49 protein-coding genes, 1 tRNA gene and 1 pseudogene (1 of these 51 running past the window's edge) are annotated in these 56,135 nt (G+C 70.7%); 19 read left to right on the forward strand and 32 right to left on the reverse strand.

Features of this window, described 5'->3' with window-relative positions; all coding sequences use genetic code 11:
- Positions 1 to 400: 400 nt before the first annotated feature.
- The 11 genes from hflX to ACTIE5_RS28325 all read right to left on the reverse strand — a co-directional run bounded on the left by hflX (position 401) and on the right by ACTIE5_RS28325 (position 12,163).
- Positions 401 to 1,753, reverse strand: coding sequence for a GTPase HflX (gene hflX, locus ACTIE5_RS28275; RefSeq protein ID WP_439553088.1), 1,353 nt, complete (start codon positions 1,751 to 1,753; stop codon positions 401 to 403).
- A 54-nt stretch (positions 1,754 to 1,807) separates the two neighbouring features.
- Positions 1,808 to 3,310, reverse strand: coding sequence for a mannitol dehydrogenase family protein (locus ACTIE5_RS28280; protein ID WP_439553089.1), 1,503 nt, complete (start codon positions 3,308 to 3,310; stop codon positions 1,808 to 1,810).
- Positions 3,307 to 4,488, reverse strand: coding sequence for a mannonate dehydratase (gene uxuA / locus ACTIE5_RS28285; RefSeq protein WP_439553090.1), 1,182 nt, complete (start codon positions 4,486 to 4,488; stop codon positions 3,307 to 3,309). The genes ACTIE5_RS28280 and uxuA overlap by 4 nt, the downstream gene beginning before the upstream one ends.
- A 15-nt stretch (positions 4,489 to 4,503) precedes the next feature.
- Entirely contained in the window at positions 4,504 to 5,547 is a 1,044-nt protein-coding gene (locus ACTIE5_RS28290) for an L-idonate 5-dehydrogenase (RefSeq protein WP_439553091.1), read from the reverse strand.
- Positions 5,548 to 5,557: 10 nt separating this feature from the next.
- On the reverse strand, positions 5,558 to 6,838 hold the full coding sequence (locus ACTIE5_RS28295) for a TRAP transporter large permease (protein ID WP_439553092.1): 1,281 nt from the start codon (positions 6,836 to 6,838) through the stop codon (positions 5,558 to 5,560).
- A gap of 1 nt (position 6,839) precedes the next feature.
- The gene (locus tag ACTIE5_RS28300) at positions 6,840 to 7,346 is read right to left on the reverse strand and encodes a TRAP transporter small permease (RefSeq protein ID WP_439553093.1); all 507 of its coding nucleotides are present in this window, start codon (positions 7,344 to 7,346) and stop codon (positions 6,840 to 6,842) included.
- Between the two features lie 61 nt (positions 7,347 to 7,407).
- Positions 7,408 to 8,391 (reverse strand): TRAP transporter substrate-binding protein, encoded by a 984-nt coding sequence (locus ACTIE5_RS28305; RefSeq protein ID WP_439553094.1) that lies wholly within the window; start codon positions 8,389 to 8,391, stop codon positions 7,408 to 7,410.
- A gap of 32 nt (positions 8,392 to 8,423) precedes the next feature.
- Complete coding sequence (locus ACTIE5_RS28310) at positions 8,424 to 9,140, reverse strand: GntR family transcriptional regulator (RefSeq protein WP_439553095.1); 717 nt, start codon at positions 9,138 to 9,140, stop codon at positions 8,424 to 8,426.
- A gap of 275 nt (positions 9,141 to 9,415) precedes the next feature.
- On the reverse strand, positions 9,416 to 10,369 hold the full coding sequence (locus ACTIE5_RS28315; RefSeq protein WP_439553096.1) for a tripartite tricarboxylate transporter substrate binding protein: 954 nt from the start codon (positions 10,367 to 10,369) through the stop codon (positions 9,416 to 9,418).
- An 80-nt stretch (positions 10,370 to 10,449) separates the two neighbouring features.
- Positions 10,450 to 11,394 (reverse strand): dioxygenase, encoded by a 945-nt coding sequence (locus ACTIE5_RS28320; protein ID WP_439553097.1) that lies wholly within the window; start codon positions 11,392 to 11,394, stop codon positions 10,450 to 10,452.
- 91 nt (positions 11,395 to 11,485) lie between these two features.
- Positions 11,486 to 12,163 (reverse strand): polysaccharide deacetylase family protein, encoded by a 678-nt coding sequence (locus ACTIE5_RS28325; RefSeq protein WP_439553098.1) that lies wholly within the window; start codon positions 12,161 to 12,163, stop codon positions 11,486 to 11,488.
- A 141-nt stretch (positions 12,164 to 12,304) separates the two neighbouring features.
- On the opposite strand from ACTIE5_RS28325, the gene ACTIE5_RS28330 reads away from it, so the two are divergent.
- The gene (locus ACTIE5_RS28330) at positions 12,305 to 13,009 is read left to right on the forward strand and encodes a GntR family transcriptional regulator (protein WP_439553099.1); all 705 of its coding nucleotides are present in this window, start codon (positions 12,305 to 12,307) and stop codon (positions 13,007 to 13,009) included.
- A gap of 244 nt (positions 13,010 to 13,253) precedes the next feature.
- Here ACTIE5_RS28330 and arsJ read toward each other — a convergent pair whose 3' ends face one another.
- The 9 genes from arsJ to ACTIE5_RS28375 form a co-directional block, all read right to left on the reverse strand.
- Complete coding sequence (arsJ, locus tag ACTIE5_RS28335; RefSeq protein ID WP_439553100.1) at positions 13,254 to 14,468, reverse strand: organoarsenical effux MFS transporter ArsJ; 1,215 nt, start codon at positions 14,466 to 14,468, stop codon at positions 13,254 to 13,256.
- Positions 14,465 to 15,505, reverse strand: a complete 1,041-nt coding sequence (locus tag ACTIE5_RS28340) for an ArsJ-associated glyceraldehyde-3-phosphate dehydrogenase (protein WP_439553101.1) — start codon at positions 15,503 to 15,505, stop codon at positions 14,465 to 14,467. Before ACTIE5_RS28340 ends, arsJ begins: the two co-directional genes overlap by 4 nt.
- A complete protein-coding gene (locus ACTIE5_RS28345) occupies positions 15,502 to 16,359 on the reverse strand; it encodes a metalloregulator ArsR/SmtB family transcription factor (protein ID WP_439553102.1) in 858 nt (285 codons plus the stop codon). Before ACTIE5_RS28345 ends, ACTIE5_RS28340 begins: the two co-directional genes overlap by 4 nt.
- Positions 16,360 to 16,428: 69 nt before the next feature.
- On the reverse strand, positions 16,429 to 17,508 hold the full coding sequence (locus ACTIE5_RS28350; RefSeq protein ID WP_439553103.1) for an ArsO family NAD(P)H-dependent flavin-containing monooxygenase: 1,080 nt from the start codon (positions 17,506 to 17,508) through the stop codon (positions 16,429 to 16,431).
- Between the two features lie 123 nt (positions 17,509 to 17,631).
- Complete coding sequence (locus tag ACTIE5_RS28355) at positions 17,632 to 17,877, reverse strand: hypothetical protein (RefSeq protein WP_439553104.1); 246 nt, start codon at positions 17,875 to 17,877, stop codon at positions 17,632 to 17,634.
- A gap of 64 nt (positions 17,878 to 17,941) precedes the next feature.
- Entirely contained in the window at positions 17,942 to 19,282 is a 1,341-nt protein-coding gene (locus tag ACTIE5_RS28360; protein ID WP_439553105.1) for an NAD(P)/FAD-dependent oxidoreductase, read from the reverse strand.
- On the reverse strand, positions 19,282 to 21,246 hold the full coding sequence (locus ACTIE5_RS28365) for a hydantoinase B/oxoprolinase family protein (protein ID WP_439553106.1): 1,965 nt from the start codon (positions 21,244 to 21,246) through the stop codon (positions 19,282 to 19,284). The genes ACTIE5_RS28360 and ACTIE5_RS28365 overlap by 1 nt, the downstream gene beginning before the upstream one ends.
- Positions 21,247 to 21,250: 4 nt before the next feature.
- The gene (locus tag ACTIE5_RS28370; RefSeq protein ID WP_439553107.1) at positions 21,251 to 23,293 is read right to left on the reverse strand and encodes a hydantoinase/oxoprolinase family protein; all 2,043 of its coding nucleotides are present in this window, start codon (positions 23,291 to 23,293) and stop codon (positions 21,251 to 21,253) included.
- 91 nt (positions 23,294 to 23,384) lie between these two features.
- A complete protein-coding gene (locus ACTIE5_RS28375; protein ID WP_439553108.1) occupies positions 23,385 to 24,305 on the reverse strand; it encodes a LysR family transcriptional regulator in 921 nt (306 codons plus the stop codon).
- A gap of 89 nt (positions 24,306 to 24,394) precedes the next feature.
- On the opposite strand from ACTIE5_RS28375, the gene ACTIE5_RS28380 reads away from it, so the two are divergent.
- The 9 genes from ACTIE5_RS28380 to ACTIE5_RS28420 all read left to right on the forward strand — a co-directional run bounded on the left by ACTIE5_RS28380 (position 24,395) and on the right by ACTIE5_RS28420 (position 34,843).
- Positions 24,395 to 24,688, forward strand: a complete 294-nt coding sequence (locus ACTIE5_RS28380; protein ID WP_439553109.1) for a (2Fe-2S)-binding protein — start codon at positions 24,395 to 24,397, stop codon at positions 24,686 to 24,688.
- Positions 24,679 to 26,052, forward strand: coding sequence for an FAD-dependent oxidoreductase (locus tag ACTIE5_RS28385; protein WP_439553110.1), 1,374 nt, complete (start codon positions 24,679 to 24,681; stop codon positions 26,050 to 26,052). The genes ACTIE5_RS28380 and ACTIE5_RS28385 overlap by 10 nt, the downstream gene beginning before the upstream one ends.
- Complete coding sequence (locus tag ACTIE5_RS28390; RefSeq protein ID WP_439553111.1) at positions 26,049 to 27,179, forward strand: NAD(P)/FAD-dependent oxidoreductase; 1,131 nt, start codon at positions 26,049 to 26,051, stop codon at positions 27,177 to 27,179. The genes ACTIE5_RS28385 and ACTIE5_RS28390 overlap by 4 nt, the downstream gene beginning before the upstream one ends.
- Positions 27,176 to 28,177 (forward strand): Bug family tripartite tricarboxylate transporter substrate binding protein, encoded by a 1,002-nt coding sequence (locus ACTIE5_RS28395; protein ID WP_439553112.1) that lies wholly within the window; start codon positions 27,176 to 27,178, stop codon positions 28,175 to 28,177. The genes ACTIE5_RS28390 and ACTIE5_RS28395 overlap by 4 nt, the downstream gene beginning before the upstream one ends.
- Positions 28,178 to 28,306: 129 nt before the next feature.
- The gene (gene gabT / locus ACTIE5_RS28400) at positions 28,307 to 29,608 is read left to right on the forward strand and encodes a 4-aminobutyrate--2-oxoglutarate transaminase (protein WP_439553113.1); all 1,302 of its coding nucleotides are present in this window, start codon (positions 28,307 to 28,309) and stop codon (positions 29,606 to 29,608) included.
- A 41-nt stretch (positions 29,609 to 29,649) separates the two neighbouring features.
- Positions 29,650 to 31,263 (forward strand): ABC transporter substrate-binding protein, encoded by a 1,614-nt coding sequence (locus ACTIE5_RS28405; protein WP_439553114.1) that lies wholly within the window; start codon positions 29,650 to 29,652, stop codon positions 31,261 to 31,263.
- 18 nt (positions 31,264 to 31,281) lie between these two features.
- Positions 31,282 to 32,226 carry an ABC transporter permease gene (locus ACTIE5_RS28410; protein WP_439553115.1) on the forward strand — a complete coding sequence of 315 codons (945 nt, stop codon included), beginning with the start codon at positions 31,282 to 31,284 and terminating at the stop codon, positions 32,224 to 32,226.
- Positions 32,223 to 33,038, forward strand: coding sequence for an ABC transporter permease (locus ACTIE5_RS28415; RefSeq protein ID WP_439553116.1), 816 nt, complete (start codon positions 32,223 to 32,225; stop codon positions 33,036 to 33,038). The genes ACTIE5_RS28410 and ACTIE5_RS28415 overlap by 4 nt, the downstream gene beginning before the upstream one ends.
- A complete protein-coding gene (locus ACTIE5_RS28420; protein WP_439553117.1) occupies positions 33,035 to 34,843 on the forward strand; it encodes an ABC transporter ATP-binding protein in 1,809 nt (602 codons plus the stop codon). Before ACTIE5_RS28415 ends, ACTIE5_RS28420 begins: the two co-directional genes overlap by 4 nt.
- On the opposite strand, the gene ACTIE5_RS28425 is transcribed toward ACTIE5_RS28420, so the two are convergent.
- Both ACTIE5_RS28425 and ACTIE5_RS28430 read right to left on the reverse strand, forming a co-directional pair.
- Positions 34,824 to 36,101, reverse strand: coding sequence for an NAD(P)/FAD-dependent oxidoreductase (locus tag ACTIE5_RS28425; RefSeq protein ID WP_439553118.1), 1,278 nt, complete (start codon positions 36,099 to 36,101; stop codon positions 34,824 to 34,826). The genes ACTIE5_RS28420 and ACTIE5_RS28425 overlap by 20 nt on opposite strands.
- Positions 36,102 to 36,108: 7 nt before the next feature.
- Positions 36,109 to 36,777: a haloacid dehalogenase type II gene (locus ACTIE5_RS28430; protein WP_439553119.1), complete on the reverse strand. Its 669-nt coding sequence runs from the start codon at positions 36,775 to 36,777 to the stop codon at positions 36,109 to 36,111.
- Between the two features lie 223 nt (positions 36,778 to 37,000).
- On the opposite strand from ACTIE5_RS28430, the gene ACTIE5_RS28435 reads away from it, so the two are divergent.
- From ACTIE5_RS28435 to ACTIE5_RS28450, 4 genes are all read left to right on the forward strand, one after another.
- A complete protein-coding gene (locus ACTIE5_RS28435) occupies positions 37,001 to 37,855 on the forward strand; it encodes a GNAT family N-acetyltransferase (protein ID WP_439553120.1) in 855 nt (284 codons plus the stop codon).
- A complete protein-coding gene (locus tag ACTIE5_RS28440) occupies positions 37,855 to 38,781 on the forward strand; it encodes a 2-hydroxyacid dehydrogenase (RefSeq protein WP_439553121.1) in 927 nt (308 codons plus the stop codon). Before ACTIE5_RS28435 ends, ACTIE5_RS28440 begins: the two co-directional genes overlap by 1 nt.
- Positions 38,782 to 38,908: 127 nt before the next feature.
- Positions 38,909 to 39,400 carry an Lrp/AsnC family transcriptional regulator gene (locus ACTIE5_RS28445; RefSeq protein WP_439553122.1) on the forward strand — a complete coding sequence of 164 codons (492 nt, stop codon included), beginning with the start codon at positions 38,909 to 38,911 and terminating at the stop codon, positions 39,398 to 39,400.
- Positions 39,401 to 39,524: 124 nt separating this feature from the next.
- Positions 39,525 to 40,244: an HAD-IA family hydrolase gene (locus ACTIE5_RS28450; RefSeq protein ID WP_439553123.1), complete on the forward strand. Its 720-nt coding sequence runs from the start codon at positions 39,525 to 39,527 to the stop codon at positions 40,242 to 40,244.
- A 46-nt stretch (positions 40,245 to 40,290) separates the two neighbouring features.
- Here ACTIE5_RS28450 and ACTIE5_RS28455 read toward each other — a convergent pair whose 3' ends face one another.
- The gene (locus ACTIE5_RS28455) at positions 40,291 to 40,554 is read right to left on the reverse strand and encodes a hypothetical protein (RefSeq protein ID WP_439553124.1); all 264 of its coding nucleotides are present in this window, start codon (positions 40,552 to 40,554) and stop codon (positions 40,291 to 40,293) included.
- A gap of 9 nt (positions 40,555 to 40,563) precedes the next feature.
- Between ACTIE5_RS28455 and ACTIE5_RS28460 the strand changes: the two genes are divergently transcribed.
- Positions 40,564 to 41,223, forward strand: coding sequence for an efflux RND transporter permease subunit (locus tag ACTIE5_RS28460; protein ID WP_439553125.1), 660 nt, complete (start codon positions 40,564 to 40,566; stop codon positions 41,221 to 41,223).
- A gap of 253 nt (positions 41,224 to 41,476) precedes the next feature.
- Here the strand turns inward: ACTIE5_RS28460 and ACTIE5_RS28465 are convergent.
- From ACTIE5_RS28465 to ACTIE5_RS28495, 7 genes and pseudogenes are all read right to left on the reverse strand, one after another.
- Positions 41,477 to 41,553 (reverse strand) — tRNA-Met (locus ACTIE5_RS28465).
- 145 nt (positions 41,554 to 41,698) lie between these two features.
- Positions 41,699 to 42,784 (reverse strand): annotated as a pseudogene (gene mnmA, locus ACTIE5_RS28470) (tRNA 2-thiouridine(34) synthase MnmA); the annotation flags it as partial.
- Positions 42,784 to 43,494, reverse strand: a complete 711-nt coding sequence (locus ACTIE5_RS28475; RefSeq protein WP_439553126.1) for a TenA family protein — start codon at positions 43,492 to 43,494, stop codon at positions 42,784 to 42,786. The gene ACTIE5_RS28475 and the pseudogene mnmA, both read right to left, overlap by 1 nt.
- Before the next feature lie 15 nt (positions 43,495 to 43,509).
- Positions 43,510 to 43,839: a ferredoxin family 2Fe-2S iron-sulfur cluster binding protein gene (locus tag ACTIE5_RS28480; protein ID WP_439553127.1), complete on the reverse strand. Its 330-nt coding sequence runs from the start codon at positions 43,837 to 43,839 to the stop codon at positions 43,510 to 43,512.
- Between the two features lie 66 nt (positions 43,840 to 43,905).
- Entirely contained in the window at positions 43,906 to 45,090 is a 1,185-nt protein-coding gene (locus ACTIE5_RS28485; RefSeq protein ID WP_439553254.1) for a cysteine desulfurase family protein, read from the reverse strand.
- A gap of 23 nt (positions 45,091 to 45,113) precedes the next feature.
- A complete protein-coding gene (locus ACTIE5_RS28490) occupies positions 45,114 to 46,202 on the reverse strand; it encodes a cysteine desulfurase family protein (RefSeq protein ID WP_439553128.1) in 1,089 nt (362 codons plus the stop codon).
- Entirely contained in the window at positions 46,186 to 46,668 is a 483-nt protein-coding gene (locus ACTIE5_RS28495) for an Rrf2 family transcriptional regulator (RefSeq protein ID WP_439553129.1), read from the reverse strand. Before ACTIE5_RS28495 ends, ACTIE5_RS28490 begins: the two co-directional genes overlap by 17 nt.
- A 526-nt stretch (positions 46,669 to 47,194) precedes the next feature.
- Between ACTIE5_RS28495 and ACTIE5_RS28500 the strand changes: the two genes are divergently transcribed.
- Positions 47,195 to 47,863, forward strand: coding sequence for an alpha/beta hydrolase (locus ACTIE5_RS28500; protein WP_439553130.1), 669 nt, complete (start codon positions 47,195 to 47,197; stop codon positions 47,861 to 47,863).
- A gap of 62 nt (positions 47,864 to 47,925) precedes the next feature.
- Here the strand turns inward: ACTIE5_RS28500 and ACTIE5_RS28505 are convergent, their stop codons facing one another.
- Complete coding sequence (locus tag ACTIE5_RS28505) at positions 47,926 to 49,020, reverse strand: anhydro-N-acetylmuramic acid kinase (protein WP_439553255.1); 1,095 nt, start codon at positions 49,018 to 49,020, stop codon at positions 47,926 to 47,928.
- Positions 49,021 to 49,085: 65 nt separating this feature from the next.
- Between ACTIE5_RS28505 and tyrS the strand changes: the two genes are divergently transcribed.
- Entirely contained in the window at positions 49,086 to 50,309 is a 1,224-nt protein-coding gene (gene tyrS / locus ACTIE5_RS28510) for a tyrosine--tRNA ligase (protein ID WP_439553131.1), read from the forward strand.
- Positions 50,310 to 50,671: 362 nt separating this feature from the next.
- Entirely contained in the window at positions 50,672 to 52,435 is a 1,764-nt protein-coding gene (locus ACTIE5_RS28515) for a DUF6311 domain-containing protein (protein ID WP_439553132.1), read from the forward strand.
- Between the two features lie 17 nt (positions 52,436 to 52,452).
- Here ACTIE5_RS28515 and ACTIE5_RS28520 read toward each other — a convergent pair whose 3' ends face one another.
- Positions 52,453 to 55,665 carry a DUF3971 domain-containing protein gene (locus ACTIE5_RS28520; protein WP_439553133.1) on the reverse strand — a complete coding sequence of 1,071 codons (3,213 nt, stop codon included), beginning with the start codon at positions 55,663 to 55,665 and terminating at the stop codon, positions 52,453 to 52,455.
- A 17-nt stretch (positions 55,666 to 55,682) separates the two neighbouring features.
- Here ACTIE5_RS28520 and ACTIE5_RS28525 point away from each other — a divergent pair, with 17 nt between their 5' ends.
- Positions 55,683 to 56,135, forward strand: partial view of a bifunctional [glutamine synthetase] adenylyltransferase/[glutamine synthetase]-adenylyl-L-tyrosine phosphorylase gene (locus ACTIE5_RS28525; RefSeq protein ID WP_439553134.1) — the 5' portion only. Its footprint extends 2,574 nt past the window's final position; 453 of the gene's 3,027 nt are visible here — the first part of the coding sequence; it begins with the start codon at positions 55,683 to 55,685; its stop codon lies beyond the right edge, outside the window.

Raw genomic sequence — 56,135 nt, forward strand, 5'->3', positions numbered from 1 at the left:
ACCACCTCGTCGTCGGTGAGCGGTTTCTATCCGCCAGACCCAGAACTGTCAAACGGGCCGGACACCAGCGCCAAAGACCCGCCAAAGCCACAGAACTCCTGGCCTCGCCATGCAAATGAGGCGGGCCGGTGCGGCAGGCCTGCCGATATCGCCTCGACTTATCCACAGAAATCGCGCCGGGCGGCGATGCACCGGCTTCGAGCGGCGTTCCATCCAAGGCCATCGTCATGGCGCCCGCACGGAACCGGCGCGCTGGATGCAAGGCGGGCTGCCGCCCCTCCCCTGCCTGCGGCTACGCCATCAAGGCTCAAGCGGCGGGCACAGGCCTTCGGGACGGCGCATTCAGAACCAAGCGGACCCTCGGACAGCCAGCAGGGCCGGTTGCCCCCGCCCCCCTGCCTCAGGCGCCTGCCAGGCTCCGGCGCAGCCTCTGGATGGCCCCAGGCAGGCCGCGCACACGCAGTACCCGCCCCGTCTCGTCATAATCCTCGGACAGGACCCTGGCGCTTTCGTAGACCTCGCCGATCAGCGCCTGCCTGGCATAGGGGAGCACCAGAACGTCCTCGACCATCGATGCCTCGAAAAAGTCGATGATCGACTGCCGCAGCCCGCTGACGTCCTCGGCGCTATGCGCGGATAGCCGGATGGCGTCAGGATACCGCTCCGACAGCGCAGCCCTGCCCGCGGCATCCATCCGGTCCACCTTGTTCAGGATGAGGCGCGACGGCACGGCATCCGCGCCGATCTCCCGCAGCACGCTCCGGCTGACTTCCAGCTGCGCCTCGCAGGTCGGGTCCGAGGCATCGACCACATAAAGCAGCAGGGAGGCTTCGAGCGCCTCCGCCAGCGTGGACCGGAAGGAGGCCACCAGGTCATGCGGCAACTGCTTGATGAAGCCGACGGTGTCAGACACCAGCACCCGCGGCCGCGTTTCGGGCTGCAGGACGCGTACCGTGGTGTCCAGGGTCGCGAACAGCTTGTCCTGCACCAACACCTCGCTGCCGGTCAGCGCCCGCATCAAGGAAGATTTTCCTGCATTGGTATAGCCGACCAGGGCCACCCGAAGCTGGTCACGCCGCGCGGAGCGGCGGTTGTCGCTGTCGCGCTGGACAGCCTCCAACTGCTCCTTCAACTCGGCCAGCCGGTCGCGGATCTTGCGCCGATCGAGGTCCAGGGTGCTTTCGCCGGCACCAGGCCCCTGCTGGCGACCGCCGCCGCCAGAGGATTCACGCAGGCGTGGCGCCACGTATTTCAGGCGCGCCATCTCCACCTGCAGCTTGGCTTCGCGCGTATTCGCGTGGCGGTGGAAGATCTCGACGATCACGCCGGTCCGGTCCAGCACCTGGGCACCGGTGGCGCGCTCCAGGTTGCGGATCTGGCTGGGCGACAATTCATGGTCCACGATCACGAAATCGGGCCTGGGCGCCGTATCCTCGACCGGCTGCGGCGCCGACGGCGCATCGCCCGCATCCTCGAAGCGCTGCCTGGCCTTGGATTTCGGCCGCACGGCCATGCTGGCGATTTCGCCGGTCCCCCCCGTCATGGCCGCGAGTTCGGCCAGCTTGCCGCTGCCGAGCACGGCTGCCGCCCCAGTGCCGTCCCGCCGCTGCGACACGCTGCCGACCACGTCGTAGCCCAGCGTCTTCACCAGGCGGCCCAGTTCCTCGAGGCTGCCGGCATGGGCGATGTCATCCACCTCCGGCGTCTGGATGCCGACAAGGACGGCGCGGGGGGTCGGGGCTTTGGTATCCATCGGCATGACCTAGCACGGATGCAGCCGGATGGATGATGGCCCGCCTCCCCGGGATCAGCCTCCCGTGATCCGGGCCGTACCGCCGGGATCACCGAGCCTCGACAGGGCCTTGCGCGCCCCATCGCGCACCAGCAAGGCCAGCGCGTTGCCCAAATCGGCTGGCAGGGTCGGGTGGCCGGCCAGGTCGGGACCGAAGATGCCAGCCACCCCCAGCAACCGCCTGGCGACCTCCTCGGGATGGTGGAGGCCGGGGCCGCAGGCGGCACGCAGCGCCGGCAGCATGGGGTCGCGCAGGTCGATCGCCGCGCCAGCCTCGTCCGTGCCGATCACGTACCGCATCCAGCCCGCGACAGCGAGGATGAGGCAGGGGCTTGGCCGGCCTTCCGCCAGGGCCAGGAGCAACGGGCCGAGCAGGCGCTGCGGCAGCTTCTGCGACCCGTCCATCGCGATTTGCCAGGTTCGGTGCCGCAGGGCCCGGTTCCGGAACCGGGCCAGCAGCCGCGCGGCATGGTCGCCCAGCGACACGCCCGGCGGTGCCGGCACGCTGGGGGCGATTTCGGCCCACAGCAGCGTCAGGTAGTGCGCGAAGACCGGGTCATTCGACGCCTCCGCCACCGTCTCATGCCCGGCGAGGTAGCCGAGATAGGCCAGCGCCGAATGGGCGCCGTTCAGCATCCGCAGCTTCATCAACTCATAGGGCGCGACATCGGCCGCGAATTCGGCGCCGGCCAGCGCCCAGTCGGGTCGGCCGAGGGGGAAGTGATCCTCGATCACCCATTGGCTGAACCCCTCCCCCACCACCGGCCAGGCATCCGCCGCCCCCAGTGCCGCGGCGATGCGCGCACGATCATCCGCCGTCGTCGCGGGGACGATGCGGTCCACCATGGTGGGAGGAAAGGCGACCTCCCCCCCGATCCAGGCGCCGAGGGCCGGATCGCGCAGCGCGCCGAGACGGGTCACGACACGGCGCACCGTCTCCCCATTCGCCGGCAGATTGTCGCAGCAGAGGACGGTGAAGGCCGGAATGCCCGCGGCGCGCCGCAGCCGGAGCGCCTCCACCAGGATACCGGGGGCGGATCGCGGCGCCCCGGGGTGGGCGAGGTCGTGCCGGACATCGCCATGCGCCTCGTCCAGGGAGCCGCTCGATGGGTCGTGGCAGTATCCCTTCTCCGTCACCGTCAGGCTGACGATGCGGATGCCGGGGTCGGCCATCGCCCGCAGCAGGGCGGCGGGGTCCTCCGGTGCCACGTGAAGGCCGTGGAGCGCGCCGACGACCTGCAAGGCTTCCCGATCATCCTCGCGGGTCGCCACGGTATACAGGCCATCCTGGGGCGCCAGCGCGTCCCGCGTCTCCGCGCTGCGCAGGCTGGCCGCCACGATGCCCCAGTCGCGCGCGCCGGCGTTCAGCGCCGCCTCCGTCATCACCGCCTGGTGCGCGCGGTGGAAGGCACCGAGCCCCAGATGGACGATGCCCGGGCGGATGGCGGCCCGATCATACCGAGGCCTCCCGACGGAGGCGGGCAGTGAAGCCAGCGTCGCGTCCGACAGGCGCCTCATGCGGCGGCGCGGTGGCTGAGGCCCGCAATCACCCCGCGCAGTTCCGCCAGCCCGCGCAGCCGCCCGATCAGCGTGTATCCCGGATGGGCCCGGCGCCCGGCATCGGAGAGCAGCACATGCCCGTGGTCCGGCCTGAAGGGCAGTTCCGCATCCGCCCGGCCCTCCGCGCGCCGCCGCGCGACTTCCGCCAGGAAGGCGGCGATCACGGCCGGCATGTCGACGTCGCCGCCGAGGTGATCGGCCTCATGAAAGGAACCATCCGCTTCCTTCGTCACGTTGCGCAGGTGCAGGAAGGCGGTGTGCGGCGCGAATTCCCGCGCCAGGGCCGGCACGTCATTCGCCACCCCAGCGCCAAGCGAGCCGGTGCAGAAGGTGATGCCGTTCGCCCGGGACGGCACCATCGCCACCAGATCCGCCAGATCCTGCCGGTTGGAAACGATGCGCGGCAGGCCGAAGATCGGCCTGGGCGGATCATCGGGATGCATGCAGAGCGCGATGCCCGCTTCCTCCGCCGCCGGCACGACGTCCCGCAGGAAGCGGGCGAGGTGCGATTTCAGCGCGGCCGCGTCGATGCCGCGGTAGCTTTCCAGCATCCGGCGCATGCCGGGGATGTCGTAGCGGTCATAGGCGCCCGGCAACCCGGCCATGATGGCGTTCAGCAGCGTGGCCTGCTCGGCATCCCCGGCGCGGGCCAGCCAGTCCCGCGCGGCGGCGACCACGGCCGGGGGGTGGTCGGCCTCCGCACCCGGGCGCTGCAGCATCAGCACATCGAAGGCCGCCTGGCGCACTGCATCGAAGCGCAGCGCCACCGCGCCGGTCGGCATGGCATAGGCCAGGTCCGTACGCGTCCAGTCCACCACCGGCATAAAGTTGTAGCAGACCGTGCGGATGCCACAGCGACCGAGGTTGCGCAGCGATTCCCGGTAATTCGCGAAGATGCGGCCGAGGTCGCCGCTGCTACGCTTCACATCCTCATGCACCGGCAGGCTCTCGACCACGGACCACCGGAGCCCGGCGGCCGCGATCATCGCCTGGCGCGCGCGGATCGCATCCTCCGGCCAGACCTCGCCATAGGGGATTTCGTGCAGGGCGGTGACGATGCCGGTCGCGCCGGTCTGGCGGATCTCCTCCAGCCGGATGTCGTCCAGCGGCCCGAACCAGCGCCAGGTCTCTTCCATGGGTGGGCGCCCTCCTCAGGCGAAGCTCAGCTGGACCTTCATGGACCGGCGGCGATCGGCGGCGAGTTCGAAGGCCGCCGCCGCCTCGGCCAGCGGGCGCGTCGCGGTGATCAGCGGGCGGACATCGATCTCCCGCGTGCCGATCAGGCGGGCCGCGGTCTCGAATTCCGGGTGGAAGCGGAAGGTGCCGACCAGGCGGAGTTCCTTCGCGACCACGATGTTCATGGGCACGTCGAAGGCGCCACCGACGCCGACCTGCACGATGGTGCCGCGCGGCCGGACGCAGGCGATGGCCTGGGCCAGGGCGCGGGGATTGCCGCTGCATTCGAAGGCGATGTCGAAGCGGCCCTTGGCCACCTCCTCCGCCGCCAGCGCATCCCGGTTGGCGGCGACGTTCACCGCCTGGGCGGCGCCAAGTTGCCGTGCGAGCGCGAGGGGTTCGTCCACCACCTCCGTCACCGTCACCTCGCCCGCGCCGGCATGGCGCAGCGCCAGCAGGACCACGCCGCCGATCGGGCCGAAGCCGGTGACGAGCACGCGCTTGCCGCGCACCTCGCCCGCCTGCGCCACGGCATGCAGCGCGACCGACAGCGGTTCGCTCATCGCCGCCTCCCCGATGGAGACGATGTCGCCGACCTTCACGCATTGCCGTGCGAAGGCGACCAGGCGGCGGCGGAACCCGCCCTGCACATGCGGCATCCGCATCGCGCTGCCCCAGAAGCGCATCTCCAGGCAATGCTGCGGTTCGGCGCGCGCACAGTATTCGCATTCGCCGCAGGGGTTGGAGGGGTTGATCGCCACGCGGTCCCCTTCCCGCAGCCCCTCCACCCCCGCGCCGAGCGCGGCGATCGTGCCCGCCACCTCATGGCCGAGGATGATCGGCTGGCGCACCCGCACCGTGCCGAAGCCGCCATCGAGGAAGTAGTGCAGGTCGGACCCGCAGATGCCGCCGGCGCCGATATCAAGCAGCACCTCACCCGGCCCCGGCGTCGCCAGTTCCACCGCTTCCACGCGCAGGTCGCGCTGGGCGTGCAGCACGCAGGCTTCGGTCGTCGTCATCGCAGGGTCCTCAATTGTAGAACAGGCTCGGCAGCCAGAGTGATATCCCGGGAATCGCCGTCACCAGCGCCAGCACCACGAAGTTTGACAGAAGAAAGGGCCAGATGGCGACCGTGATCTCCCACAGCGAGATGCGGCCGATGCTGGCGCAGATGAACAGGCAGACGCCAATCGGCGGAGTCGCCAGGCCGATCATCAGGTTCAGCACCGCGAAGGTGGCGAAGTGGATCGGGTCGATCCCCACCTGGATCGCCACCGCCAGCAGCGGCGGGAACAGGATGATCAGCGCCGCGATGGTTTCCATGAACATGCCGACGAACAGCAGCAGGATGTTCATCATCAGCATGATGGCCCATTTCTCGGTGGAGATGGACGTCATCACCCCGATCAGCGCCTGCGGCACACGCTCGGCGGCCAGGATCCAGCCGAAGACATTGGCGAAGCCCACCAGCACCATGATGGCCGCGCCGGAGATCGCGCTGTCGATGATGAGCTTCGGCAGGTCCCGCCAGCCGAGTTCGCGATAGATGAACAGCCCGACGACGGCGGCATAGAGAACGGCGATGACGGCCGCTTCCGTCGGCGTGAAGAAGCCGCCGACGATGCCGAACAGCACGATCATCATCATGCCCATGGCCCAGAGTGCATCCCTGCCGGAGACCCAGACCTCGCCCCAGCCGCGCCAGGGCTCCCGCGGATGGTTGTGCTTAACGGCCAGGATATAGGCGGGCACCATCATGCCGAGGCCGAGCAGGATGCCGGGGACCGCCCCCGCCAGGAACATCTGGCCGACAGAGATGCCAGTGAGCGAACCCACGATGATCATCGGGACGGAGGGCGGGATGATCGGCCCCACCACCGCGGATGCCGCCGTGACAGCCGCGGCATACGGCACCGTGTACCCCACGCGCTTCATGCCGGGGATCAGCACCGCCCCCTGGCTGGCCGCATCCGCTGCCGCGGTGCCGGAGATGCCGGCGAAGATCATGGAGCCCACGATGTTGGTCTGGGCCAACCCGCCGCGGAAATGGCCAACGAAGCTGTTGGAGAAGCGCAGGATGCGGTCGGTGATGCCGCCGCCATTCATCAGGTTGCCGGCCAGCACGAAGGCCGGGATGGACAGCAGCACGAAGCTGTCCATGCCGGAGAACATCTTCTGGGGAATGACCTCCAGCGGGATGTCGCCGGCCAGCAGGTAGACCAGGGAGGAGAAGCCGAGCACCACCGCCACCGGCATGCCGGCCAGAAGCGCAGCCAGGAAGGCGACCCCCAGCAGGATCAACGGGTCCATCTCAAAGCGCCTCCAGCCCGTTGTCCTGCCGCACCTCGGGCGCCAGACCCGCCAGCACGCGCAGCATCCGCTCCACCGCGGCCAGGATCAGCGCCAAGGGGGCGATCAGGACCGACATGTGCACCCAGAACATGTTCCACAGCAGCGCCGGGGAGGTCTGCAGCGACCCGATATCCACGAAGGCCCAGGACGGCGACAGCAGCAGCAGGCCGAAGCCCACCATGACGAGGCAGGACGCCACCTCCATCACCGCCTTGCCACGCCTCGGCAACATCATCGTCAGCAGGTCCACGCCGACCAGGTCCCCGGAACGCAGCGCCAGGCCGATCCCAAAGGCGGCGCAGAACAGCAGCGCGAAGCGTGACAATTCCTCCGTCCAGATCGGCGGATTGGGCAGCATCAGGCGGGAGACCACCTGCAGCAGCACCGCCACCAGCAGCACGCTGAAGCACAGGCCCACCACGAGCCGGAGGAGCCGGTGAAGGCGATCGAGCGATGTCAGGATCATGGGCTGCCCCCGCAACCCTCCCGCGCGATGGCGCGGGAGAGGGGATCGTGGTGGAAGGCGATCAGGCCCGGATGGCCATGATCTGCTCGAGCAGCGGCTTGGCCTCCGCCCGCACGCTGGCGATGGCGGCCGGGCGCGCCCGGGCGGCGAAGGCCGCCTGGTCGCTGTCCACGAAGGTCATCCCCTTCGCCTTCAGATCGGCCTCGAGGCTGCGCTCATCCTCGACGAACAGCGTCCGCTCGAAGGCCTGCGCACGACGCACCGCCTCGGCCATGATGTCGCGGTCCGCGGCGGAAAGCCCCTGCCAGCGGCGTTCGCTGATGGCGATGTAGATCCAGCTCCACACATGTTCCGTGCGGTTCACGAAGCGCTGCACTTCGTTGAAGTTGGCGCTGCGGATCAGGGCCAGCGGATTCTCCTGCCCGTCGATGGTGCCGTTCTGGAGCGAGGTGAAGACCTCCCCGAACGCCATCGGCGTCGGCCGCGCGCCGAGCGCCTGCCAGACCGAAACGAAGACCGGCACGTTCGGCACGCGCAGCCGCAGGCCGTTGATCTCCTCCGGCGTGCGGATGGCGCGGTTGGCGGTCAGGTTGCGCGGGCCACGAGCGAAGTAGCCCAGCGGCCGCACGCGGGCGCGGGTGACGATCTCCGCGTTGATCTGCTGCCCGATCGGGCCACCGGCCACCACATCCATCTGCTGGATCGACGTGACGGCATAGGGAACGGCGAGAAGGGAGGCGAGCGGCGCCCAGTTCTGCAGGCTCTCCCCCGTGATGGTCATGTCGGCGGTGCCGAGCTGCATGCCGTTGATGACATCCATCTCGCGGCCCAGCGTCTCGTTCGGGAAGACCTGGACGTCGATCCGACCGTTCGAAAGCGCCCGCGCCTGCTCCGCCAGGTGCAGGCAGGCGCGGTGCCAGACATTCTGGTCATTGGCCAGATGGCCAAGGCGGAGCGTCACGCGCCCCTGGGCGAAGCCCGGGCTTGCGAGACCGGGCGCTGCCAGCGCCGCGGCGGTGGCCGCAATGAGTGTCCTGCGATCCATGATGGTTTCCTCCTGGTGGATGCCGCGTGGCGTCAGGCGGCGGAACGCGTCGCGCGGTCGTCGCGCGGCACGAAGAAATCGGGATGCGCCTCGGCGATCTTCGGCAGGCTGGAGAGGATTTCCCTCAAATGCCGGCGCATCGCGGCCTCGGCGGCGGTAGCGTCCCCCGCCGATATCGCGGCGACGATGGCGCGGTGCTGGCCGATGATGTCGGCCATCGGTGTTGCCCCTTCGAAGGACAGGAAGCGGACACGGTCCATCTGCGCCTTGATGCCCTCCAGCACGCTCCATGCGAAATCGCGGCCGATGCCTTGTGCCAGGGCGCGGTGGAAGGCCTCGTCGAGCCGCAGGAAGCCGACGCCATCCCCGGCATCCGCCGCCCTCTCCTGCTCCGCGATCAGGGCTGCGAGGCGCGGCGCGAGTCCGGCCGGGCGGGTCTCGGCGGCCTCATGCGCCACCGCGGCCTCCACCGCCTCCCGCACGAAGCGGGCATTGACCACGTCCTCCATCGAGATGCGGAGCACCTGGGTGCCGCGCTGCGGGCGGATGCCGAGCAGCCCGGCCTCCTGCAGCTTGATGAAGGCCTCCCGCACGGGCTGGCGGCTGACGCCGAAGCGGCGCGCGATATCGGCTTCCGAGATCAGGGTGCCGGGTGGCAGGTCCGTGCGGACGATCGCCTCCCGCAGCGCGCGCATGACCTGCGGGGCGATGGCTTCCTGGGGGTCGATGCCATGGGACAGATCCGTCACGGCCGGCAGTCCTCGCCCGCGGCCTGGCCTGCCCGCCTGGGGCAGTCTGGAACAGCGACGACCTCCCCGCTTCGCATCAAGCATTCCCTCCCGGGCCAGCCTGTGGCGGCCTCACCATTCTAGTATGGCAGTATGGTAGCAAGGCGCAAGACGGTTTCGCGGAGCGCCGGCAGGGGCGGGCCGGCTGTCATGGCGTTCAGTCACGGAACCTGGATCGCGTCTTCCTTTACGGCCGCGCTGCCATCGCGTGGCAGCGCGGCCCCGGGCAGGCGGCGCTACTGCACCGTGATGCCGCGCAGCAGGACCGCCTTCTGCTCGATATCCTGCTGCAGGCGACGGTTGAAGTCGGCCGAATTCAGGAAGAAGTTCGAGGGCTGGGACGCGTTGCGCGCGGCGTTGCGATAGCTCTCGGTCTGCGCGGCCGCCGCGCAGGCGGCCTCGATGCGGGCAATGCGGTCATCGGGCGTGCCCGTCGGCGCGAAGAGGCCGCCGAAGCTAGCCGGCGCCACGTCGAAGCCCTGCTCGATCGCGGTCGGTGCCTCCGGGAAATCGGGGTGCCGCTGCGCGTCGAAGACGGCGAGGATGCGCAAATCGTTCCGCCCGGCGGCCGAACCCAGCACGATGGAGCCGACATCGAGTCGTCCGGCCAGCACTTCCGTCATCACGGCCGCGTCGGCGCGGAACGGCACGTGCTCCACCTCCACCGCAGCGGCCTGGGCCCACTGCACCATCGCGAGGTGGGGGATGGAGGTGACGCCGAGCGTGCCATAGGTCACCTGGCTCGGCCTTGCCCGCGCCGCCGCCTGCAAGTCGCGCAGCGTGCGGAAGGGGCTGTCCGGCTTCACCACCAGCGCCATGGAGTTGCTGAAGACCTGGCAGATCGGCCGGAAGGAATTGCGCTGCAGCCCGGACTGCGCCTGGATGACCGGCAGCACCGAAGCGACCAGTGCCGGCACGAAGAGCAGCGTATAGCCATCCGCCGGCGACCGCGCGACAGAGGCCGACCCGACGGCACCGGCCGCGCCATCGCGGTTCAGCACCACGGCGGTCTGGCCGAGATGCGGCTGCATGGCGGCGGCGAGCGCTCGCACCAGCAGGTCGATCGCATTGCCCGGGGGATAGGGAATGACGATCTGCACGGGGCGGGCCGGAAAGGATTCCTGGGCGCGCGCCACCGTGGGCAGCGCAAGGCCGGCCGCAGCGGCGGCCAGGCTTCGACGGGTCAGCATGTCTGCTTTTTCCTGTTGTTGGGCGATCTCGGACGTCGGACCGGCGGCGCTTCCACGCCGCCGGGTAGGAATGGTCGGGCTCAGCCCGTCGGCATCAGCTTGGACGGGTCGGACCCCACGCGCCCCGCGGGCACCAGCTTGGAGGGGTCAGAGCCCACGCGCCCGCCGGTGCCGTCCACATCCTTCGACATGGTGAAGTCGTAGCGGATGCTCGGCACGCCCTTCACCGGCGCATCCGGGAGGTCGAGGGACGGCATGATGACCAGCGACTTCGACACGCCGAAGACCGTGTCGCTGTCCACATGCTTGTCGTCGGCGAAGTAGAGCGCCGTCACCAGTTCGCGGTAGCCGGGCGCGGCGATCAGCGTGTGGATATGGGCGGGGCGGAAGCCGTGCCGCGCCTGGCGCTTCACCAGGTCGCCGACCGGTCCATCCATCGGGATGGAGTAGCCGAGCGGCCGGAAGGTACGGAAATGGAACTTCCCCTCCGCGTCGCACTGCAACTGGCCGCGCATGTCCATGGTGGTGGGGTCGTAGGCCTGCAGGTCGTAGTGGCCTTCCTCATTGGTCTGCCACACATCCATCACGGCATGGGGAACCGGCTTGCCGTCCGAATCCGTGACCTGGCCGTAGATGATGATCTCCGATCCCTTGGACAGGTTGGCCAGCGTGCCACCCAGCGGGATCTTCGGCGCGCTTTCACGGAAGAAGGGACCGAGCAGGCTGGTCTCGGTGCCCGCCGCCTCGCGGCCACCGGCATCGTGCATCACGTTGACCAGGCGCGACAGGCCGATGACGTCCGACAGCAGGATGTACTCCTGCCGGTAGGGCGTGCAGGCCTGGCCGACCGCCGTCATGAAGGCGATGCCCTGCAGCCACTCATCCGGCGTCAGGTTCACCTCCCGAGCGAAGGCATGAAGGTGGCGCACCGCGGCCTCCATGATCTCCTTCAGCCGGGGGTCGGGTGTCGTCGCCATCTGTTCGATGACGGCGTCGGTCACGTCATTGACGTTGAGATCCTGCATTGCTTCCTCCTGTCGCCTGCGCCGGGCGGCGCGGGAATTGGCCTTCTGGTCCGGGCATCCGCCGCGTGCATCGCATGGCGGCCACCCGGTGTCAGCCCGTTCGGGCTGGTGTCGTCGTTGCGGCTCTCACATAGCCATCGAGCATGGGTCCGGGCGTGCCCCGCCGCATCGGCACGCATGCTTCGGGAAACTCCTGCCGGAAGGTGGCGCCCGCATCCCGCAGGCGCCCCAGGAAGGCGTCGAGGTGTCGCATCGCCCCGTTCGGCAGGTCATGCAGCACGAGGACAGGCCGAGGCTCCGCCAGGCACTGGGCCAGCGCCCGTTCGGGCCAGCCATCCGGGTCGCGCCAATCGCCGGGCACGGCATTCCAGGTGACGACGGTGTAGCCACCAGCGACCAGCAGATCCCGCGCCGCCTCGCTCAACAGATGCGGCCCCAGCCTGCCGCCGCCACCCACGGGCCGGAAAAGCCGATCGGGATGGGAGAGCGAACCGAGCGCCGCTTCGGTACGACCGATCTCCGCCTCGGCATGGCCCGGATCCCGTCGCTCCCCCAGCGGCACCGCATGGGTCCATGTATGGTTGCCGATCCAATGCGCTTCGTCCCGCGCCCGTTCGGCGAGCGCGCGCCGCGCGGGTTCATGCAACTTCTGGCCGATGACGAAGAAGGTGGCGCGGACATCGCGGCGGCGCAGCACATCGAGGACCGCCGGCGTGGCATCCGGCTCCGGCCCATTGTCGAAGCTGAGCGTAACCTCCGGTCCGCTCATGACCCCTGCCCGCGCGACCAAGCTGCCATGCCGCCCCTTCGTGGTTGCGTGTCGATTTTCCCGACAAAACCCTCGATAGGCTCGTTTCACCGACTTGTCGAGCCGGGATTGGCACGCCATGGTGCGCCGGCAATGAACACGATGGCCGCTGAGACCGACCGCCACGCATCGCCCGATACCCAGGCGACGGCGGTCTACCGGCGCTTACGTTCCGACATCCTTGAGGGCCGCCTTTCACCCGGCATCAGGCTGAAGGTGCAGGAATTGTCGGCATCCTATGGCGCGGGCCAGGCACCGCTGCGGGAAGCGCTCGCCCAGTTGGCCGCGGAAGGGCTGGCGAGGCGCATCGAACAGCGCGGATTTCGCGTTGCCGATGCGGACCCGGCCGAGTTCACCGGCCTGATCCGCACGCGCTGCCTGGTGGAGGCGGCGGCCCTGCGTGAATCGATCGCCCGCGGCGACGCCGGCTGGGAGGATGCCGTCGCCGCGGCGGAAAGCCGGCTGATGCGGCTGCCACGCTCCCTCGAAGCTGGCCGCTTCGTGCCCAACCCTGCCTGGGAGGTCGCCCACCGCACCTTCCACGCCGTCCTGCTTTCCGCCTGCGAGGCCCCGCCGCTGCTCGCCTTCTGCCAGCGCCTGAGAGAGGAAGCGGACCGCTACCGCGCCCTGGCGAATGCCGTCGCCTATCCGGGCCGCGATGTCGCTGTCGAACACGCGGCGATCGCCAAGGCGGCGCTGAATCGCGATGCGGAGGGCGCCGCCACCCTGCTGGCGCAGCACCTCGGCAGTACCGGGGAATTCGTCCGGCTCGCGCTGGAACGGCGGGCGGCGCAGGCATCGGGATAACGAGGAACAGGGGCGCTGTCCCTCCGGCGCCCCGTGGCCCGAAGCGCTTCCCCCACCCGGCAATCGTCGCTGCTGCGCCGGCGCGGCCATGCGCTGCGACCGGGTGGCACGCGCGGTTCCAATCGAGGACGGCATGCGGCAGTGCCTGAAGCCGCTGCGTCGCGTGGTGCGGGACATCGAGCACGCACTGCCGCAGGCAGAGCGCCCTGCGGCCCCGTGATGAGGCCGTTGCAGGCCGCGACCGTCAGGGCGCATCCCGCATCGATGGCAGCCGGAGCGTCACAACCCAGCACGCCGCGAGCATGAGGGCCGAACCGGCCAGGCAGGCCGGCAGGCCACCCAGGCCGAAGAGGATCCCCGACACCAGGATGCCGCCGAAGCGCCCGGCGGCATTCGCGGCGTAGTAGAAGCCCACATCCTCCGCCGCCTTCGCCGAACCGGCATAGGCGAGGACGAGGTAGGAGTGGACAGAGGAATTCACCGCGAAGACGAAGCCGAACAGCGCAAGCCCCGCGACGACGACCAGGTCCGGCCGCGGCACCCCGGCCAGCAGGGCGGCCGTCAGCGCCAGCGGCACGAAGGCCAGCGCAAGCGACCAGAGCCGCGCGGCAGGCACCTCGGCCGAGAGCCCATCGGCACTGCGGCGGACCAGCGCGGGCGCCGCCGCCTGCACCAGCCCGTAGCCGATGGTCCAGAGCGCGAGGAAAGCGCCGACCATCGTGAAGGGCCAACCCGCGGCGTAGAGGAACACCGGCAGCCCGACCACGAACCACACGTCCCGCGCGCCGAAAAGGAAGACCCGCGCGGCGGCCAGCAGGTTCACGCCGCGGCTTTTCGCGAACAGCTCCTTCGCGGACCGGGATGCCTTCGCCCGCCCCATCAGCGGCGGCAGCGTCAGCACGACACCGGCCAGGATCAGCGCCAGGCCCCCCGCCATGACCCAGAGAGCGCCCCTGAAGCCCAGCACGTCCAGCAGCAGGCCGCCGAGGAAGAAGCCCACGCCCTTCATCGCGTTCTTGCTGCCGGTGAAGAACGCCACCCAGCGGAACAGCTGGCCGCTGGCATCGCCGGCCGTTAGCTTGATGGCGGATTTGCTCGCCGTCTTGGTCAGGTCCTTGGCGACGCCGCAGACGCCCTGCGCCGCCACCACCCAGGCGACCGAAAGCGCCGCCGCCCAGGCCGGCGACATCGCCGACAGCATCAGGAAGCCCGCGATCTGGGCGGAAAGCCCGACAGCCAGCATCCGCGTGATGCCGAAGCGCGTTGCCAGCCAGCCGCCGACCAGGTTCGCGACGATGCCCGCGGCCTCATAAAGCAGGAACAGGAAGGCCAGGGTGAAGGGCGAATAGCCCAGGCGGAAGAAGTGCAGCAGCACCAGCATCCGCAGCGCGCCATCCGTCAGCGTGAAGCCCCAATAGGCGGCCGTGACGATGGCGTAGTGCCGCGTGCCCGCGTTCAAATGCCGGTGCCCCGCATGTGGCAGGCCAGGTCGACCATGCGGCAGGCGTAGCCCATCTCATTGTCGTACCAGGCGTAGATCTTCAGCAGCGTCCCGTCCGTGACCAGCGTGCTCGGCGCGTCGATGATGGCACTGCGGGTGTCGCGCGCGTAATCGGCGCTGACCAGCGGCCGGGCCTCGTAGCCGAGGATCCCGGCGAGCGGCCCGGCGGCAGCCTCCCGGAACAGGGCATTGACCTCCTCGGCATTCGTCTCCCGCTTCATCTCGAACACGCAATCGGTCAAGGAGGCATTGAGCACCGGCGCACGCACCGCATGGCCATTCAGCTTGCCCTTCAGTTCCGGATAGATGAGCGCGATCGCCGTCGCACTGCCTGTCGTCGTCGGCTGCAGGCTCAGCATCGCGGACCGCGCCCGGCGCAGATCCTTGTGGGCCGCATCGACCACGACATTGGTGTTGGTGGGATCGTGGATAGTGGTGATCTGGCCGTGGCGGATGCCGATCGCCTCATGCACAACCTTCACCACGGGGGCGAGGCAGTTTGTGGTGCAGGATGCAGCGGTGACGATGGGGTGCCGCGCCGGATCGTAGAGCTGGTGGTTCACGCCGACGACGACGTTCAGCACGCTGTCCACCTTCACCGGCGCCGCCACGATCACCCGCTTCGCGCCGCGCCGGAGATGCCCGCCGATCGTCTCGGGGTCGAGGAACTTCCCCGTGCACTCCAGCACGACATCCACGCCGAGATCGCCCCAGGGAATCTGCGCCGGCTTCGCGTACTCGGAAAAGCCGAGGCGATGGTCGCCGATGCGGATGGCATCGCCCTCCGCCGCGATCGGCGCGCGCCACCGGCCCTGCACGCTGTCGAATTCCAGCAGATGGGCGCAGGCCACCGCACCACCCTTGATCTCGTTCACGTGGACGACATCAAGCCGGTTGCCCCGGCGCGGGTCATCCTCCTGCCGCTCCGCCGCCCCCATCGCGGCGCGCAGCGCGAGCCGACCGATGCGGCCCATGCCGGAGATGCCGACCCTCATGCCCGCACCGCCACGCCGGGCTGCGCCAACTCATCCAGGCGCGCCTTCAGCGCCATGCGGTCCAGAGAGCCGAAGGGCAGGCTGGCGAAGATGGACAGGCGCCGGTGCAGCGCGGCGTAAAGCTCATTCAGCAGCGTCGCGCGTTCCGGTGGGCTGCCGCTGAACTTGGCGGGATCCGGCAGCGGCCAGGCGGCGGTGATCACCGTATCCCCGAAATCGGGGCAGGCCTGGCCGGCCAGCGTGTCACACAGGGCAACCACGAAATCCATCCGCGGCGCGCCGGGGCCGGTGAACTCGTCCCAGGATTTCGAGTGCAGGGTCGAGACGTCGTGGCCGAGCGCCTTCAGCTGTTGCAGCACCTCCGGCAGCGGCCCCTCCCCGGCCGGCGCCGAGCCGGCGGAGAAGGCGCGAAAGCGCCCGGCCCCGATCCGGCCCAGGATCGCCTCTGCCATGATGGAACGGGCAGCGTTGCGGGTGCAGAGGAACAGCACGTTGAACACGGGCGGCTGCATTCGGCCGGTCTCCCTGGGGGTGTCGAACAGGCGGTTGATATCGCCGCAGCGGTCCGGGTCGCCGTCGCAGCAGGCCTCGGCCAGGAAGGCGACAAGGGCGCGCAGCGCGGCGATCCGGGGTGCATAGACCAGGCTTCGGCCATGGCGGGTGGCCGCCACCAGCCCCGCCTGCTCCAGCGCCCGCAGATGGAAAGACAGGGTCGAGGCCGGTACGCCGAGCCTGGCGGCGATGTCGCCCGCGGCCAGGCCCGAGGGGCCGGCAGCCAGCAGCACCCGCATCAGTTCAAGCCGGGTCTCCTGACCCAGCGCCGTGAAGCCAGCCGCAGCCCGCTCAATATCCATGCTTCCAGCATAATCGAAGCAATTCGGCAGCGGCGTGAAGCTTGCGTGACGCCACCGGGAACAGCGCCGTCAGCCCGCTGCCGGGGGGACAAAGCTGGGGACGAGGCTGGCGGCGATGCCGGCCACGGTGCCCCGCGCCGCGCGCGTGATGCCCGCCAAGGTCGCGGAGGCCATGCCCGTCCAATCCCCGTAGCCCAGCAGCCAGAGTCGAGGCTCCCCAACGGCCTGGCCCTCGGCACCCACCGCGACACGGCCTTCCGCGCCCGCCAGGCCGAGCGGCGCCAAATGGTCCAGCGCCGGGCCGAAGCCGGTGCACCAGATGATCGCATCCGCCGCGATCCGCGTGCCATCCGGCCAGACCGCCGCGCCGGGCTCGAGCCGCTGGAACGGCCGCACGCTACCCAGGACGCCGCGGGCGCGGGCCTCCCGCACCGCCGCCACCATCACGACGTTGCCGAGGCCGCCCAACTGCGCCGGTGGCGGCAGCCCCGCGCGCTCGGCCTCCCATCGGGCGGTGGCGCGTTCGAACAGCACGCGGCCATCCACGTCATCGGGCAGGAACACCGGCTCGCGTTCCGTGACCCAGGTGGCGCGCGCGGCGTAGCGGGAGATTTCGGCCAGGATCTGCGCGCCGGAATTGCCGCCGCCGACCACCAGCACCGACAGTCCGGCGAAGGCCTCCGGCCGCCGGTACTGGGCCGAGTGGATCTGGCGGCCGGCGAACGTCTCTCCGCCGGGAATGGCGGGAATGAAGGGGCGAGACCAGGTGCCGGTCGCGCTGATGAACGCCCGCGCGGCCAGACGCTCGCCTGTCGCGGCTTCCGCCACCAGCCCCTCCGCGGCCCGCCGCACGCCCGTGACCCGCAATGGCCGCCTCACCGGCAGCGCGTAGCGTGCCTCATAGGCCGCGAGATAGGCGATGACGGCGTCGCGGGGCGGATAGCCGCCACCGGCGGGCACCGGCATCGGCCAGCCCGGCAGCGACGAATGCTGCGCCGGGGAGAAGAGGGTCAGCGAATCCCAGCCGTGCCGCCATGCGCCGCCCGGCTCCTCCGCCGCGTCCAGGATGGCGAAGGAAAGGCCCGTGCGCCGCAGGAAGTAACCCGCGGCGAGCCCTGCCTGCCCGCCGCCGATGACCAGCACATCCATCACGCCGGAACCCCCCTGGAACCGCCGCTGCCCGCGCCGCAGCGCGAACGCTGCCCGCGCCGAAGCGCGAACGCTGCCCGCGCCGAAGCGCGAGGCCGGCCAGGAGGATCGGTGCCGGCAACCCTACCCGTGATGGCCCTCTGGCCGCCAGGGTCGTGGTGCGAACCGCAGCGCGAGAAGGCGCCTGCTGCCGATGACCAGCACATCGATGCCACCCGTGGCAGCAATAGCGTCGATCCCGTCCAGCGCCGCCGCGATGGCGGCATCCAGCGGCGTCCTGGGCGGCGAGCGCGGCGATGGCGACAGGTGGCACCAAGTGGCGCCGGTGGCACGGGCGGCACAAAGCGGCATCCGTGGATTGGCGATCATCCGCGCGCCAGGCCGGTCTGCCCCGGCGGTCCCTCGGCCGCTGGCAGGCTCGATCAGCCTCTCGTCAGATGCCCGACCGCCCCACCGCCCGCGGTGCCCCCGGCGCGAAGCGCTTCAGCGTGAAGGGCGCGGGGTCCACGATGCAGGGCGCGCCGGTCGCAAGGTCCGCCGCCAGCCGCCCCGCGCCAGGCCCGATGCCGAAACCGTGGCCGCTGAAGCCCGCGGCGACCACCAGCCCCGGCAGGGCATCCACCGTACTGATGACCGGCACCGCATCCGGCGTGGAATCGATCCACCCCGCCCAGATGCGCGCGGCCTGGATGCCCGCGAGTTCCGGATAGGCGGCCACGATCTCCCGCAGCGAGGGCTCGATGATCGCCATCTTCGGCGCGGGATCCAGCACGCGCATGCGTTCGAACACCGTGGGCGCATCGAAGGACCAGCGCCCGTGCCAGGCATCGGGGCCCTCGAAGAAGGAACGCCCCAGGCGCAGTTCGACCAGCTTCCAATTCGCCATCAGGCTCGGCAGGAACTGGCGGGCGTAGCGGATGCCGGCCGGGGTCAGTTCCAGCCGCCCCCGCGCCTTGGCCGCGACCAGGTAGCCGCCATCCGGCAGCGGCGTCAGGATGAAATCCGGCGTCAGCAGCGGGCCGTCGCACACCTGCTTCGCGGGGGTGGTCGCGAAGACCGTGGAATGGACGGAGGATTGCGGCATGTCGATGCCGTGACGGCGCAGGAACATGGACGCCCAGGCGCCGCCCGCCAGCACCACGGACTGGCAGCGGATTCGCCCCCGTTCCGTGAAGACGCCGCTGACGCGCCCGCCCGTCATGTCCAGCCCACGCACCGCGCAATTCTGGTGGAGGGAGACGCCCAGCGCCCGCGCCGCGCGCGCCAGGGCCGGCGCAGCCATCGCGGGCTCCGCCCTTCCATCATGCGGAGAGACGACACCGCCGATCCAATCCTGCTCATTCCCCGGCGTCAGCCGCTTCGCCTCCGCCGCATCGATGATGCGGGCGGTAGGCTGGTAGGGCCGCGCCTTGTCCAGCCAGGCCTCCCAGCCCGCGAGCTGGGCGGGGTCCTTGGTGACGTAGGTGAGCCCGGCGCGGCGGAAGCCCATATCGGCGCCGATTTCCGCCGGCAGCCGGTCCCACAGCGCCATGCTGTGCTGCATGAGGGGGATCTCCCGCTCATCCCGGTTCAGCACGCGGCACCAGCCCCAATTGCGGCTGGATTGTTCCCCCGCCACGACGCCCTTTTCCAGCAGGGCCACGGAATGGCCCGCCTTCGCCGCCGCATAGGCCGCCGCGACGCCGATCATGCCGGCGCCGATGACGACGAGGTCCACCGCCTCCGGCAGCGTCGTGTCGCTCTCGACAGGGTCGAGGAACCGCGTGCCCACCATCAGGCGGCCAGGCCCGGATAGGTGGCGCGCAGTTCTGCGAAGGCGGCGCGGACGGCCGCCGCGCCATCGGCGGCGGGCTCCCGCAGCAGGGCGAAAAGCCGCGTCTTCACGAAGAAGCGCCAGTGGAAGGGAAGCTCGTTCATGATCGCCGTCATCTCCGCATAGGCCTGATCTGTCCAGATGCGCTCATGCGCCAGGCGTTCCGGCCCGAAATGGAAATGCCCCGCCGCGGGGCCCCGCAGGCTGGCACGCAGCGCCATCGTCGCGGGTTCGTCCACGGCGCCATCCCGCAGCACCAAGCCGTAGTCCCGCGCGGCGGCCTCCGCCGAGACATAGCCGCGGCGGACATCCTGCGCGACGCGATCGGCCTCCCGCTCCAGCGGGTCCCCGCGGCCACCGCCGCCGGGGGAGTGGATATGCAGCACATCACCGGGGTCCATGGTGACCAGGTCGATATTGCCGAGCACCTTCTGCCGCGTGGTGCCGGGGTTCAGCACGAAGTCGGATGGCGCGCCGGCCTTGCCGCCCAGCGTGCCCCAGGGCCGGAAGCGGCAGCGGTCCCGGTTGCGGGCAGTGACGCGGGAATTGGGCGCGAAGACCGTGAAATCCAGCGCCGTCGCCAGCCCGCCGCGCCAGCGCCCGGCGCCGCCACTATCCGGCATCAGCCCGTAGCGGAGGATGCGGATCGGCACCTCCGTCTCCGTGATCTCGACCGGCGTGTTCTTGAGGTAGGCGCTGTCGGCGCCGGAGCCATTGGTGCCGTCGCGCGTGGGCATGCCGCCGCCGCCGCCGACGATGGGGTTGATGGCCGCCAGCACGCTGCGCCGCGTGCGGTTGTCCGTGGTCATGACATTGAGGATCGACGAACTGCCCGCCGGCGCCGCCGGCATGCGTTCCGGCATGGCCAGCGAGAAGGCGCCGAAGATCAGGCTGCGCAGCCGGGCGCAGGTGAGACTCCGCATCCCGACGGCGGCGGGGAAGACGGGGTTCAGCGCCGTGCCTTCCGGCACGATGCAGGTGAAGGGGCGCGTGAGGCCGGCGTTCAGCATCAGGTTCGGGTTCAGGGTGTAGAGGACATAGTAGACCCCGACCAACAGCAGGGTATGCCGTGGATGGCTGCCCGTGGGCACATTCAATGCCGAAGTCAGCTGCGGATCCGTGCCGGTGAAGTCGAGGATCGCCTCATCGCCCTTGATGACGAGGCGAAGCGCCAGGCGCACCGGGTTGCCATCTGGCCCGTCCTCGTCGCAGTAATCGGCGAAGCAGTATTCCCCATCGGGGATGGAGCGCAGCGCCTCCCTCGCCTGGTGCTCGGCATAGTCCAGCAAGCCGGCGATGTTGCGCTTGAAGCCCTCCACGCCGAATTTGCGGATCATCGCGCGCAGCTTGCGTTCGCCCGTGTCCAGTGCCCCGCGGAAGGCCTTCAGGTCGCCGAGATTCTGTTCGGGCTTGCGCACGTTCAGCAGCATGATGCGCAGCGCCTGGTCGTTCAGCTCGCCCCGCGCCACCATCTTCATGGGCGGGAAGCGGATGCCTTCCTGGTGCACCTCGGTCAGCGTCCGGGACAGGCTGGCGGGCACGGCGCCGCCCATGTCGGTGTTGTGGATGTGGCCGCAGGCCCAGGCGAGGATCTCCCCATCCTCGAAGATCGGCTTCCACATGTGCAGGTCGGGGACATGGGTGGCCAGGAAGCCGCTATAGGGGTCGTTGGTGAAGCCGATATCGCCGGGCTCATAGCCATCGATCATGCCGATCGCGGTGCCGTAGTCGATGCCGGGATACCAGGTGGCGCCGAAATCCATCGGCACGGCGGCGACCTGCCCGCCGGGTTCCAGGATCTGGACAGTGAAGTCCTCCGTCTCCTTCACAAAGGTCGAATGGGCGGTGCGGTACAGGGTGTAGGCCATGTTCTCCGCCGCCGCGCGCGCGTGGTTGGAGAAGACCTGGAGCGTGACCTTGTCCATCGCCTTATGCCTCTGCCGAGAGATGGAGGTTGCCGAGCGCATCGACATGCGCGGCGAAGCCGGCGGGGATGATCGCGGTGCTGTCTTCCTGCGCCACGATGGCGGGGCCGTGGAATTCATGCCCGTGATGCAGGTTGGCGCGGAGGAACAGCGGCACGTCCCGCCAGGCTCCATCCAGCCAGGCGCGTACAGGATGTTCGGGGATGGGCGGCCCCTCCGCGCGCGGCTCCGCCTGCATCGGGGGCGGCGTGGTGGCGCCGATGACGACCATGCGGAGGTTCACCACCTGGATGGCGGCCGCCGCATCGTGGAAATCGTAGATGGCGTGGTGCTGCCGGTCGAAGGCGGCCCGCAGCGCGGCCATGTCGCCAGCCTCGATCCACGCCGGCTCCAGCGGTGCCTCGATTTCGAAGGATTGGCCCCGGTAGCGCATATCGGCCGTCAGGTGCAGCGTGATGGGTCCCTCGTAGCGCTGGCCATCCCGCAGCCAACGCTCGCCCTCTGCCCGCAACGCGGCCAGCGCCTCCCGCAGCGCGGGCAGGTTGGCGACCTCCAGATCCAGGAACAGCGTGCGCACGACATCGGTCTTGGCATCGGCGATGAGGCCGCCGAGTGCGCTGACCACGCCGGGCCGGCGCGGGATCATGACGCGCGCGATGCCGAGTTCGCGCGCCAGCAGGCAGCCCAGCATGGGCCCGGCGCCGCCGAAGGGCAGCAGGGTGAAGTCCCGAAGGTCCACGCCGTAGCGGGCGACCAGCTTGTTGACCTCCGCGAACATGGAGGAGATGGCGACATCGACGATCGCCTCCGCCGTCTCCTCCGCCGTGCGGCCCAGCCGGGCGGCAAGGGGCGCGACCACCGCCGCGGCGCGGCCGCGATCCATCGCGACGGAATTGTAGGCCAGCGGCACATGGCCCAGCAGCCCCGCAACCGCCAGCGCGTCGGTGATGGTGGCGCGGTCACCGCCGCGGCCGTAGCAGGCGGGGCCGGGGGTCGATCCCGCGCTTTCCGGCCCCACCTTCAGCATCCCGAAGCCATCGACGGTGGCGATGGACCCGCCGCCATCGCCGATCGAGGAGACGGAGACGGAGGGGACATGCAGCGGGAATTCGCCGATCATCTCCCCCGTGCCGAATTGCGGCTGGCCATCCAGGATCAGCGCCACATCGGCGCTGGTCCCGCCGATATCGAGCGTCAGCACCCGGTCCACCCCCGCCGCACGGGCCAGGAAGGCGGCGCCCATGACCCCGGATGCGGTGCCGGACAGCAGCATGGAGACGCAGGCGCGGCGCCCGAGTGCCGCGCGCATGATGCCGCCATTCGACTTGGTGATCATCGGCGTCGCCGCCACGCCGCGCGCCGCCAGCGCCGCTTCCAGCGATTCCAGGTAGCGGTCCACGCGGGGATGGACATAGCCGTTCAGGATGGCGGTGGTGGTGCGTTCGTATTCCCGGATCACCGGCCAGATCGCCGCCCCACAGAAGACGAAAAGGCCCGGCTCCGCCGCCTCGATGATCGCCCTGGCCGCCTGTTCCTGCGCCGGGTTTCGGTAGCTGTGCAGGAAGGAGACGACGATCCCGGCGGCGCCGGCCGCGCGGGCGCGCGCCGCGGCCTGGCGCACCGCCTCGGGGTCCAGCGCCTCCGCCTCCGTGCCATCGGCCAGCACGCGGCCTGGCACGCCGAAGACCAGGTCGCGCGGGATCAGCGGATCGGGCCGCGCGCAGAACAGGCTGTACATCTCCGGCATCCGCAGGCGGGCGAGTTCCACCACATCCTCGAACCCGGCATTGGTCAGCAGGGCGAGTGTCGCGCCCTTGCGCTGGATGACGGTGTTGATGCCGACCGTGGTGCCATGGACGAAGGCCGTCACGCCGGCGGGGTCCAGCCCGTGGCGGGCCTGCAGCAGGCCGACGCCTTCCAGTACCTCCCGCCCCGGCTCATCCGGCGTGGTCAGCACTTTCAGCGTGTGCATGGCGCCGGTCGCGTCATCCAGCGCGCAGAAATCGATGAAGGTGCCGCCGATATCGACACCGATGCGCCAGCCCATGCGCCGCAACCCCCATTCCTGAACCGCGCCAGCACGCCCGCACGGGCGCCGCCTGTCCAAGAGGAATTCGGCCGCAATCGATAAGGGCGGCTTATGCGGGGGTGAGCAGGCCGCGCGAGACGGGATCCGCCGCATAGGCATCGAAGGCGTCCCGCAGCCCGGCGCGCAGCCTTTCCTGCTGCAGGGAAAGCGGCCTGCGCGTGCCGCACAGCACGGCGATCGGCAGGCGCAGCAGCGGGCGGAAGGGCCGGACCACAAGGCCCGGATGCGCCAGCCAGGGAATCAACCCATCGACCACCGCGACCCCAATGCCCTGCTGCACGAAGGACAGCGCGATGATGGAGACATCGATCTCCACCTGGGGTCGGAAGGGGATGCCGGCACGGGCGAATTCCTGGTCCAGCAACTGCCCCGGCAGGCTTTCCTTGCGGTAGGAGATGAGCGTCTCCTCCACCAGATCCGCCGGCCCGACCGCTTTCCGGCGGGCCAGGCGGTGGCGCGCGGGCAGCACGCAGAGCAACTCCGCATGGCCGATCGTCTCCGCCTGCACCAGCGGCGCGGCCTTGTCCGACAAGGCGACGCCGAGGTCGGCATCGCCGCGGCCCAGCATGTCCACCGCGATCTGCTGCGGCACGACGAAAACGGAAAGGTGCACACCCGGCAGGCCGGCGCGAAAGGCAGCCAGCGCCCGCGGCAGGAAGGACAGCGATGGGGGGGCGGAGGCGACAAGGCGGACGGATCCCGCCTCCCCCTCCCGCAGCCCCTCGGCAAACCGCCGGAAGCCCTCGATGTCACGGTGCAGGCGCTCGGCCTCGGGGAACAGAAGCTGGGCCTCCGGCGTCGGCACCAGGCGCCCGCGCAGGCGACGGAACAGCTTGTAGCCCAGCCGGTCCTCGGCATGCAGCAGCAACTGGCTGAGCGCGGGCTGGGAGACGTTGAGCGCCTGCGCCGCGCCGGTCAGCGTGCCGAGGCGCATGATGGTCCGGAAGACCTCGATCTGGCGGGCGTTCATGGGCGGATGGTCCACCCATAGGGCGGCCTTATGCAACAGGGCCGATTGGCGATTGGACAGCGCGGGCCCGGCGCGCCGAGCGTTGCGCCATGACAGGATTGCTGCACCGCGTGGCGGAGGTCGATCGCCCATCGCTCCGCCTTTCCGTCGATGGGCGGGACATCACGGCGCTGGCCGGCGATACGCTGCTGACCGCGCTGCTGGTGGCAGGCACCAGGCTGCGGGAGAGCGAGTTCGGCGATGGCCCCCGCGCCGGCTTCTGCCTCATGGGTGCCTGCCAGGATTGCTGGGTGTGGACGGAGGCAGGCGGAAGGCTGCGCGCCTGCTCCACCCCGGCCGAGGCGGGGATGCGCATCCTGACCGGTGCCGCGCCATGGCCGTGACGGAGCCCGGCGTGATCATCGTGGGCGCCGGCCCGGCCGGGATCCGTGCGGCGGAACGGCTGGTCGCGGCGGGGCTGCGGCCGATCCTCCTCGAGGAATCGGCGCGCGATGGCGGCCAGATCTACCGCCGCCAGCCCGAGGGTTTTCGTCGGCCAGCAGAGGCGCTCTATGGCGCGGATTCCGCCAAGGCCCGCGCACTGCACCAGGTAGCGGAGGATCTGCGCCCGCTTGTCGATTGGCGGCCTGGGACGCTGGTCTGGGCAGTCCGCGACGGGGCGCTGCTGGTGAACCGCGCCGGGCAGTCCGAAAGCCTCCCCTTCCGGCATCTGATCCTGGCCACCGGCGCCACGGACCGCCTGATGCCCCTGCCGGGCTGGACCCTTCCGGGCGTCACCAGCCTGGGCGGTGCGCAGATCGCGCTGAAGGCGCAGGGCTGCACCATTGGGCAGGCACCGGTCTTCCTGGGCACGGGGCCGCTCCTCTACCTCGTCGCCTGGCAATACCTGAGGGCCGGCGCCGCGGTACGGGCGGTGCTCGATACCAGCGCCTTCGCGAAGCGGATGCTGGCGGCGCCCTGGCTGGCCGCCCGGCCCGGGCTGCTGGCGCGCGGGCTGGCCTATACCGTCGCGCTGCGTCGGGCGGGCGTGCGGATCGCCACCGGCATCACGCCGCTCGGCGTGGAGGGGGAAGACCGCGTCGCGGCGCTGCACTGGCGGGACGCGGCGGGTGTGGAACACCGCACGGGCTGCGACGCCATCGGCATGGGCTATGGGCTGCGGCCGGAAACGCAGCTGGCGGACCTCACGGGCTGTGACTTCGCCTTCGATGCGGGCGCCAGGCTCTGGCTGCCGGTGACCGACGGGGATGGGCGGTCCAGCGTGCCGCGCGTCTACCTGGCCGGGGATGGCGCGCAGATCCGCGGCGCGGATGCGGCGGAACTGGCCGGGCGGCTCGCGGCCTGCGCGGCGCTGCGCGATTCCGGCCTGGCGGTGGATGAGCTGGAAATGGTGACGCTACGCCGGCGGCTGGCGGGCATGACGCGCTTCCGCCGCGGGCTGGAGCGCGCCTTTCCCTATCCCGCGCATCTCGCCGCCGCCCTGCCCGGCGAAACCCTGGTCTGCCGCTGCGAGGCCATCACCGCGGGCGCGCTGCGCCAGGCCGGCGGCGAATACGGCGCGCCGGAGGTGAACCGCGCCAAGGCCTTCAGCCGCACCGGCATGGGCCGCTGCCAGGGGCGGATGTGCGGCCCGGCGGCGGCGGAGGTGCTGGCCGCCGCGCGCGGCATCCCGGTGGAGCAGGCCGGCCGCCTGCGCGGCGCCGCCCCCGTGAAGCCCCTGCCCGTGGCGACGGAGGCCGCGCCATGAACCAGGCCGATGTCATCATCGTCGGCGGCGGGCTGATGGGCACCGCCACCGCCTTCTTCCTGCGCCAGCGCGGCCTTTCCGTGATCCTGCTGGAGCGCGACCTGGTCGGCAGCCATGCCAGCGGCACGAATTTCGGCAATGTCCGCCGGCAGGGCCGCTTCCTGCCGCAACTGCCCCTGGCGAACCGGTCGCGCGCCATCTGGGGCGACCTGCCCGGAATCATCGGGGAGGATGCGGAATTCCTGCCCTCCGGCCATCTCCGCATCGCCTTCCGGGAGGAAGATGAAGCGCGGCTGGTGGCGCATGCGGCGGCGGCGCGGGAATGGGGGCTGGATCTCGACCTCATCACCGGGAACGCGTTGCGGGACCGGTTTCCCTACCTTTCTCCGTCCGCACGGATGGCGTCGCATTCACCGCTCGACGGCCACGCCAATCCGCGGCTGGCCGCCCCCGCCTTCGCCCGCGCCGCGCGCCGCGCGGGGGCGATCGTGCATGAAGGCGCGGCGGTGCTGGGCATCGTGAAGTCCGCCGAGGATTTCGTCGTGGAGACGGCGATCGGCCCCTTCCGCGCGCCGCTGCTGCAGGTCTCCGCCGGCGCCTGGGGCGGGCGGATGGCGGCGGCCCTCGGAGAACCCGTGCCGATCACCCCGGCCGCGCCGCAGATGGGGGTGACGGAGCCCATGCCCTACCGCATCGCCCCGGTCATGGGCATCGCGACCACGGTGAAGGAGGAAGGCGTCTACCTCCGCCAGGTGAAGCGCGGGAACATCGTCTTCGGCGGTGGCGCGCGCAGCGAGGCATCGCTGGATACGAAGCGCGCGCGGCTCGATCCGCTGAACATGCTGGCGCAATTGCCCCACTTGGCGCGGCTGCTGCCGCCGATCCGCGCACTGTCCATCATCCGCAGCTGGAGCGGGGTGGAGGGCTACATGGCGGACGACATCCCGGTGATGGGGCCGAGCGGCAAGGTCGCCGGCCTGTTCTACGCCTTCGGCTTCTGCGGCCATGGCTTCCAGCTGGGCCCCGGCGTCGGCGCCACCATGGCGGAACTGATCGCGACCGGCAGCGCCGGCATTCCCATCGAGCCCTTCCACATCAACCGCTTCGCGCAAGGACCCCCCGGATGACGCTGCCCCCGCTCCGCCGACGCCATCTCCTGGCCAGCCTCGCGCTGGCGGGCCCCACTTTCGCCAGCCCTGCCCTGGTCAGCCCCGCACTGGCGCAAACCGGCGCCCCCATCCGCATCATCGTGCCCTTCGGCCCCGGCAGCGGCACCGACGTGACGCTGCGGATGCTGGTGCCGCGGATGACGGAATATCTGGGCCAGCCGCTGGTCATCGAGAATCGGCCGGGGGCGGGCAGCACCATCGGCACGGATGTGGTGGCGAAGGGGCCGGCGGACGGGTCGCTCTTCGTGCATGCAACCCTGTCCTCCATCGGCATCGCCGCCGCGCTGTACCGCCGCCTGCCCTATGACCCGATCCGCGACCTGGCGCCGATCGCGGCCACGGTCTTCGTGCCGCTGGTGCTGGCGGTGACGACGAAGGATTTCGAGCCACGCACGCCCGCCGCGCTGATCGAGGCACTGCGCGCGGCACCCGACCGCTACCAGTATGGCAGCAACGGCATCGGCGCCACCGGCCACCTGGCCAGCGCCAATTTCCTGACGCGGATCGGCGCGCGGGCGGTCCATGTTCCCTATCGCAGCGGGGCGGAGACGATCACCGCGCTGGTCGCGGGCCAGATCCACTTCATGCATGACATCACCGGCCTGCTGCTGCCGCACCACCAGGCGGGCACGGTCCGCTGCCTCTTCGTCACTTCCGACGAACGCTCCCCGGTGATGCCGGATGTGCCGACGCTGCGGGAAGCCGGCGTGCCGCACTACCCCGCCTATTCCTGGTTCGGCCTTTTCGGTCCCGCCGCAACGCCGCGCCCGGTGCAGGAAAGGATGTCGGCCGCCGTGCAGCATGCACTCGCCGATCCGGTGGTCGCCGGGCGGCTGGCGGAACTCGGCACGCCCACCATGCCGGGCTATGGCCCCGATCGCTTCGCCGCCTATGTGCGCGAAGAGACGGCGCTGTGGGGGCCGCTGGTGCGGGCCTCCGGCGCCACGGCGGACTGAACACCGCAGAATCTTCTGCGGCAGGGGGGTGGCGGAACATGCCACTTCCACTGTCCGGCATCGAATTGAAGCGTATCGCGCCGCCGTCCCGACCCTAGGCTTTCGCTATCAGGCAGGACGAAAGACCCGATGTCCGAGACGCGCGAGAGGACCACCGCCGTGATCGAGGACCGCGCGCGCCACGTGCCGCGCGGCGTGCTGACGGCGCATCCGCTGGTGCTGGATCGTGCCCAGGGCAGCGAAGTCTGGGACATGGATGGGCGCCGCTACCTTGATTTCGTCGGCGGCATCGGCGTGCTCAACCTCGGCCACAACCATCCGCGCGTCGTGGCGGCGGTGCAGGCGCAGCTCGGCCGCATCACCCATGCTGCCTTCCAGGTCGCGGCCTATGCGCCCTATGTCGACCTTGCACGGCGGCTGTGCGCGCTGGTCGGCGGGGGTGACGACTACAAGGCGGCCTTCTTCACCTCGGGTGCGGAGGCGGTGGAGAATGCGGTGAAGATCGCCCGCGCCCACACCAACCGCCCCGCCATCATCGCCTTCCGCGGCGGCTTCCACGGCCGCACGCTTCTGGGCACGACGCTGACGGGGATGAGCGCGCCCTACCGCCAGAATTTCGGTCCCTTCGCACCCGAAATATTCCATTCGTCCTTCCCGAACCCCTATCGCGGGATCGATGACGCGATGGCGCTCGCGGCGCTGGAGGACATCTTCGCGACGGAAGTCGCGCCGGACCGGGTGGCGGCGATCCTGATCGAGCCCGTGCAGGGCGATGGCGGCTTCCTTGCGGCATCGCCCTTCTTCCTGCGCAGCCTGCAGGAAATCGCGCATCGGCATGGCATCCTCATCATCCTGGATGAGATCCAGTCGGGCTTCGGCCGCACCGGTACGCTCTTCGCCTATGAACACGCCACGCTGAAGCCGGACCTGGTGACGGTGGCGAAAAGCCTGGCTGGCGGGCTGCCGCTATCCGGCGTGGTGGGACGCGCCGCCATCATGGACGCACCCGCGCCAGGCGGGCTCGGCGGCACCTATGGCGGCAACGCCCTGTCCTGCGCCGCGGCGCTCGGCGTGCTGGATGCCTTCGAGCATGACGGCCTGCTGCAACGTTCCGTCGCGCTGGGCGAACGCCTGAAGGCAGGGCTGGAGGCGCTGGCCCAGCGCTACGCCGTGATCGGCGATGTCCGCGGTCTCGGCTTCATGCAGGCGATCGAGATCGTGGCCGACCGCGCATCCCGAAAGCCGGATGCTGCCATGGCCCAGGCCATCATCGATGCGGCGAGGGAGGAAGGGCTGCTGGTCATCAAGTGCGGGGTCAACCGCAACGTGATCCGCTTCCTGGCGCCGCTGGTGACCACCGACGCGCAACTCGACGAAGGCCTCGGCCTGCTCGACCGCGCTCTGGCGGGGGCGACGACGCGACAAGTGTAGATCGACAGCAACGCCGGCGAAGGCCGGCCAAGGAGGCAGGGATGGCAAGCAAAGAACTGGAACTTCTCGGACAGGCCGACCAGGCCCGCGTGCTGGATGCCGTGCGCCGGGGCGCCACGAGGCGCGACCTTCTCGGCATGCTCGGCGCCGGCGGCATGGCAGCGGCAACGGCCGGCGGGGTGTTCGGCGCGGCGAAGGAAGCCGTGGCGCAGACACCGCGGCGGGGCGGGCGCATCCGCGTCTCCGGCACTTCCACCTCCACCGCCGATACGCTGGACCCCGCGAAGCAGTCGCTGTCCACCGACTATGCCCGCTGCAACATGTTCTATGACGGGCTCACCACCTTCGACGGCAGCCTGACGCCGCGGCCCGCGCTGGCGGAAAGCTGGCAGCAGGAAGGGGCGAAGGTCTGGACCTTCAAGCTGCGCCGCGGCGTCACCTTCCACGACGGCAAGCCGCTGACGGCGGAGGATGTCGTCTTCTCCCTCAATCGCCACAAGGATCCCGCCACCGCATCGCGCGCACGCTCGCTCGCCATGCCGATGACGGAGATCGTGGCGACGGCGCCGGATGAGGTGCGGATCACGCTCGACAGCCCGAATGCGGACCTGCCCGTGGTGCTGGCGACCTTCCACTTCCATATCATCAAGGCCGGCACGACGGATTTCTCCACCGCCATCGGCACCGGCGCCTTCAGCTGCCGCGAATTCCAGCCCGGCGTGCGGTCCATCGCGCAGCGCAATCCCAACTACTGGCAGACGGGCAAGGGCCACCTGGACGAGGTCGAGTTCATCGGCATCCCGGATGAGCAGGCGCGTGTGAACGCGCTGCTGTCCGGCGACGTGCAGCTGATCGCGGGCGTCGATCCGCGTTCGGTCCGCCGCATCACGCAGGCGCAGGGCCACGGCGTGTTCGAGACGAAGTCAGGCTACTACACCAACCTGGTCATGCGGCTCGACATGTCGCCGGCCAGCAACCCGGATTTCGTGCTGGCCATGAAGCACATGTTCGACCGGGAACAGATGCGCACGGCCATCCTGCGCAACTATGGCGTCGTGGGCAACGACCAGCCGATCGACCCCACCAACCGCTTCCACTTCGCGGGCCTGCCGCAGCGACCCTTCGACCTGGATCGCGCGCGATTCCACTTCCAGCGTTCGGGCGTGGGCGCCACCAGCCTGCCCCTGGTCTGTTCGCCGGCCGCGCCGAATTCCGTGGATATGGCGCAGGTGATGCAGCAGACTGGCGCCCGCATCGGCATGAACCTGGAGGTGCGGCGCGTGCCAGCGGACGGCTACTGGTCCAACCACTGGTTCAAGCATCCGCTGGGCTTCGGCGCCATCAATCCGCGCCCTTCCGCCGACATCCTGCTGACGCTCTTCTTCAAGTCCGACGCCGCCTGGAACGAAAGCGCCTGGCGCAATCCGCAATTCGACCAGTTGCTGGGCGCCGCGCGGGCGGAGACGGATGAGGCGAAGCGGCGGCAGATGTATGCCGACATGCAGGTGATGATCCACAACGGCTCCGGCATCGGCATCCCGGTCTTCCAGTCCATGTTGGATGGCCATGTCAGCCGCCTGCGGGGCCTGTCGCCCATCCCGGTCGGCAACCTCATGGGCTTCGACTTTGCCAAGCATGTCTGGCTCGACTCCTGAGATGGCGGGGCGGCGCCCATGCTGAGGCTGGTCGCCACCCGGCTCGCGCTCGGCATCGTCTCCCTGCTGCTGGTCTCGCTGGCGATCTTCGCCATCACGAGCCTGCTGCCGGGGGACGCGGCCGAGGAGTTGCTGGGCCAGTACGCGACGCGGGAGACGGTGGCAGGGCTGCGTGCCAGCCTCGGCCTCGACCTGCCCGGGCATCTTCGCTACCTCGCCTGGCTGAAGGGGCTCGCGACCGGGGATTTCGGGCGGTCGCTGGCCAGCAACATGCCGGTGGCGCAGCTCATCGGGTCGCGCCTGCCCAATTCGCTGATGCTGGCGGCGGCGACGGCGGCGGTTTCCGTCCCCGTCGCCCTGACCATCGGCATCACGGCGGCGATGTACCGTGGCAGCGCCTATGACCGCACCGTATCGATGCTGACGCTCTCCGTCGTCTCCGTGCCGGAATTCCTGGTGGCGACAGCGGCCGTCATCGTCTTCGCGGTGCAGCTGCGCTGGCTGTCGGCGCTCTCCACCACGGCGGACATCACCTCCGTCGCGCAGTTCTTCAGGGTGTTCGCACTGCCCGTCTTCGCGCTGTGCTGCGTCATCGTCGCGCAGATGGTGCGGATGACGCGCGCCGCCATCATCGACCAGCTCCGCGCCCCCTATGTGGAAATGGCGGTGCTGAAGGGGCTCGGGCCGTTCCGCGTGGTGCTGCGCCACGCCCTGCCCAACGCAATCGGGCCCATCGCCAATGCCGTCGCGCTGAGCCTGTCCTACCTGCTGGGGGGCGTCATCATCGTGGAGACGATCTTCAACTATCCCGGCGTCGCCAAGCTGATGGTGGATGGCGTGGCGCAGCGGGACCTGCCGGTGGTGCAGGCCTGCGCCATGCTGTTCTGCGCGGCCTACCTCGTCCTCGTCACCACCGCGGATATCGTCGCCATCCTGTCCAATCCCCGGCTGCGCCACCGATGATGCGTCGCCTTTCCCCCGCGGGCATCATGGGCCTGGCGATCCTGGGCTTCTGGGTGGCGATGGCGCTGTTCGGCGCCCTCATCGCCCCCCATCCCGCCGGCGCGATCGTGGACATGGAGGTCTTCCTGCCCGTCAGCGCCGATTTCCCCTTCGGCACCGACTACCTCGGCCGCGACATGCTGAGCCGCGTCCTGCACGGTACGCGCTACACGGTCGGCGTCGCACTCGTCGCGGCGGTGATGGCCAGCGGCAGCGGGCTCATGCTCGGCATGTGCGCCGCGGTCTGGGGCGGGCTGGTGGATGGCGCGATCAGCCGGGCGCTGGACACGCTGATCTCCATCCCGAGCAAGATGTTCGCCCTGGTCGTCGTCGCGGCCTTCGGGTCTTCCGTGCCGGTGCTGATCCTGATGGCCGGCATCATCTACACGCCTGGCGCCTACCGCATCGCGCGGTCGCTGGCGGTCACGGTCAACGCGCAGGATTTCGTGACGGTGGCGCGGGCACGCGGAGAGCGCACGCTCTACCTCGTCCGCGCGGAAATCCTGCCCAACATCATCGGCCCCGTCCTGGCCGATTTCGGGCTGCGCTTCGTCTACATCGTGCTGCTGCTGGCGGGGATGAGCTTCCTCGGCCTCGGCGTGCAGCCGCCCAACGCCGATTGGGGGTCACTGGTGCGGGAGAACATGGCAGGACTGCATGAGGCCGCGCCCGCGGTGCTGATGCCCGCCTTCGCCATCGCCTCCCTCACCATCGGCGTGAACCTGGCCATCGACGTGCTCGGTGGCGGCAAGCGGGAGGGGGACGGGCATTGAGCGCACCGCTGCTGGAGGTGCGCAACCTCGAGGTCCGGGCGCGCAATGCCGCGGGGCAGGAAGTGCCGATCGTCCGCGACGCCTCCTTCACCCTGGCGAAGGGCGAGGTCCTGGCCCTGATCGGCGAAAGCGGATCGGGCAAGACGACCATCGCGTTATCGCTGCTGGGCTACGCCAAGCCCGGCTGTCGTATCGCGGGCGGCAGCATCCGGCTCGGCGATACGGATGTCCTCGGCCTGTCGCGATCGGCGCTGCGCGACTTCCGCGGCCGCCGCGTCTCCTACGTCGCGCAATCCGCCGCCGCGTCCTTCAACCCGTCGCTGAGCATCATGGCGCAGGTGACGGAGATGGCGATGCTGCACGGCATCGGCAGCAAGGCGGAAGCCGAGGCCCGCGCCATCGCACTGTTCCGCGCCCTGGCCCTGCCCGACCCCGCCCATATCGGCGCGCGTTATCCGCATCAGGTCTCGGGCGGGCAGTTGCAGCGGCTGATGGCAGCCATGGCGCTGATCGCGGAGCCGGAACTGGTGGTGCTGGACGAGCCCACCACCGCCCTCGATGTCACAACGCAGATCGAGGTCCTGCGCGCCTTCAAGCAGGTCGTGAAGGGCAGCGGCGTCAGCGCCGTCTACGTCTCCCACGATCTCGCCGTCGTCGCCCAGATGGCGGACCGCATCCTCGTGCTGCGCAACGGGGAGATGCAGGAGATCGGGCCGACGGGTGAGATCCTGTCCACGCCGAAGCACCCCTACACGCAAAGCCTGCTGGCCGCGGCAGCGCCCACGCCACGCGGTGCCGCCGCCGCGCCGGATGCGCCCCCCCTGCTGCAGGTGCGCGGCCTGACCGCGGGCTATGGCCGCGCGGATGCGGCCGGCATGCCGGCCCTGCCCGTGCTGCGCGATATCGACTTCACCATCCGCCGGGGCTCCTCCCTGGGCGTGATCGGGGAAAGCGGCAGCGGCAAATCCACGCTTGCGCGCGTGATCGCCGGGCTGCTGCCGGCGGCGCGTGGCCAGGTCATGCTGGATGGCGCGTCACTGCCGCCGGCGCTGGCCCAGCGCACGCCGGCGCAGCTTCGCCGCATCCAGCTGGTGTTCCAGAGCGCGGACACCGCGCTGAACCCGCGCGCCTCCGTCGCCGCCATCCTCGGACGGCCGATCGAATTCTTCCACGGCGCGAAGGGCGCGGCGGCCGATGCGCGCGTGAAGCGGCTGCTCGATCTCGTTCAATTGCCCGCTTCCGTCGCCACTCGCCAGCCCGGCGAATTGTCCGGCGGGCAGAAGCAGCGCGTGAACCTGGCCCGCGCGCTGGCAGCGGAACCGGACCTGATCCTGTGCGACGAGGTGACCTCCGCGCTCGATACCATCGTCGGCGCCGCGATCCTCGACCTGATGGACGGGCTGCGGCGGGAACTCGGCCTCTCCACCATGTTCATCAGCCACGACCTGCACACGGTCCGCAGCGTCTGCGATGAGGTGATGGTGCTCTATGCCGGCGAACGCGTGGAGGCCGGCAGCCGCCGCGCCATCCAGGAGGCGCCCTGGCATCCCTACACCAACCTGCTGATCTCCTCCGTGCCCGAATTGCGCCAGGGCTGGCTGGAACAGCGCGGCAGCGTGCGGGGGCCGGAAGCGGCCGCCGGCGCCAGGCCGGCCTGCGCCTTCTTCACGCGCTGCGGGCTCGCCATGCCCGGCCTCTGCGACGTCACGCCCCCGCCGCGCCGCACCCTCGCCAAGGGCGCCGAGATCCTCTGCCACCGCGACGAGGCGGCCCTGATGCAGGCGGCTATTCCAGCCGGTCCTTGAGGCCGTACCAGGCCCCGACGAGCGGCAGGAACCAGGGCGTGCCGTAGTTGAAGCGGATCGCCTTCCAGTCGAGCCGCGCCAGCGGATTGGCGCCGGCCTCGCCCGCCATCACCCGCGCCATCTGCTGGCCGAGATGCACGGACATCTGCGCGCCGTGGCCGGACAGGCCCATGGCGTAGAACAGCCCCTCATGCTCGCCGGCGCGCGGCAGGCGATCCTCCGTCATGTCCACCAGGCCACCCCAGCAGTAGTCCAGGCGCACGCCACGCAATTGAGGAAAAGTGGCGTCGAGCTGCGCGCGCAGCACATCGCCGCTTTTCGCGTCCTCGGTCGGGTTGGACATCGCGAAGCGCGCGCGGCCGCCCCAGATCAGCCGGTCATCGGGGCTGATTCGGAAGTAGTTGCCGATGTACTTGCTGGTTGTCGCCGTGCGCCGCGTCGGCATGATGCTGTCGAGTTGCGCGGGTGTCAGCGGCTCCGTCACCACGATGAAACTGCCGACCGGCACCAGGCGGCGGCGGAACCAGGCGAAGGGCCCCTCCCGGCTGGGCCCCGTCGCGACCAGCACCTGCGCGGCCTCGATCGTGCCCTTCGGCGTCACCACGCGATGCGCATGGCCCTGAAGGCGCGTGAGGGCGGTGACGGGCGCATCCTCGATGATCCGCGCGCCGGCGCGCGATGCCGCGTCCGCCAGACCAGCGCCGAAGCGGCCCATATGCATCATGGCGCTCTTCCGATAGAGCAGCCCGCCGAAGAAGGAATCCGACCCGATCTCCTCCCGGATCCGCTCGCGCGGCACCAATTCGGTGTCGGGGTCGCAGTCGCGGTTCAGAATTTCGAAGCTGCGGGCGAGCTTGTCGTAATGCGCGGGCTTGGCGGCCAGCTTGATCTTGCCGGCGCGGCGGAAGTCGCACTGGATCTGCTCCTCCCGCACGATGCGTTCCACCGTGTCCACCGCCGCATCGAAGGCGTGGTACAGCGCGCGGGCATGGTCGGCCCCCAGCGTGGCGGCCAGGCCCGCATAGGCATGCGCCGTGCCGTTGTTGACATGCCCGCCATTGCGGCCGGAGGCGCCGGCCGCGACCTTGGCCGCTTCCAGCACGACGACGGAAGCCCCGCGCCGCGCCAGCGCCAGCGCTGCGGAAAGCCCCGTGAAGCCCGCCCCCACCACCACCACATCGGCGCGCCCTTCCACCGGCCCGGCATGGGCGCCGGCGAAGGGCTTCGCGGTATCGAGCCAGTAGGAGGCGAGCTTCATCGCACCCTCACACGCCGATCAGCTTGGCCAGGCCCTCGATCGTCGTCGCCTGGTGGGCGCCGTAATAGGGGATCTCCGGCTCATAGCCGCGATTGACGAACAGCGTGTTCGCCACGCCGAGGCCATAGGCCGGGACGATGTCGTATCGGTAGCTGGCGGAGACGTGCAGCACATCCTGCGGCCCGCAGCCCAGCATGTCGAACATGTATTCGAAGGCCTGCATGCGCGGCTTGTAGGCCTGCGCCTGCTGCGCGGTGAAGACCTTGTGGAAGGGTGCTTCCAGCAGCGCGACGTTGGACATGATCTGGTCGTCCGACGCGTTCGACAGGATCACCAGCGGCACCCTTGCCGCCACGCGCTTCAGCGGCTCGGGCACATCGGCGTGCGGACCCCATGTGGGCACGGCCTCATACAGCGCCTGGCCATCGGCTTCGCGGAAGGCCACGCCATGCTTGCGGCAGGTGCGTTCCAGCGAAGCCTTGAGCACATCGACATAGGGCGCCCAGGCGCCCAGCACCTGGTCGAAGCGGTACCAGGTGAAATCACGCAGGAACTCCGGCATCAGGCCTTCCGGCACGCGGTCGGCCATCAGGCCGCGGGTGACTTCGCCGACCTGGAACCAGGTGAGCGTGCCGTAGCAGTCGAAGGTGACGTATTTCGGCCGGAGATTCGTCATGGGCCTGCGCTCCCGCATCGGTGACGGATCATGCTAGGCGCGGCAGCGGCGCAGGGAAGGTGTTGCGCGCGGGCGCGTGGCGCAGATCCTGCTGTTTCGCACGGCGGCGACGGCAGCGGCTGCGCGGGGCGCGACAAAGTGGAAAATGCCTGAAAGCCCCCGAACTTCGGAAGCCCATGCTTCGCACCCCGGTGCAGCCTTGCCTGCCAGACGGAGGGTCAGGATGAAGGCGCAAGCCGATGCACAACCGATCATGCGGGCGCTGCTGCCCGCGGATCTGGAGGCCGCGCAGGCGCTATCCGCCGCCGTGCGGTGGCCACACCGGACGGAGGATTGGCACTTCGCACTCGGCATCGGGGAGGGCATCGCGCTGGAGGCAGCGCGCAAGCTGGTCGGCACCGCCATCACCTGGTCCTTCGGCCCGGATTGGGGAACGCTCGGCATGGTGATCGTGGCGCCGGCCCATCAGGGGCGGGGGCTGGGGCGGCGGCTGATGGAAGCCTGTATCGTGCAGCTGGGCCCGCGCGGCATCCAGTTGCACGCGACGCCGGAAGGAGAGCCGCTGTACCGCAGCCTGGGCTTCGCCCCCACCGGCGCCATCCGCCAGCACCAGGGCGCGGCCTTCAGCCTGGGCTTCCAGGCGCCACGCCCGGGCGAACGCCTGCGCCCCGCGGGGCGCGCGGACCTCGGCGTGCTGGCGGCACTGGACACCGCCGCCTGCGGCATGGCGCGCGCGCCGATGCTGGCGGCGCTGCTGGGGGATGCGGAGGCGATCGTGCTGGACCGCGGCGGCCTGGCCTGCGGCTACGCGATGCTGCGCCGCTTCGGCCGCGGCAAGGTCATCGGCCCCGTCGTCGCCCCGGATGAGGAAGCGGCGCGGCTGCTGGTGGCGCATTGGCTGGGCCAGAAGCAGGGCGAATTCCTGCGCATCGACGTGACGGATGACAGCGGCCTCTCCCCCTGGCTGCAGGCGGCGGGGCTGCCGGAGGTGGATGTGGTCACGCGCATGGCCCGCGGCACGCCGGCCACGCCCGCCGCGGTGCGGACCTTCGCCCTGGCCAGCCAGGCGCTGGGCTGATGGCGCTGGTCTACAAGGCAGATCCCGTCCGCGGCGCCGAATGGGCACGCATCCTGGCCCGGAAGCGCCCCGGCCTGGCCTTCCATGTCTGGCCGGAGACAGGCGATCCCGAGGCAGTCCGCTACCTCGCGGCCTGGCTGCCACCGGAAGATTTGGCGACGCGCTTTCCGAAGCTGGAGGTCGTGTTCTCCGTCGGCGCCGGGGTGGACCAGTTCGATCTTTCCGCGCTGCCGACACATGTTCCGCTGGTGCGGATGGTGGAGCCCGGGATCTTCGGCGGCATGGTGGAATACGTCACCATGGCGGTGCTGGCGCTGCACCGGGACATGCCGGCCTATCTGGGCCAGCAACGGGAAGGGCGATGGCAGCCCATCCGCGTGCACCCGGCATCGCGCCGCCGCGTCGGCATCCTCGGCCTTGGCGAGTTGTCGCGCGCGGTGCTGGCGGCCCTCGCCCCCTTCGGCTTCCGGCTTTCCGCCTGGAGCCGTTCGGCACGCGCCGTCCCGGGGGTGGAGACCCATGCCGGGGCAGCGGCGCTGCCGGGCTTCCTGCAGGACTGCGACATCCTGGTCTGCCTGCTGCCGCTGACGGCGGAAACGAGGGGCATGCTCGGGCGCGACCTTTTCGCGCAGTTGCCGCGCGGCGCCTGCCTGGTGAACCCGGGACGGGGCGGGCACCTGGTGCAGCAGGATCTGCTGGCGGCGCTTGATTCCGGGCAGCTCTCCGCCGCCATCCTGGACGTGGCGGAGCCCGAGCCATTGCCGCCCGGCCACCCCTTCTGGACCCATCCCCGCATCTGGCTGACGCCGCACATCGCCAGCATGACCCAGCCGGAAACCGCGGTGGACGCAGTGCTGGACAATATCGACCGGCATGCGCGCGGGGAGCCGATGCTCGGCCTGGTGGATCGCGCGCGGGGCTACTAGGCGCGCTTGCCGCGCGCGGGGCTACTAGGCGCGCTTGCCGCGCGCGGGGCTACTGACCGCGCTTCCCGCTTGTCAGACCGCCACGGTGGAATCTACCGTGTCGGCAACGAATGAGGCTTCACATCGCATGGACACCGGGCTCCCGAAGCTCGACCGCATCGACCTGCGCATTCTTGTCCACCTCCAGAAGAATGCGCGGGTGACGAATGTGGAACTGGCGGATGCCGTAGGGCTTTCCGCCAGCCCCTGCCTGGTGCGCGTGAAGCGGCTGGAGAAGGCAGGATACATCACCGGCTACGGCGCCGACATCCAGCTGCGCAAACTGGGTGAGACCACCTCCATCTTCACCGAGGTGACGCTGGCGGACCACCGCATGCAGGACTTCTCCCGCTTCGAGAATGCGATCCGCGGCGTCGATGAGATCCTGGAATGCCACCTGGTTTCCGGCGGCTACGACTACATGCTGAAGTTCCTGACGCGTGGCATCCAGCACTACCAGGAGATCATCGAGACCCTGCTGGCGCGCAACATCGGGATCGAGAAATACTTCTCCTACGTCGTCATCAAGTCCGTCTTCGTGAAGCGCCACTACCCGCTGGAGAAGTTCTTCGAGGAGTGACGGCCGAAGCTGCCGCGCCCAGCACCGCTTCCGGCACGAAACACCGCCACGGCATCGCTTTCCGCCACGCCCGCGCCGCGTGTGGCGGCAGGATCGGCGTCAGGCGAGGACAGGAGAGCGCGGCATGGAATCGCAGGAGCCGAAGGCACTGACCTTCGACGTGGTCGGCACCATCATCGATTTCGAAACCGGGCTGCTCCGCTACCTCCGCGCTGCCTGCGGGCCGGCGGCGGCGGCGTTGCCGGATGGCGTCATCCTCGATGCCTATCGCGCCGCACGGGGCGCGCCGGATGTCTGGCGTTTCCCGGATGATCTGGAACGCGTCTACCACCAGATCGCGCCCGCACTCGGCCTGCCGGACGATGCCGCCATCGCCACGGGCTTCGCGCAATCCGTGAAGGACTGGCCGCCCTTTCCGGACAGCGTGGCGGCGCTGGAACGCCTCGGCCGCCGCTACCACCTGGTGGCGATGACCAATGCCGCGCGCTGGGCGCTGGACCTGATGGCCGCGCGGCTCGGGAACCCGTTCCATGACACGGTCTCCTGCGACGACGCGCTGTGCGAGAAGCCGGACCCGCACTATTTCGCCTTCGCCCGCGGCCGCATCAGCCGCGATGGCATCACGAAGAACCAGATCCTGCATGTGGCGCAAAGCCAGTACCACGATATCGGCGTGGCGAAGGCGCTGGGCTACACGGTCTGCTGGGTCGAACGGCGGAAGGGCATGGCGGGATCGGGCGGCACCATCACCGCGGCGCAGCCGACGGTGCCGCACTACCACGTGGCAACGCTGTCCGAACTGGCCGATATCGCTGAATCAGGCGGGCTGCTGATGCGGGCATGAAGCCCGCCGCAGGGGCTGCGCGCCTTCGCCCCGCTGGGCGCCACGGTCATCCTCGGCCGGGGGCGTCCTTCAGCGCGCAGGCGGCGGCGTTGCTGAGGATCTCGGCCGCGCGGTCGCCGCCGCGGTAGGGCAGCGTGGCCCAGGCGCCGTCGAACAGCGTCGCCAGCGTGTCCGCCACCATCTCCGGCTCATCGATCCCGGCCTGCTTCACCAGGCCCACCATCGTGTCGCGCATCCGCCGCTTCTGCGCGGCCACCAGGCGATGCGTGGGGTGGTCCGGATCGGGGAATTCCGCCTGGGAGAACAGCACCGGGCAGCCGTGGAAATCCAGGTTGCCGCAATGCCCGGCGTTTCCACCGGCCAGGCCATCGCCGCGGTGGAGCAGGTGTTGAAGAACCTTGCGGAGGGCTTCACCCACGAATGGACGGAGATCGCGCTCCAGGAATGCATCGCCGGCAACGCGGCGCCGATCGCCTTCGGGCTCGCGGTGGTCTTCGTCTTCCTGATGCTGGCGGCCATGTATGAAAGCTGGCTGCTGCCGCTGGCGGTGGTGCTGATCGCGCTGATGTCGGTGCTGGCCTTGCTGCTCGGCGTCCGCGACGCGGGGCTCGACAACAACGTGCTGGTGCGGGTGGTGCTGGTGGGCCTGGCCGCGAAGAACGCGATCCTGATCGTCGAATTTGCCCGTGCGGCGGAGGAGGAAGGGATGACGCGCTGGGAGGCCGCGGCTGCAGCGGCACGCACCCGGCTTCGCCCGATGCTGATGACCAGCCTCGCCTTCATCCTCGGCGTGCTGCCGCCGGCGATCGCGGCTGGCGCGGGGGCGGAGATGCGGCAGAGCCTCGGCGTCGCGGTCTTCTACGGCATGCTGGGCGTGACGATCTGCGGCCTGGTGTTCACGCCGGTCTTCCACGTGCTGGCCCGCGCCCTGGGGCGTCGTCGCCTGCCGGCGGTAGTGCCGGCGGCCGCGCCGGGCTGAGGCGCGCAGCCATTCCCGTGCATGGCCATTTCGGCCGTTGCGCTGGACTGGCAGGTGCCACGCCTGTTCGGGCTGGCGGCACGCTTACGGGGCGGGGCGTTCGGCTTGTCCTGTCGCATCGGTGGCCACCCCACGGGACCGCAGCGCGCCATGGCTCACCCGAACCCTGCGGGGAGGTTCTGTTCAATCTATCCGGCTGCCTGGAGGCATTTTCGTAGGAAAGCCGGACCGGGTCCGGAGCGAGGGAAATCGTTGGTAGCGGCGAGCGGACTTGAACCGCTGACCCCGGCATTATGAGTGCCGTGCTCTAACCAGCTGAGCTACGCCGCCCCAAGCGTCGCGGCCGCCCCAGGGGCGCCCGCCATCGGCGCGCGAGTTACGCCGCCGCCCCTTCCCTGTCAATCGCACCCATGCCCGGCGCACCCATGTCCGACGCACCCATGTCCGGCGCACCCATGTCCGGCGCACCCGTGGCCGAAGCACCCGTGGCCAGAGAGGCCGCACGGAGGAACCCGCCCCCCAGCACGCGGTCCCCGTCATAGACCACGCAGGCCTGGCCCGGGGCCGCGATGTTCGGCTCCTCCAGCGTCACGCGCAGCAGGCGCTCCGTGGCGTCCCAGCGCATCACGCCGGGGCGCGGTGCCTCACGCCCCCGCAGCTTCACCTGGACGGCCACAGGACCCTCAGGCGGCGTGCTGAGCCAGTTCACCTCGCCCGCCACCACCTCCGCCTGCGGCAGGGCCGCGCGGGGGCCGACGACGACGCGCCGGCGCGGCGCATCGATGGCGGCGACGAACAGGCGTTCCTGCGTGCCGCCCACGCCGATACCGCGCCCCTGGCCCACGGTGAAGCGCCCGATGCCCTCATGCCGCCCCAGCACCTGGCCGGAGAGGTCCACGATCTCGCCGCCCTCCGCCGTCTCCGGCCGCAGCTTCGCCACGAGGCGGTCGTAGCGGCCTTCCGGCACGAAGCAGATGTCCTGGCTGTCCGGCTTCTGCGCCACCGCCAGGCCGAGCCTCTCCGCCACCGCCCGCACCGCCGCCTTGTCCGGCATGTCGCCGAGGGGAAAGCGGGCGAAATCCAGCTGGTGCTGCGTGGTCGCGAACAGGAAGTAGGACTGGTCCCGCGCGGGATCGACGGCGCGGTGAAGCTCCGCCCCACCGGGGCCTTCCACGCGGCGGGCATAATGGCCAGTGGCCATCGCCTCGCAGCCGAGGTCGCGGGCCATCTCGACCAGATCCTGGAACTTCACGGTCTGGTTGCAGCGCACGCAGGGGATCGGCGTCTCACCGCGGGCATAGGTCGCGGCGAAATCATCGATGACTGCGGCGCGGAACCGCGCCTCCCGGTCCAGCACGTAATGCGGGATATCGAGGGTATCGGCCACGCGGCGGGCATCATGGATGTCCTGCCCCGCGCAGCAGGCGCCCTTCTTCTGCACGGCCGCGCCGTGGTCATAGAGCTGGAGCGTGGCGCCGATGACCTCGTGCCCCGCCTCCTTCATCAGCGCGGCGACCACGCTGCTGTCCACGCCCCCGGACATGGCGACCAGGATGCGCATCAGGCGGCGTCCAGGCCCTGCTGCCAGAAGCGCGCTTCCAGCCGTGCGGCTTCCGAGAAGGTTCCCGACAGGCTGCGGAAGCGCGCGGCGCCGCCATGGCTTTCGCCTAGCGCATCGATCCGCGCCGCCGCCGCCCGCGCCATCGCCTGGTAGGCAGGCGACCCGTAGCTGTCGATCCAGCTCTGGTAGGGATTTTCGCCAGTTCGCCGCTTCGGGTCGGCCAGGATGCGCAAGGCGACCTCGGCATAGCCCACCGTGCAGGGGGCCAGCGCCACTTCCAGGTCCAGGATGTCGCCGGCCAGGCCGCGGTCGATCACGTAGCGGGTGTAGCTGACGGTCTCGGCACTCTCCGGCGTCCCACGCACCACCGCCTCCGGGATGCCCCATTCCGCGCAATAGGTCAGGTGCAGCGACGTCTCGGCCAGGATGGCGCCGATGGAGGCGGTCTTCTCCCGCATCGCCTCGATGCTCTCCGCCTTGAAGACGGCCAGCGCCTTGGCGCGCGCGAAGTGGATCAGGAACAGATAGTCCTGGATCAAATAGGTGCGGAACGCCGCGAGCGGCAGCGTGCCGTCGGACAGGCCCTGCACGAAGGGGTGCCAGGTGTAGGCCACCCAATCCTGCGCGCAGCCGTCGCGGAGGCGCCGGTACAGCCCGCCTTCGCTGCCGAAATCATGCTCCCCAGCGGGGATCCACGCCGGGGTTCCCATGATCCGCCCCCCGTCTCAGCCGCCGGCGTTGCGCGTGCCGGCGGGCAGCTTCACCACCAGCCCGTCCAGCGCATCGGTCATGATGATCTGGCAGCCCAGGCGGCTCGTCTCCTGCAGGTCGAAGGCGAGGTCGAGCATGTCCTCCTCATCCTCCGTGGCCTCGGCCAGCTTGCCGTACCAGGACCCGTCCACGATGACGTGGCAGGTGGAGCAGGCGAGGCTGCCCTCGCAGGCGCCCTCGATATCCACGCCGTGCTTGTGCGCGATCTCCAGCACCGACAGGCCGAGGGGTGCTTCCACCTCCTTCTTGTTCCCGTCGCGCTCGATGAAGGTCATCTTCGGCATGTCAGGCCCTTATTCCGCCGCGCCCACCGGGCGGGGTGTCCGCGCGGCCGCCAGCTTGTCCGGTGATCAGGTTGCTTCGATCGATTGCATGGCCGCTTGCCAGGCGCGGGAAAGCGCCCTTGCCGCAAGGTCCACATCCGCTGGCGACGTAAAGCGACCGATGCCGATGCGCAAGGTGGAACGCGCCCGTGCCTCGTCAACCCCGAGCGCCTTCAGCACATAGGAGGTCTCGACCTCTGCCGAGGAACAGGCCGAGCCGGTGGAGACACAGACCTCCGCCGCCGCCGCCATGATGGCCTGGGCGGTGACGCCGCCGGGAAAGCTGACGGAAAGGTTGCCCGCCACCCGCCGGTCCATCGACCCGTTCACCGCCACCCCCGGCACCGCGGCCGACAGCGCGGCCAGGAACCGGTCCCGCTGCCCGGCGATGCGCCCGGAATCCAGCCCACCCTCCAGCGCCGCGATCCGGCAGGCCTCCCCGAACCCCACCACCAGCGGCGCCGGCAGGGTGCCGGACCGCAACCCCCTTTCCTGCCCGCCGCCGGAAAACAGCGGCGCGAGGCGCACGCGCGGGCGGCGGCGGACATAGAGCGCCCCGATGCCCTTGGGGCCGTAGACCTTGTGCCCCGACAGGCTCAGCAGATCCGCGCGGATGTCCTGCACATCGATCGCGACGCGCCCCGCCGCCTGCGCCGCATCGGTGTGGAACAGCGCGCCATGGCGCTTCACGACCTCCCCGATCGCGGCGAGGTCCTGCGCCACGCCCACCTCGTTGTTCACCGCCATGACGGAGACGAGCAGCGTCGGCGCCTCCGCCAGGGTGCGGTCCAGCAGATCCAGGTCCAGCAGCCCATCGGGGCCGACCGGCAGCACCACCGGCTCGAACCCCTCCGCCGCCAAATCCTTCACGCTCTCCAGCACGCATTTATGCTCGGTCGCCACGGTGACGACGCGCAGCCGGTCCGTGCCCTGCGCCTTGGCGAAGCGCGCGGCGCCCTTGATGGCCAGGTTGTTGGCCTCCGTGGCGCCGGAGGTGAACAGGATTTCCGAGGCCTCGGCCCCGATCAGCGCCGCGACATGCCCGCGCGCCGCTTCCACCGCCGCCTCCGCCGCCTGGCCCATGGCGTGCTCGACGGAGCCCGGATTGGCGAAATTCTCCTCCCACCACGGGCGCATCGCCGCCAGCACGCGGGGATCGACCGGCGTGGTGGCGTGGTTGTCGAGGTAGATGGGCCGGTTGGCCAGGGTCATGTTGGAGCGTGTCATGGCGCCCCCTATGTGGCGCCTGCCACGGCCTTGCGCGAGAGCCTGGCACGCATGGCGGACCACGCCGCCAGGAAACGCTCCGCGGCATCGGCGGGCGCGTCCCAGGGCAGCGACACCCGGATGGCCGACCCCGCCGCCTCCCCCAGCCCCATCGCCGCCAGCACATGGCTGGCCTTCACCTTGCCGGACGAACAGGCCGAGCCCGCGGAGACCTGCACCCCCGCGAGGTCGAGCGCGATCACCTGCGTTTCCGCCGCCACCCCCGGCAGCACCAGGCTGGCGGTATTGGGCAGGCGCGGCGCGGCGGCGCCGGCAACCATCGCGCCGGCGCCCGCCTCGATCGCGTCCCGCAGCGACGCCAGGCGCGCGGCGGCGGCGGGGTCGGCGGCCTCCGCCGCGGCGCCGAGGCCCGCGATGGCCGGCAGCGCCTCCGTCCCCCCGCGCCGGCCGCGTTCCTGCCCACCGCCGCCGATCAGCGCCGGCAGGTCGATCCCCGGCCGCAGCAGCAGCGCCCCGGCGCCCTTGGGCCCGCCCAGCTTGTGGCCGGAGATCGCCAGGCTGTCGGCGTCCCCCAGCGCCAGCGGCACCCGCCCCGCCGCCTGCACGCCATCGACATGCAGCAGCGCGCCATGGGCCCGGCAGAGCGCGGCGGCTTCGGCCAGGGGGTGCAGCACCCCGGTCTCGTTGTTCGCCGCCATCAGGCAGACCAGCGCAAGCGGGCCCTCGGCCAGGGCGGCTGCCAGCGCCGCCAGGTCCAGCGTGCCGTCTTCCCGCACCGGCAGCAGCGTGGCGCCGGGCGCGGCCGCCAGCACGGCCGGGTGTTCCGTGGCGCCCACCAGCAGGCGCCGCCCGCGGCCCAGCGCCGCGATGGCGATCGCGTTCGCCTCCGTGCCGCCGCTGGTGAAGACAACCTCGCCCGGCGCCACGCCGAAGCGCGACGCCACCTGGTCCCGCGCCGCCTCCAGCACCCGCCGGGCCGCCCTGCCCGCGCCATGGACCGAGGACGGGTTGCCCACCAGGTCCAGCGCCCGGATCACCGCCGCCCGGGCTTCCGGCCGCAGCGGCTCCGTCGCGTTGGCATCAAGGTAGAGAGGCATGGTCCGTCATCACCGGCGCGATGGCCCGGCCCAGCACCTTGCCGCCGATCACATCCGCCAGCGTCACCGCCGCCAGGAACAGCCTGATCTGGTCGCCGAGCTCCGCCCAGAGGTCATGCGTCAGGCATCGCTGGCCCGCGAGGCAGCCCGGCCCGCCATCGTCGCAGCGTGTGGCGTGGATGGGCTCGTCCACCGCCTCGACGATATCGGCGATGGAAATCGCCCCCGCCCCCCGCGCCAGGCGGTACCCGCCCCCCGGCCCGCGGGTGGAGACGACGAGGCCGGCGCGCCGCAGCGGGCCGAACAATTGTTCGAGATAGGCGAGGGACAGATGCTGGGCGCTGGCGATCTCCGCCAGGCTGACCTGCCCGCGCGACCCCCTGCCCTCGGCCACCGCCGAGTCGTCCCGCGCCGCCAGTTCGACCATGGCCATGACGGCGTAGCGGCCCCGGGTGGAGAGTCTCATGGGTCACTCCCGCCCGGCGTGTGGCTTTGTCCCGCAAATCCCCCTGGGGGCGAGTGGCGGTGTCCACTGTCCGGAACGTGAGCCTTACAAGGCCGCCTCAGCAGCAGGAAGATGCGGGCCATGCCATGAATCCGATATGAAACCTGCCCGCGCCTCACCTATATTGCGGCCACCCTGGGGCTCGGGAGCCCGCCCTGGGGTGACCTCGGGCGCGGGCCTTCCGCGTCCACCAGAGCCAAGACCGGAGCCGAATGACCGCGACGTCCTGTCGCCATCAGGAGGCTATTGTTCCCGACCAGCGCCGTCAACAAACGGCACTGGGCCCAGAAGGGGCGGGAATGCCGATAACATCAGGTCTGGCCCTGTGTCGTGTCCGAGGCGCGTCGCGGCGGCGGCGCGGGTGGTTCCCCAAACGGCCAGGTGGCGGATGCCTCGTGCAGCCCGCCCCCGGTCATGGTGCGCGATGGTCGGGTAGGGCAGAGGCCCGGCCCATCGCGGACCCAACACGGACTGGATCGAAGGAACGATGCCCGAAGTCATGTTCGCCGGCCCCGACGGCCGGCTTGAGGGTCGTTATCACCATGCGAAGCAGGCCCATGCGCCGGTCGCGCTGATCCTTCACCCGCACCCGCTGCATGGCGGGACCATGAACAACCGGATCGTTCATGCCCTGTACCAGCGCTTCCAGGCGATGGAGTTCTCCACCCTCCGCTTCAACTTCCGCGGCGTGGGCCGCAGCCAGGGCCGCTACGATGGCGGGATCGGGGAGATCTCGGACGCCGCGGCGGCGCTCGACTTCCTCCAGGCCGTCAACCCGAACGCCTCCTCACTCTGGGTCGCGGGCTATTCCTTCGGGTCCTATGTCGGGATGCAGCTGCTGATGCGGCGGCCGGAAATGGGCGGCTTCGTCAGCGTCTCCGCCCCGGCCAGCCACTATGATTTCGGCTTCCTCGCCCCCTGCCCCTGCAACGGCCTGATGCTGCATGGCGCGGATGACGAGCTGGTTCCGGAAAGCAGCGTGCGCAAGCTTGTCGACAAGCTGAATACCCAGAAGGGCATCCGCATCGACTACCGCGTGATGCCGGGCGCCGGCCACATCTTCACGCCCCCCCAGGCCGAACAGGTGGCCGATGCGGCGGAAGACCATGTGATGGGCGTGCTCAACCGCGGCCGCATGGCGCTCGCGGCCGACTGATACGCGTGCATCACTGATACAATCGGCACGGCGCGCGGCACCCCCGCGCGCCGTTTCGCGTTCTACAGCAGCGAACCCACCAGGCGCCCGCCGGGCAGCGGCTGTGGGCAGCCGGTGGTGCCCGGGAAGGTCAGCGGCAGGCCGCGCCAGGTGCGGGCCGCCAGCACGCCGAAGGCCTGGGCTTCCAGCGCATCGCCATTCCAGCCCGCGACCTCCACGGCCCGCACCGGTTCCGCCAAGGCGGCATTGAGGGCGCGCATCATGGCGGGGTTGCGCCGCCCACCGCCGGCGACCAGCCATTGCACCGGCGGCTCCGGGAAGTGCCGCGCCGCGGCCGCCACGCAGACGGCGGCGAAGGCGACCAGCGTCGCCGCGCCATCGGCGGGGGAGAGCGCGCCCGCCCCGGCCTCCCGCAGCGCGCGGTCGAAATCGAGGCGATCCAGCGATTTCGGTGGCGGCGCCAGCAGCCAGGGATGGTCCAGCATATGGGCCATGACCCCGCCATCCACCTGCCCGGCCAGCGCCAGGCGGCCGTCGCGGTCGAAGGCCTCCCCGGTATGCAGGCGCAGCCAATCATCCAGCGGGCCATTGGCGGGGCCGGTATCGAAGGCCACCAGCGACCCATCCGCGCCGATCCAGGTGACGTTGGCGACTCCGCCGAGGTTCAGCACCGCCAGCGGCTTCGGCAGGTCCCGCGCCATGGCGGCATGGACCACCGGCACCAGCGGCGCCCCCTGCCCGCCCGCGGCGACATCGGCGCTGCGGAAATCATGGGCGACGGTCATCCCCGTCTCCCGCGCCAGGCGCTGGGCATCGCCCACCTGCCAGGTGAAGCCGGCGGCGTTCACGCCGGGGCGGGCGGGGCGGTGCAGGATGGTCTGGCCGTGGAAGCCGATGACATCCGCCGGCCAGCCGATGGCGCGCACCGCCTCCACATGCCGGTCCGTCAGCCGGGCGACGCAATCCAGCAGGAAGGGATCGTCCGGCGGCGTTTCCGGCGCGCGATCCAGCAATTGCCGCAAATCGCGGCGCAGCGCCGGGTCATAGGGCAGCGTCAGCACCGGGCCCAATCGCCCGATCGCCTCCCCATCCGTTTCCACCCAGGCGGCATCCACCCCATCGAGGGAGGTCCCGCTCATCAGCCCTATGGTTCGCAGCATCCCCCCAACGTGCTACGCCGCGCGCCGCCGGGAAAGACCCGGACAGCCGATGACGGACCCCCATGACCATCACCAGCGACTTCCTGCGCATCGCCAAGGAACGCGGCTACATCCACCAGACCTCTGATGAGGCGGAACTGGATGCCGCGCTGAACAAGGGGGGGCTCACGGCCTATATCGGCTATGACTGCACGGCGGACAGCCTGCATGTCGGCCACCTCATGCCAACGATGCTGCTGCGGCTCCTCCAGAAGACCGGCGGCCGGCCCATCGCGCTGATCGGCGGCGGCACCACCAAGGTGGGCGATCCCTCCGGCAAGGATGATGCCCGGCAGTTGCTGACGGATGAGGTCATCGAGACCAACAAGATCGGCATCCGCCGGACCTTCGAGGCGCTGCTGGATTTCAACGCCGGCGCGCTGATGCTCGACAATGCCGAATGGCTGGATGGGCTGCGCTACATCCCCTTCCTGCGCGATATCGGCCGGCATTTCAGCGTCAACCGCATGCTGACCATGGACAGCGTGCGCCTGCGCCTGGAACGGGAGCAGCCGCTGAGCTTCCTCGAATTCAACTACATGCTGCTGCAGTCCTACGACTTTCTCGAACTGCATCGCCGCCACGGCGCGGTGCTGCAGATGGGCGGGTCGGACCAGTGGGGGAACATCATCATGGGGGCGGAGCTGATCCGCCGCGTGGCCGGTGGCCATGCCCATGTGCTGACCACGCCGCTGCTGACCACCGCTTCCGGCGCCAAGATGGGCAAGACGGCCTCGGGCGCCGTCTGGCTGAACCCCGACCGCCTCTCCCCCTATGATTACTGGCAGTACTGGCGGAACACGGAGGATGCGGATGTCGGCCGCTTCCTCGCGCTCTTCACCGAACTCCCCATGGAGGAGGTCCGGCGCCTCGGCGCGCTGGCGGGTGCCGAGATCAATGAGGCGAAGAAGATCCTCGCCACCGAGGCCACCGCCATCCTGCATGGCCGGGACACCGCCGACGGCGCCGCCGAGACCGCGCGCCGGGCCTTCGAACAGGGCGAGGCGGCGGAGACGCTGCCGAGCCTGGTGGCGACCCTGCCGGCCGGAATCATCGACCTGCTGGCGGAGGCCAAGCTTGTCGCCAGCAAGGGGGAGGCCCGTCGGCTGATGGCGCAGGGCGGCGTGCGGCTGAACGATGCGCCCGTCTCCGACGTGGCGGCGCTGGTGACGGCGGCGGATCTGCGCGATGGCGCGGCCAAGCTCTCGCTCGGCCGGAAGAAGCATCTGCTGGTGCGGCCGGCCTGAAGGGTTTTTAGGGCTTTTAGAATTTTAGTTTCTCAAGGCGCCGCGCCTCTTTCCCGCGATATCAACATCTTGCGGGGAAATCTAAAACGCATTTAGCCGTTTTAGCACGTTTTGAGGGGGTCTTCGGCCCCCTCGGGGGGCCCCCTCCGATGGGCCCTCCCCGGATGGACCCGGGCGCAGGGCGGCGATGATTAAGGATCATAATCCTATTGCTCGCCTCATTGCGAGCATGATTCCGCCGCCGCGAAACCTTAACTTCTCGTCATGAATACACCAGCTAGAGCCGGGTCGGGAACCGCCCGGCGGTTTTCCGTTGTTCCACCGGGCCGCGCCCCCGCCGGCCACGAGGAGAGCCAAGCCCCATGTCCCGCGCTGCGCTGCCTGCGCTGCCGCTGCCCGCCAGCCAGCCCCGCTGGTTCGCCCTGCCGCGCTGGTGGGGCGGCCTGGCGGCGGTGGCGATCGGGCTTGCCGTCATCGCGGCGATCTACGGCCCCGGCATCCTGGCGCCCTGGCGCACCGGCTGGATGCTGGAAGGCCGGATCGGCCCGGACCCCGTGCAGTACTGGCTGGGCTGGACCTATTTCAGCCGCGCCCCCTGGTCCTGGCCGCCGGGGCTGAACCCGGATTGGGGGATGGAGGTCGGGTCCTCCATCTTCTATTCCGATTCGATCCCCCTCCTGGCCTTCGCCTTCAAGGCGCTGCGGCCGCTGGTGGAGGTGTCCCAGTATTGGGGCCTGTGGATCTATGCCTGCGGGGCGCTGCAGGCCTTCATGGCCTGGCGGATCATCGGCCTCTACACGGCGGACCCCGTCGCCCGGCTGGCGGGCGCCACGCTGTTCCTGGTGCAGCCGCTGCTGCTGAACCGGCTGGGCGGGCATTTCGCGCTGGGCGGGCAGTTTCTCCTGCTGGTCGGGCTGTATCTCTGCCTCACCACCGCCCCCGCCGCGCGGCGCCTTGCCGCCTGGGCGGCGCTGGTGGGCGCTTCCTCCCTCATCCACGCCTATCTCCTGCCCATGGTGGCCGGGCTCTGGGCCACCGATGCGCTGGCCCGCGCGCTGCGCGCCGATCGCCGCCCCGCCTGGCTGGCGGCGGAGGCGCTGCTGGTGCCGGGGCTGGGCCTGGCGGGGCTGTGGCTGGCCGGGTTCTTCGTGCTGGGCGATGGGCTCGGCGGCACCTGGGGCGGCTTCGGCCGGATGCAGCTGGACCTGCTGGCGCCCTTCGATCCCAGCGTCTGGGGCCGCTTTTTGCCGGACCTGCCGCATGGCGACCATCTGGAGGCGCAGGATTCCTATCTCGGCCTCGGCGTGCTGCTGCTGCTGGCGGCGGGGCTCCTGGCCTTCGTCGCCCGGCCGGGGCTGCGCCCGGGCTGGCCGCTGCTGGCGGGGCTCGGCGTGTTCCTGGCGCTCGCCCTCACCCACCGGGTCTCCATCGGCGGGTGGGTGGTGGAGGTGGTGGCCCTGCCGGACAGCCTGGTGAGCATGGCCGATGCGCTGCGCGCTTCCGTCCGCTTCTTCTGGCCGGTCGCCTATGCCGCGATGATCGGCGCCATCGCGGCGCTGGTCCATCTGCTGGGCGGGCGCCGGGCGGGGCTGGTGCTGCTGGTGCTGCTGGCGGTGCAGATGCTGGACCTCCGCCCCGGCGTGGCGCGGCTGCACGGCTTCTTCGGCCCCGCCCCGGCCACCGCGCCGCTGCGCCTGGCCGATCCCTTCTGGCAGAAGGCGACCGCGCGGTATGAACGCATCCGCCTGGCGCCCACCGGCATGCAGGCCCGGCATTGGGAGGAAGTGGCCGTGCTGGCCGCCACGCACGGCCTGCCCACCGATGCCGTCTATCTCGCGCGGCTCGACCCCGCGCGGGTGGCGGCGCTGAACGTCACCACGAAGGCGCGGCTGGCCTATGGCCGGCACGAGGCGGGCAGCCTCTATGTCCTGGGTGACGAGGCCGCGCTGGCCGCGGCGCGGCGCGGCATGGACCCGGCGCGGGACCTGCTGCTGCAGGCCGATGGGCTGTGGGTGCTGGCCCCGGGCTGGTACTCACCGGGCTGGTACTCACCGGGCTGGAACCGGCCGCCAACCGCGGTGCAGGCCGCCGCCCCGGTGCCGGAGGCGGAGTGGGACCGCTGGTGACGGCGTGACCGCCGCCGCTACGGCGTTCCCTGGCCGATCCCGAACAGCCCCCGCAGGAAGCCCGGCGTCAGCGCCGCCAGCGGGTTCACGCTGACCGAGGGGTCATCCACCGGCCCGGATACCCGGAAGGTCGCGGCGAAGAGCCCGCCCCCGGTTTCCGGGGAGAACAGGCGGCCGAGCAGGGGAATGTTCCCCAGCAGCGAATTGAAGATGTAGGCGGGCACGATCGTGCCCTCCATCGCCAGGCGCTGCTGGCGGCGGTGCAGCGTGCCCTTGGCCGTCAGGCCGAGGGAGGCCGAGAAGGCCCGCGCCTCCGCCAGGGTCAGTTCCTCCGGCGTCAGGGTGAAGGGCGCCACCATGCGGGAGAAGGACAGCCCCGGCCCCGACAGCGCCTCCACCAGCCCGTAGAAGGTCAGCGCCTGCAGCAGCTTGGCGAAGCCCGGCGCGTTGCGCACGGCGAAATCGCTCATCTCCGCGGTGCCGGATAGCGGCGCGCCGGGGCGGTTATGGGCATAGGTGGCGTTGACCGTGAGCCGCCCGCCCTCGAGGTGCCGCAGCACGTCGAAGCTGCCGAGCAGCGCGCCGGCATCCTCCGCCGTCACGCGCATGGCGCGGCCGGCGCCGGCGGCGGTGATCGAGACCTCGAAGGGCCCGCGCGGGCCGGCGCGGCCGGCGACGCGGCCTTCCCGCACCACGCCGAGGCCATCGACCAGCACCCGCGCCTCCATGGCGCCGAGTTCGCGGCCCGGGCCGAGCAGCGTGCGGTCGAAGCGGGCATCGACGGCCCAGGTCGTGCCCGGGGGGCCGTTGTTCGGCGCCGGGGCGGCGGGGCTGGCCGGGCCGGCGGGGCTGTCCTCCGCCATGGTGCGCCGCAGGTCCAGCACCGGGCCGCGCAGCAGCAGGGACCAGGGGCCGCCATCCCGCGCGGGGGGGCGGGCTTCGCCTGCGAAGCGGCTCTGTTCCACCGCGGCCTCGTTGATCGTCACCCGTTCCAGCCGCGCACCGCGGGCGAAGGCGGCGTTGCCGCGCATCAGCAGCGCGGGGGCTTCCAGGCGGAAATTCTCCAGGGCTTCGAGGTTGTCGCCATTCAGGCGCAGCACCCCCTCCGCCGTCGCGGGCTGGCCGGGCGCCTTGGTCCAGGAAAGGGGCGTGATCTCCATCCGCGTGTCGCGCAGATCGGCGCGGATGGTGGCGCGGCCCTGGCCGCTGCGGCGGCGTTCGGTCCGCACCTCCAGCCCGATCGGGCCGGTGGCGAGTTCATCGGCGGGCAGGCCGAGTGCGGCGATGGTGGCGGCATCGGTCCGCGCGCTCACCGTCTCCCGCATCACCACCTGGGTGGGGGGGCCGGCGCGGAAATCCATCTCCACCCCGATGCGGGCATTGATGCCGCCCAGCGTGCCGGTGCCGGCGACGCGCAGCCCATCGGTATCCACCGTCAGCTCCGCCTGGCCGCGTTCCAGCGGGCGGCTGAACAGCACGTCATTGATCCGCACATCCCGCAGCCGGACCCGGGCGCCGATGCGCAGCGCCTCCACCGGCAGGTCCGCCAGCAGGGGGAAGGCCACGGTCAGCCGACCCTCGAAGCCGCCGGTCGGGTCCTTCACCGGGAAGGGGCGGCGGTCAAACAGCTTGAGGCGCGGGTGCTGGATGATGGCGACGGCCTGGGGGATGGGGCCGGCGAGTTCGAAGCTCATCTCCGCGCGGTCCTGGCCGCCGGGGGGGAAGAGGAAGCGGATCAGCCCTTCCTTCGCCGTCACCGCCTGCTGCCCGGCGGGACCACCCGTTTGCCGGCCACCGGTGACCTTCAGGGAGATCTCCTCAAGCCCGAAGGTCACGGTGCCGGTGGCGCCGGTGGCGGGCGCGATGGGGCGCAGCCAGTGGACCGTGGCGTCGGCGATATCGAGCGTGCCGGCAAGGCCCGTGACGCGAAGCTGGGCGAGGTCCGCCGAGGCCTCGACCTCCGCCCGCCACTGCCCGTTGCGGGCGATGCCGGCGGTGATGTTTTCCAGGATCCAGTCCCGTTCGCTGCCGACGCCGAGGCCGCGCGGCCAGTAGCGCGGCAGGTCCACGACCGAGACCTGGTCCAGCCCCAGCGTGGCGGCGCCGCGCCAGCCCGCCTCGCTGCGCGCCGCTTCCGCCGTGGCGGTCAGCGTCGGCGCGCCGGCACCGCCCGCGAGCCGGATCGTGGCGCGGGGGATGGACAGCGCGGTGGGCGAGCCTTCCAGCGCCAAATCCAGCCCCGCCAGCGGCAGCACCCGCCCGCCGCCGAGGTCGAGCCGCCCCGCCCCGGCGCCGAGCGTCGCCTGCATGTGGCGGATGGCCCCCCCGGCATCGAGCCGGCCCGAGACCTCGATCCGCGTCGCCGCATCCAGCCCCGCGAGCGGCGCCAGCGGCCGGGCGGCGGCAGCGAGCAAAACGGGCTGCACCTCCGGGATCGCCAGGCGGAAGCTGAGCTCGGCGGGGCTGGCGCCTTCCCCCACGGCCTGGCGGCCGATGGCTTCCGCCGTGACGGTCAGCGCCACGCGGGCCTGGCCCAGCAGCAGCGTGGCGGCGCCCTGCCCGGCGATGCCGCCGGCGGGCAGGCGGCGGAGTTCGACCGTCGCGTGGTCCAGCACCCAGGTGGCGCCGAGCGCCTCATCCTCCACCACGATGCGGCCATCGGCGATGCGCAGCCGGGCGAGGGCGCCGAGCGGCGTTTCCTCCGACGGCGGCTGCATCATCGCGGCCAGGATCTCATCGAGGCGGGAGGCGGTGCCGGTGGCGGCCGGCGCTTCCGGCGCCTGCGTGCCGACGAGGACGGAAACCTCTCCATCCGCGGCACGGCGGAGGCGGAGCGCGGGGCGTTGCAGTTCCAGCGTGTGCGGCGCCAATTCGCCCCGCAGCAGCCAGGGCAGCGACAGGGTCATGGCGGCGTCGGGGAGTTCGGCCCGCACCGCGCCATCGGCACCGCGCAGCCGGACATTGGCCAGGCGCAGGCGCGCGGGCATCAGATTGCCCTCCCGCCACCCCTCCCAGCCGATCTCGGCGCGGCCGACCTCCAGCCGCGCCTCCGCGCCCTCCGTATTCGCCTGCTCCTCGATCAGGTGGGCGAGGAAGGGGAGTTCGATGGGGCCGGCGGAAAGCCGCCAGGCCGCGAGCCCGGCCAGGACCAGCAGCAGCACGCCGAGGCCGCAGAGGCGATGCAGCCACCACTGCGCCTCCCGCGCCACTTGACCGGCGGCCGCCCTCATCGCTTCCTTCCCCGGGCATGCCGAAAACCCGACCGCCCCAGGGCCCGATTGCCCCCGAAGCCGCCACCTGGTCCCCGGGCGCCGTCGCCGCGACGCTCCGGCCGCATGATGCCGAAGCGGCGGCGATGCTGGCGGGGCGCTTCGCGGAAAAGGGCAATGCGGAGCGCGCCTTCGGCGCCACGGCCCAGGGCGCGGCGCTGCTGGCGGCGCTGGGCGGGCACAGCCCGTACCTGGCCGATTTGGCGTTGCGGGAATCGGCCACGCTGCTGCGGCTGGTGGAACGCGGGCCGGATGCGACCTTCGCGCTCGCGCTCGATCCGCTCAGCCGGGCGGACCCGGCGGCGACGCGGCCGGGCGTCGCCTCCCTGCTGCGCCAGGCCAAGCGCCAGGCGGCGCTGATCGCGGCGGTGGCGGATATCCTCGGCCTCTGGCCGCTGGACCGGGTGACGGGGGCGCTGAGCGACCTGGCG

Origin of the sequence: Falsiroseomonas sp. (assembly GCF_051859025.1) — a bacterium.
Taxonomy (GTDB): domain Bacteria; phylum Pseudomonadota; class Alphaproteobacteria; order Acetobacterales; family Acetobacteraceae; genus Falsiroseomonas.

Bases quoted from the DNA above. Each gene is read 5' to 3' on its own strand.
- gabT (WP_439553113.1), top strand. From the start codon at position 28,307: ATGTCCGAGACGCGCGAGAGGACCACCGCCGTGATCGAGGACCGCGCG.
- uxuA (WP_439553090.1), bottom strand. From the start codon at position 4,488: ATGGAAGAGACCTGGCGCTGGTTCGGGCCGCTGGACGACATCCGGCTG.
- ACTIE5_RS28500 (WP_439553130.1), top strand. From the start codon at position 47,195: ATGCCCGAAGTCATGTTCGCCGGCCCCGACGGCCGGCTTGAGGGTCGT.
- ACTIE5_RS28440 (WP_439553121.1), top strand. From the start codon at position 37,855: ATGGCGCTGGTCTACAAGGCAGATCCCGTCCGCGGCGCCGAATGGGCA.
- ACTIE5_RS28515 (WP_439553132.1), top strand. From the start codon at position 50,672: ATGTCCCGCGCTGCGCTGCCTGCGCTGCCGCTGCCCGCCAGCCAGCCC.
- ACTIE5_RS28410 (WP_439553115.1), top strand. From the start codon at position 31,282: ATGCTGAGGCTGGTCGCCACCCGGCTCGCGCTCGGCATCGTCTCCCTG.
- ACTIE5_RS28385 (WP_439553110.1), top strand. From the start codon at position 24,679: ATGGCCGTGACGGAGCCCGGCGTGATCATCGTGGGCGCCGGCCCGGCC.
- ACTIE5_RS28430 (WP_439553119.1), bottom strand. From the start codon at position 36,777: ATGACGAATCTCCGGCCGAAATACGTCACCTTCGACTGCTACGGCACG.
- ACTIE5_RS28405 (WP_439553114.1), top strand. From the start codon at position 29,650: ATGGCAAGCAAAGAACTGGAACTTCTCGGACAGGCCGACCAGGCCCGC.
- ACTIE5_RS28485 (WP_439553254.1), bottom strand. From the start codon at position 45,090: ATGACCCTGGCCAACCGGCCCATCTACCTCGACAACCACGCCACCACG.
- ACTIE5_RS28305 (WP_439553094.1), bottom strand. From the start codon at position 8,391: ATGGATCGCAGGACACTCATTGCGGCCACCGCCGCGGCGCTGGCAGCG.
- ACTIE5_RS28340 (WP_439553101.1), bottom strand. From the start codon at position 15,505: ATGAGGGTCGGCATCTCCGGCATGGGCCGCATCGGTCGGCTCGCGCTG.
- ACTIE5_RS28520 (WP_439553133.1), bottom strand. From the start codon at position 55,665: ATGAGGGCGGCCGCCGGTCAAGTGGCGCGGGAGGCGCAGTGGTGGCTG.
- ACTIE5_RS28415 (WP_439553116.1), top strand. From the start codon at position 32,223: ATGATGCGTCGCCTTTCCCCCGCGGGCATCATGGGCCTGGCGATCCTG.
- ACTIE5_RS28435 (WP_439553120.1), top strand. From the start codon at position 37,001: ATGAAGGCGCAAGCCGATGCACAACCGATCATGCGGGCGCTGCTGCCC.
- ACTIE5_RS28475 (WP_439553126.1), bottom strand. From the start codon at position 43,494: ATGGGAACCCCGGCGTGGATCCCCGCTGGGGAGCATGATTTCGGCAGC.
- ACTIE5_RS28320 (WP_439553097.1), bottom strand. From the start codon at position 11,394: ATGCAGGATCTCAACGTCAATGACGTGACCGACGCCGTCATCGAACAG.
- ACTIE5_RS28365 (WP_439553106.1), bottom strand. From the start codon at position 21,246: ATGGACAAGGTCACGCTCCAGGTCTTCTCCAACCACGCGCGCGCGGCG.
- ACTIE5_RS28350 (WP_439553103.1), bottom strand. From the start codon at position 17,508: ATGGATGTGCTGGTCATCGGCGGCGGGCAGGCAGGGCTCGCCGCGGGT.
- ACTIE5_RS28290 (WP_439553091.1), bottom strand. From the start codon at position 5,547: ATGACGACGACCGAAGCCTGCGTGCTGCACGCCCAGCGCGACCTGCGC.
- ACTIE5_RS28490 (WP_439553128.1), bottom strand. From the start codon at position 46,202: ATGCCTCTCTACCTTGATGCCAACGCGACGGAGCCGCTGCGGCCGGAA.
- ACTIE5_RS28425 (WP_439553118.1), bottom strand. From the start codon at position 36,101: ATGAAGCTCGCCTCCTACTGGCTCGATACCGCGAAGCCCTTCGCCGGC.
- ACTIE5_RS28345 (WP_439553102.1), bottom strand. From the start codon at position 16,359: ATGGATATTGAGCGGGCTGCGGCTGGCTTCACGGCGCTGGGTCAGGAG.
- ACTIE5_RS28330 (WP_439553099.1), top strand. From the start codon at position 12,305: ATGGCCGCTGAGACCGACCGCCACGCATCGCCCGATACCCAGGCGACG.
- ACTIE5_RS28325 (WP_439553098.1), bottom strand. From the start codon at position 12,163: ATGAGCGGACCGGAGGTTACGCTCAGCTTCGACAATGGGCCGGAGCCG.
- tyrS (WP_439553131.1), top strand. From the start codon at position 49,086: ATGACCATCACCAGCGACTTCCTGCGCATCGCCAAGGAACGCGGCTAC.
- ACTIE5_RS28445 (WP_439553122.1), top strand. From the start codon at position 38,909: ATGGACACCGGGCTCCCGAAGCTCGACCGCATCGACCTGCGCATTCTT.
- ACTIE5_RS28295 (WP_439553092.1), bottom strand. From the start codon at position 6,838: ATGGACCCGTTGATCCTGCTGGGGGTCGCCTTCCTGGCTGCGCTTCTG.
- ACTIE5_RS28315 (WP_439553096.1), bottom strand. From the start codon at position 10,369: ATGCTGACCCGTCGAAGCCTGGCCGCCGCTGCGGCCGGCCTTGCGCTG.
- ACTIE5_RS28355 (WP_439553104.1), bottom strand. From the start codon at position 17,877: ATGATCGCCAATCCACGGATGCCGCTTTGTGCCGCCCGTGCCACCGGC.
- ACTIE5_RS28495 (WP_439553129.1), bottom strand. From the start codon at position 46,668: ATGAGACTCTCCACCCGGGGCCGCTACGCCGTCATGGCCATGGTCGAA.
- ACTIE5_RS28380 (WP_439553109.1), top strand. From the start codon at position 24,395: ATGACAGGATTGCTGCACCGCGTGGCGGAGGTCGATCGCCCATCGCTC.
- ACTIE5_RS28480 (WP_439553127.1), bottom strand. From the start codon at position 43,839: ATGCCGAAGATGACCTTCATCGAGCGCGACGGGAACAAGAAGGAGGTG.
- ACTIE5_RS28390 (WP_439553111.1), top strand. From the start codon at position 26,049: ATGAACCAGGCCGATGTCATCATCGTCGGCGGCGGGCTGATGGGCACC.
- ACTIE5_RS28375 (WP_439553108.1), bottom strand. From the start codon at position 24,305: ATGAACGCCCGCCAGATCGAGGTCTTCCGGACCATCATGCGCCTCGGC.
- hflX (WP_439553088.1), bottom strand. From the start codon at position 1,753: ATGGATACCAAAGCCCCGACCCCCCGCGCCGTCCTTGTCGGCATCCAG.
- ACTIE5_RS28450 (WP_439553123.1), top strand. From the start codon at position 39,525: ATGGAATCGCAGGAGCCGAAGGCACTGACCTTCGACGTGGTCGGCACC.
- ACTIE5_RS28395 (WP_439553112.1), top strand. From the start codon at position 27,176: ATGACGCTGCCCCCGCTCCGCCGACGCCATCTCCTGGCCAGCCTCGCG.
- ACTIE5_RS28360 (WP_439553105.1), bottom strand. From the start codon at position 19,282: ATGGTGGGCACGCGGTTCCTCGACCCTGTCGAGAGCGACACGACGCTG.
- ACTIE5_RS28370 (WP_439553107.1), bottom strand. From the start codon at position 23,293: ATGGGCTGGCGCATCGGTGTCGATATCGGCGGCACCTTCATCGATTTC.
- ACTIE5_RS28300 (WP_439553093.1), bottom strand. From the start codon at position 7,346: ATGATCCTGACATCGCTCGATCGCCTTCACCGGCTCCTCCGGCTCGTG.
- ACTIE5_RS28280 (WP_439553089.1), bottom strand. From the start codon at position 3,310: ATGAGGCGCCTGTCGGACGCGACGCTGGCTTCACTGCCCGCCTCCGTC.